The 55332-nt window shown below is 68.0% G+C and carries 55 protein-coding genes (2 of these 55 only partly in view); 38 read left to right on the top strand and 17 right to left on the bottom strand.

Going from position 1 to position 55332, the window contains the following annotated elements; all coding sequences use genetic code 11:
* The 3 genes in view from CQ040_RS04485 to CQ040_RS04495 are tightly spaced (at most 60 nt apart) and all read right to left on the bottom strand, a layout consistent with a single transcriptional unit that may run on beyond the window.
* Positions 1 to 72, bottom strand: the start of a protein-coding gene (locus CQ040_RS04485; RefSeq protein WP_105527011.1) for an alpha/beta fold hydrolase. It extends 687 nt beyond the left edge of the window; the window shows 72 of its 759 coding nt (coding positions 1-72); the start codon lies at positions 70 to 72; its stop codon lies beyond the left edge, outside the window.
* Between the two features lie 60 nt (positions 73 to 132).
* Positions 133 to 1053 (bottom strand): sugar kinase, encoded by a 921-nt coding sequence (locus CQ040_RS04490; RefSeq protein ID WP_105527010.1) that lies wholly within the window; start codon positions 1051 to 1053, stop codon positions 133 to 135.
* The gene (locus CQ040_RS04495) at positions 1050 to 2213 is read right to left on the bottom strand and encodes an MFS transporter (protein WP_051251191.1); all 1164 of its coding nucleotides are present in this window, start codon (positions 2211 to 2213) and stop codon (positions 1050 to 1052) included. The genes CQ040_RS04490 and CQ040_RS04495 overlap by 4 nt, the downstream gene beginning before the upstream one ends.
* Before the next feature lie 435 nt (positions 2214 to 2648).
* Between CQ040_RS04495 and nrdH the strand changes: the two genes are divergently transcribed.
* The 7 genes from nrdH to CQ040_RS04530 all read left to right on the top strand — a co-directional run bounded on the left by nrdH (position 2649) and on the right by CQ040_RS04530 (position 8438).
* Positions 2649 to 2882, top strand: a complete 234-nt coding sequence (gene nrdH / locus CQ040_RS04500) for a glutaredoxin-like protein NrdH (RefSeq protein ID WP_028503264.1) — start codon at positions 2649 to 2651, stop codon at positions 2880 to 2882.
* A 6-nt stretch (positions 2883 to 2888) separates the two neighbouring features.
* The gene (gene nrdI / locus CQ040_RS04505; protein ID WP_105527009.1) at positions 2889 to 3350 is read left to right on the top strand and encodes a class Ib ribonucleoside-diphosphate reductase assembly flavoprotein NrdI; all 462 of its coding nucleotides are present in this window, start codon (positions 2889 to 2891) and stop codon (positions 3348 to 3350) included.
* Complete coding sequence (nrdE, locus tag CQ040_RS04510) at positions 3347 to 5491, top strand: class 1b ribonucleoside-diphosphate reductase subunit alpha (protein ID WP_105527008.1); 2145 nt, start codon at positions 3347 to 3349, stop codon at positions 5489 to 5491. The genes nrdI and nrdE overlap by 4 nt, the downstream gene beginning before the upstream one ends.
* Before the next feature lie 33 nt (positions 5492 to 5524).
* Positions 5525 to 6505, top strand: a complete 981-nt coding sequence (gene nrdF, locus CQ040_RS04515) for a class 1b ribonucleoside-diphosphate reductase subunit beta (protein ID WP_028503261.1) — start codon at positions 5525 to 5527, stop codon at positions 6503 to 6505.
* A 123-nt stretch (positions 6506 to 6628) separates the two neighbouring features.
* Positions 6629 to 6811, top strand: coding sequence for a hypothetical protein (locus CQ040_RS04520; RefSeq protein ID WP_105527007.1), 183 nt, complete (start codon positions 6629 to 6631; stop codon positions 6809 to 6811).
* A 16-nt stretch (positions 6812 to 6827) separates the two neighbouring features.
* Positions 6828 to 7868, top strand: coding sequence for a hypothetical protein (locus CQ040_RS04525; RefSeq protein WP_105527006.1), 1041 nt, complete (start codon positions 6828 to 6830; stop codon positions 7866 to 7868).
* Positions 7869 to 7901: 33 nt separating this feature from the next.
* Positions 7902 to 8438 carry a GNAT family N-acetyltransferase gene (locus tag CQ040_RS04530; RefSeq protein WP_105527005.1) on the top strand — a complete coding sequence of 179 codons (537 nt, stop codon included), beginning with the start codon at positions 7902 to 7904 and terminating at the stop codon, positions 8436 to 8438.
* Here the strand turns inward: CQ040_RS04530 and CQ040_RS04535 are convergent.
* Entirely contained in the window at positions 8410 to 9021 is a 612-nt protein-coding gene (locus tag CQ040_RS04535; protein ID WP_105527004.1) for a flavodoxin family protein, read from the bottom strand. The genes CQ040_RS04530 and CQ040_RS04535 overlap by 29 nt on opposite strands.
* 90 nt (positions 9022 to 9111) lie before the next feature.
* Between CQ040_RS04535 and CQ040_RS04540 the strand changes: the two genes are divergently transcribed.
* A complete protein-coding gene (locus CQ040_RS04540; protein WP_028503256.1) occupies positions 9112 to 9315 on the top strand; it encodes a hypothetical protein in 204 nt (67 codons plus the stop codon).
* Positions 9316 to 9373: 58 nt separating this feature from the next.
* Here CQ040_RS04540 and CQ040_RS04545 read toward each other — a convergent pair whose 3' ends face one another.
* Genes CQ040_RS04545 through CQ040_RS04555 form a run of 3 tightly spaced genes read right to left on the bottom strand, consistent with a single transcriptional unit; the run spans position 9374 to position 10799 of the window.
* Positions 9374 to 9976, bottom strand: a complete 603-nt coding sequence (locus tag CQ040_RS04545; protein ID WP_105527055.1) for a GNAT family N-acetyltransferase — start codon at positions 9974 to 9976, stop codon at positions 9374 to 9376.
* Between the two features lie 8 nt (positions 9977 to 9984).
* Positions 9985 to 10374, bottom strand: coding sequence for an ImmA/IrrE family metallo-endopeptidase (locus tag CQ040_RS04550; protein ID WP_105527003.1), 390 nt, complete (start codon positions 10372 to 10374; stop codon positions 9985 to 9987).
* 50 nt (positions 10375 to 10424) lie between these two features.
* Positions 10425 to 10799 carry a helix-turn-helix domain-containing protein gene (locus tag CQ040_RS04555; RefSeq protein ID WP_258131385.1) on the bottom strand — a complete coding sequence of 125 codons (375 nt, stop codon included), beginning with the start codon at positions 10797 to 10799 and terminating at the stop codon, positions 10425 to 10427.
* Positions 10800 to 10893: 94 nt separating this feature from the next.
* Between CQ040_RS04555 and CQ040_RS04560 the strand changes: the two genes are divergently transcribed.
* From CQ040_RS04560 to CQ040_RS04570, 3 genes are read left to right on the top strand one after another with little or no spacing between them, the layout of a single operon-like run.
* A complete protein-coding gene (locus tag CQ040_RS04560) occupies positions 10894 to 11124 on the top strand; it encodes a helix-turn-helix domain-containing protein (RefSeq protein ID WP_258131386.1) in 231 nt (76 codons plus the stop codon).
* A 32-nt stretch (positions 11125 to 11156) separates the two neighbouring features.
* Positions 11157 to 12086, top strand: a complete 930-nt coding sequence (locus tag CQ040_RS04565) for an aldo/keto reductase family oxidoreductase (protein ID WP_105527001.1) — start codon at positions 11157 to 11159, stop codon at positions 12084 to 12086.
* Positions 12087 to 12124: 38 nt separating this feature from the next.
* Positions 12125 to 12514 (top strand): PLDc N-terminal domain-containing protein, encoded by a 390-nt coding sequence (locus CQ040_RS04570; RefSeq protein ID WP_105527000.1) that lies wholly within the window; start codon positions 12125 to 12127, stop codon positions 12512 to 12514.
* Here the strand turns inward: CQ040_RS04570 and CQ040_RS04575 are convergent.
* The 3 genes from CQ040_RS04575 to CQ040_RS04585 are packed head-to-tail and all read right to left on the bottom strand — an operon-like array spanning position 12511 to position 14818.
* On the bottom strand, positions 12511 to 13479 hold the full coding sequence (locus CQ040_RS04575) for an epimerase (RefSeq protein WP_105526999.1): 969 nt from the start codon (positions 13477 to 13479) through the stop codon (positions 12511 to 12513). The genes CQ040_RS04570 and CQ040_RS04575 overlap by 4 nt on opposite strands.
* Positions 13476 to 14147, bottom strand: coding sequence for a DUF4166 domain-containing protein (locus CQ040_RS04580; protein ID WP_105526998.1), 672 nt, complete (start codon positions 14145 to 14147; stop codon positions 13476 to 13478). Before CQ040_RS04580 ends, CQ040_RS04575 begins: the two co-directional genes overlap by 4 nt.
* 53 nt (positions 14148 to 14200) lie before the next feature.
* Positions 14201 to 14818 (bottom strand): TetR/AcrR family transcriptional regulator, encoded by a 618-nt coding sequence (locus CQ040_RS04585; RefSeq protein ID WP_105526997.1) that lies wholly within the window; start codon positions 14816 to 14818, stop codon positions 14201 to 14203.
* A 108-nt stretch (positions 14819 to 14926) separates the two neighbouring features.
* Between CQ040_RS04585 and CQ040_RS04590 the strand changes: the two genes are divergently transcribed.
* Entirely contained in the window at positions 14927 to 15733 is an 807-nt protein-coding gene (locus CQ040_RS04590; protein ID WP_105526996.1) for a sugar phosphate isomerase/epimerase, read from the top strand.
* Positions 15733 to 16887 carry a Gfo/Idh/MocA family protein gene (locus tag CQ040_RS04595; protein ID WP_105526995.1) on the top strand — a complete coding sequence of 385 codons (1155 nt, stop codon included), beginning with the start codon at positions 15733 to 15735 and terminating at the stop codon, positions 16885 to 16887. Before CQ040_RS04590 ends, CQ040_RS04595 begins: the two co-directional genes overlap by 1 nt.
* 31 nt (positions 16888 to 16918) lie before the next feature.
* Here the strand turns inward: CQ040_RS04595 and CQ040_RS04600 are convergent, their stop codons facing one another.
* A complete protein-coding gene (locus CQ040_RS04600; protein ID WP_105526994.1) occupies positions 16919 to 18112 on the bottom strand; it encodes an ROK family protein in 1194 nt (397 codons plus the stop codon).
* A 114-nt stretch (positions 18113 to 18226) separates the two neighbouring features.
* On the opposite strand from CQ040_RS04600, the gene CQ040_RS04605 reads away from it, so the two are divergent.
* The 8 genes from CQ040_RS04605 to CQ040_RS04640 all read left to right on the top strand — a co-directional run bounded on the left by CQ040_RS04605 (position 18227) and on the right by CQ040_RS04640 (position 26552).
* Positions 18227 to 19336: a Gfo/Idh/MocA family protein gene (locus tag CQ040_RS04605; protein ID WP_105526993.1), complete on the top strand. Its 1110-nt coding sequence runs from the start codon at positions 18227 to 18229 to the stop codon at positions 19334 to 19336.
* A complete protein-coding gene (locus CQ040_RS04610) occupies positions 19333 to 20856 on the top strand; it encodes a sugar ABC transporter ATP-binding protein (RefSeq protein WP_105527054.1) in 1524 nt (507 codons plus the stop codon). The genes CQ040_RS04605 and CQ040_RS04610 overlap by 4 nt, the downstream gene beginning before the upstream one ends.
* Positions 20853 to 21959: an ABC transporter permease gene (locus CQ040_RS04615; protein WP_105526992.1), complete on the top strand. Its 1107-nt coding sequence runs from the start codon at positions 20853 to 20855 to the stop codon at positions 21957 to 21959. Before CQ040_RS04610 ends, CQ040_RS04615 begins: the two co-directional genes overlap by 4 nt.
* Positions 21956 to 23035 (top strand): ABC transporter permease, encoded by a 1080-nt coding sequence (locus CQ040_RS04620; RefSeq protein ID WP_258131387.1) that lies wholly within the window; start codon positions 21956 to 21958, stop codon positions 23033 to 23035. The genes CQ040_RS04615 and CQ040_RS04620 overlap by 4 nt, the downstream gene beginning before the upstream one ends.
* A 2-nt stretch (positions 23036 to 23037) precedes the next feature.
* Positions 23038 to 24246: a substrate-binding domain-containing protein gene (locus tag CQ040_RS04625; RefSeq protein WP_105526991.1), complete on the top strand. Its 1209-nt coding sequence runs from the start codon at positions 23038 to 23040 to the stop codon at positions 24244 to 24246.
* 79 nt (positions 24247 to 24325) lie between these two features.
* A complete protein-coding gene (locus CQ040_RS04630) occupies positions 24326 to 25177 on the top strand; it encodes a sugar phosphate isomerase/epimerase (RefSeq protein WP_105527053.1) in 852 nt (283 codons plus the stop codon).
* A gap of 40 nt (positions 25178 to 25217) precedes the next feature.
* Entirely contained in the window at positions 25218 to 26225 is a 1008-nt protein-coding gene (locus CQ040_RS04635) for a sugar phosphate isomerase/epimerase (protein WP_105526990.1), read from the top strand.
* A gap of 33 nt (positions 26226 to 26258) precedes the next feature.
* A complete protein-coding gene (locus tag CQ040_RS04640; protein ID WP_028503239.1) occupies positions 26259 to 26552 on the top strand; it encodes a Dabb family protein in 294 nt (97 codons plus the stop codon).
* Between the two features lie 64 nt (positions 26553 to 26616).
* Here the strand turns inward: CQ040_RS04640 and CQ040_RS04645 are convergent, their stop codons facing one another.
* Together CQ040_RS04645 and CQ040_RS04650 are read right to left on the bottom strand one after the other, a co-directional pair.
* The gene (locus CQ040_RS04645; RefSeq protein ID WP_105526989.1) at positions 26617 to 27615 is read right to left on the bottom strand and encodes an NYN domain-containing protein; all 999 of its coding nucleotides are present in this window, start codon (positions 27613 to 27615) and stop codon (positions 26617 to 26619) included.
* Positions 27616 to 27617: 2 nt separating this feature from the next.
* Complete coding sequence (locus CQ040_RS04650; RefSeq protein ID WP_105526988.1) at positions 27618 to 28604, bottom strand: Gfo/Idh/MocA family protein; 987 nt, start codon at positions 28602 to 28604, stop codon at positions 27618 to 27620.
* 105 nt (positions 28605 to 28709) lie between these two features.
* Between CQ040_RS04650 and CQ040_RS04655 the strand changes: the two genes are divergently transcribed.
* The 8 genes from CQ040_RS04655 (at position 28710) to CQ040_RS04690 (ending at position 37734) form a co-directional block, all read left to right on the top strand.
* On the top strand, positions 28710 to 30122 hold the full coding sequence (locus tag CQ040_RS04655; RefSeq protein WP_105526987.1) for an NtaA/DmoA family FMN-dependent monooxygenase: 1413 nt from the start codon (positions 28710 to 28712) through the stop codon (positions 30120 to 30122).
* A 149-nt stretch (positions 30123 to 30271) separates the two neighbouring features.
* Positions 30272 to 31906: a TIGR04028 family ABC transporter substrate-binding protein gene (locus CQ040_RS04660; RefSeq protein WP_105526986.1), complete on the top strand. Its 1635-nt coding sequence runs from the start codon at positions 30272 to 30274 to the stop codon at positions 31904 to 31906.
* Positions 31907 to 31922: 16 nt separating this feature from the next.
* Positions 31923 to 32903: an ABC transporter permease gene (locus CQ040_RS04665; RefSeq protein ID WP_105526985.1), complete on the top strand. Its 981-nt coding sequence runs from the start codon at positions 31923 to 31925 to the stop codon at positions 32901 to 32903.
* A complete protein-coding gene (locus CQ040_RS04670) occupies positions 32900 to 33832 on the top strand; it encodes an ABC transporter permease (RefSeq protein WP_105526984.1) in 933 nt (310 codons plus the stop codon). Before CQ040_RS04665 ends, CQ040_RS04670 begins: the two co-directional genes overlap by 4 nt.
* Entirely contained in the window at positions 33829 to 35454 is a 1626-nt protein-coding gene (locus CQ040_RS04675; protein ID WP_258131390.1) for an ABC transporter ATP-binding protein, read from the top strand. Before CQ040_RS04670 ends, CQ040_RS04675 begins: the two co-directional genes overlap by 4 nt.
* Complete coding sequence (locus CQ040_RS04680; protein WP_105526983.1) at positions 35451 to 36491, top strand: putative FMN-dependent luciferase-like monooxygenase; 1041 nt, start codon at positions 35451 to 35453, stop codon at positions 36489 to 36491. The genes CQ040_RS04675 and CQ040_RS04680 overlap by 4 nt, the downstream gene beginning before the upstream one ends.
* Positions 36488 to 37129, top strand: coding sequence for a CMD domain protein (locus CQ040_RS04685; protein WP_105526982.1), 642 nt, complete (start codon positions 36488 to 36490; stop codon positions 37127 to 37129). Before CQ040_RS04680 ends, CQ040_RS04685 begins: the two co-directional genes overlap by 4 nt.
* Positions 37126 to 37734, top strand: a complete 609-nt coding sequence (locus tag CQ040_RS04690) for an alkylhydroperoxidase domain protein (protein ID WP_105526981.1) — start codon at positions 37126 to 37128, stop codon at positions 37732 to 37734. Before CQ040_RS04685 ends, CQ040_RS04690 begins: the two co-directional genes overlap by 4 nt.
* Positions 37735 to 37745: 11 nt before the next feature.
* On the opposite strand, the gene CQ040_RS04695 is transcribed toward CQ040_RS04690, so the two are convergent.
* Positions 37746 to 38744 carry a LacI family DNA-binding transcriptional regulator gene (locus CQ040_RS04695; RefSeq protein ID WP_105526980.1) on the bottom strand — a complete coding sequence of 333 codons (999 nt, stop codon included), beginning with the start codon at positions 38742 to 38744 and terminating at the stop codon, positions 37746 to 37748.
* A 153-nt stretch (positions 38745 to 38897) separates the two neighbouring features.
* Between CQ040_RS04695 and CQ040_RS04700 the strand changes: the two genes are divergently transcribed.
* The 4 genes from CQ040_RS04700 to CQ040_RS04715 are packed head-to-tail and all read left to right on the top strand — an operon-like array spanning position 38898 to position 42947.
* Positions 38898 to 40190 (top strand): ABC transporter substrate-binding protein, encoded by a 1293-nt coding sequence (locus CQ040_RS04700; protein ID WP_105526979.1) that lies wholly within the window; start codon positions 38898 to 38900, stop codon positions 40188 to 40190.
* Positions 40187 to 41122 carry a carbohydrate ABC transporter permease gene (locus tag CQ040_RS04705; RefSeq protein ID WP_105526978.1) on the top strand — a complete coding sequence of 312 codons (936 nt, stop codon included), beginning with the start codon at positions 40187 to 40189 and terminating at the stop codon, positions 41120 to 41122. Before CQ040_RS04700 ends, CQ040_RS04705 begins: the two co-directional genes overlap by 4 nt.
* Positions 41119 to 42021 (top strand): carbohydrate ABC transporter permease, encoded by a 903-nt coding sequence (locus tag CQ040_RS04710; RefSeq protein WP_105526977.1) that lies wholly within the window; start codon positions 41119 to 41121, stop codon positions 42019 to 42021. Before CQ040_RS04705 ends, CQ040_RS04710 begins: the two co-directional genes overlap by 4 nt.
* A 29-nt stretch (positions 42022 to 42050) precedes the next feature.
* Positions 42051 to 42947 carry a nucleoside hydrolase gene (locus tag CQ040_RS04715; RefSeq protein WP_105596240.1) on the top strand — a complete coding sequence of 299 codons (897 nt, stop codon included), beginning with the start codon at positions 42051 to 42053 and terminating at the stop codon, positions 42945 to 42947.
* Positions 42948 to 42954: 7 nt separating this feature from the next.
* On the opposite strand, the gene CQ040_RS04720 is transcribed toward CQ040_RS04715, so the two are convergent.
* Together CQ040_RS04720 and hrpA are read right to left on the bottom strand one after the other, a co-directional pair.
* Entirely contained in the window at positions 42955 to 43899 is a 945-nt protein-coding gene (locus CQ040_RS04720) for an NADP-dependent oxidoreductase (protein ID WP_105526975.1), read from the bottom strand.
* A gap of 39 nt (positions 43900 to 43938) precedes the next feature.
* Entirely contained in the window at positions 43939 to 47916 is a 3978-nt protein-coding gene (gene hrpA, locus CQ040_RS04725) for an ATP-dependent RNA helicase HrpA (protein ID WP_105526974.1), read from the bottom strand.
* A 43-nt stretch (positions 47917 to 47959) separates the two neighbouring features.
* Here hrpA and CQ040_RS04730 point away from each other — a divergent pair, with 43 nt between their 5' ends.
* Both CQ040_RS04730 and CQ040_RS04735 read left to right on the top strand, forming a co-directional pair.
* Positions 47960 to 49147, top strand: coding sequence for a heparan-alpha-glucosaminide N-acetyltransferase domain-containing protein (locus CQ040_RS04730; RefSeq protein WP_105527051.1), 1188 nt, complete (start codon positions 47960 to 47962; stop codon positions 49145 to 49147).
* A 277-nt stretch (positions 49148 to 49424) separates the two neighbouring features.
* Positions 49425 to 52631 carry a LamG-like jellyroll fold domain-containing protein gene (locus tag CQ040_RS04735; RefSeq protein ID WP_258131391.1) on the top strand — a complete coding sequence of 1069 codons (3207 nt, stop codon included), beginning with the start codon at positions 49425 to 49427 and terminating at the stop codon, positions 52629 to 52631.
* 55 nt (positions 52632 to 52686) lie between these two features.
* Here CQ040_RS04735 and CQ040_RS04740 read toward each other — a convergent pair whose 3' ends face one another.
* The gene (locus CQ040_RS04740; protein ID WP_105526973.1) at positions 52687 to 53472 is read right to left on the bottom strand and encodes an SDR family NAD(P)-dependent oxidoreductase; all 786 of its coding nucleotides are present in this window, start codon (positions 53470 to 53472) and stop codon (positions 52687 to 52689) included.
* Between the two features lie 126 nt (positions 53473 to 53598).
* Here CQ040_RS04740 and CQ040_RS04745 point away from each other — a divergent pair, with 126 nt between their 5' ends.
* The 3 genes from CQ040_RS04745 to msuE all read left to right on the top strand — a co-directional run.
* On the top strand, positions 53599 to 54186 hold the full coding sequence (locus CQ040_RS04745; RefSeq protein WP_258131392.1) for a TetR/AcrR family transcriptional regulator: 588 nt from the start codon (positions 53599 to 53601) through the stop codon (positions 54184 to 54186).
* A 54-nt stretch (positions 54187 to 54240) separates the two neighbouring features.
* On the top strand, positions 54241 to 55077 hold the full coding sequence (locus CQ040_RS04750; protein ID WP_105526971.1) for an aldo/keto reductase: 837 nt from the start codon (positions 54241 to 54243) through the stop codon (positions 55075 to 55077).
* A gap of 90 nt (positions 55078 to 55167) precedes the next feature.
* Positions 55168 to 55332 carry the 5' portion of an FMN reductase gene (msuE, locus tag CQ040_RS04755; protein ID WP_105526970.1) on the top strand. It continues 405 nt past the right edge of the window, so 165 of the gene's 570 nt are visible here — the first part of the coding sequence; it begins with the start codon at positions 55168 to 55170; the stop codon falls past the right edge of the window.

The following is a 55332-nucleotide window of genomic DNA, read 5'->3' on the forward strand; positions in this document are numbered from 1 at the left end:
AACCAGGAGAGCTCGACGAGATGCCGACGGGGAACCCCACGAGATGCGCGGGAGTGTGAGCGGTGCAGGCATGGCACCAGCCTACGACCGGTCGAACACACGAGCCCTTGCAGGGTGGGGCGGCGCGGCCTGTCAGCCGAGCGGCGCCAGCGGCGGGAGGTCGGCGGCGATCTTCAGCACGCGCTCTGCGGCCGCGTGTCCGGCGGAGAGACGTGCGGCGAGGTCGGCGCCGTCGAGCGTCGCCGCCAGGAACCCGGAGGCGAACGCGTCACCGGCGCCGACCGGTTCGACGACGTCGACCACGGGGGCTGGAACGAACACCGGCTCGGCGTCGCCGTCGAAGGCGGTCGCACCGACCTCACCGTCTTTGACGACGAGCAAGGCGCAGTTCGGCAGGAAGGCACGGATCTCGGCAGGAGTCTCGGTTCCCCAGATGCGCTCGGCCTCGTCGCGTCCGACGAAGGTGATGTCGGCGGCGTCTGCGAGGCGGGCGAGAGTCTCTGCGGCGTCTTCCCGGCTCCACAGCGGGCGACGGTCGTTCACATCGAACGACACGAGGGCGCCCGCCTCGCGCGCGTCGGCGAAGAGCCGATCGACCATCTCGCGGCAGGATGCGGAGAGTGCGGGGGTGATGCCGGTGGTGTGCACGATCCGCACGCCCTCGAGCCGCTCCGCAGTCAGGAAACCAGGCTCCATCCGTGAGGCGGCCGACCCTCGGCGGTAGTAGTAGACCGAGGACGACTCGGCTCCCGGATCCTTGAACATGACTCCGGTCGGGGCGGCATCATCCCGCTCGATCCACAGCTCGACGCCGCGACGATCGAGCTCCGAGGCGACGCGCTCGCCGAGCGGGTCGGCGCCCACACGCGATGCCCAGGCGACGCGGTGCTCGCTGGATGCCACGCCGGCAGCCACATTGGACTCCGCGCCGGCGAGACCGATCGTCGCCTCTGCGGCCTCGGCGAGGCGGGCGTCTGTGGGGGTGATCAGCGCCATGGTCTCGCCGATGCAGACGATCGCGGGGGCAGAGGTCGGAGAAGAAGGAGAGCTCATGAAGGTGTGACCGCCAGGGGTTCGGTGTCGGGATGCGGGCTCGCGTCGCGGTGCCGCAGGTCGGGGAAGGAACGTACGAAGACGATGGAGACGAGCAGTCCGACCGCCGCGAAGATCGTGGCGGCGAGATAGGCGCCGCGCCAGTCGCCGACGTCGACGAGGAAGCCGGCCACGGCGGATCCGGCGGCGGCACCGATGAGCTGGCCGGTGCCTGCCCAGCCGAAGGCTTCCGCCGTCTCACTGAATTTCACACTCGCCGAGGTGATGGCGAAGAGCACGGCGAGAGCCGGAGCGATGCCGATGCCGGCGAGGATCAGAGTGCCGCCCAGCCAGAAGACGTTGAGCATGACCATCGTCAGGCCGAGTCCGATCGTGACGATCAGCAGCCGGCGCGCCATGGCCCACGGGCCGATGGGGATGTGCCCGAACGCCAGACCTCCGGCGAGGCTTCCCGCTGAGAACACGGCGAGCACGAGACCGGCCGTGAGGCTTCCGTGCTCGAAGGTCGCGACGACACCGACCTCCACGGCGGAGCACGCACCGATCAGGAGGAAGCCGATCACGGTCGCCAGCAGCACGGGCGGTTTGAGCACGACCTTGCCGAGCGCATTGCGGCTGCGCGGGATCCGCACCCGGCCGACCTCGGGGGAGAGGATGAACCAGGCGCCGCCGCCGACGAGGACGATCGCCACCAGCAGCAGGCCCTCCGTCGTGCCGATCTGGGTGGAGACGAGAGTGATGACGACCGGGGCCAGGACCCAGATGATCTCCTGCAGCGAGGCGTCGAGGGAGAACAGCGGAGTGAGGTTCGAGGAGTTCACGAGCTTCGGGTAGATCGTGCGGACGGCGGCCTGGATCGGCGGGGTCGACAGGCCGGCGACCATCCCGAACGCCATGTAGCCCGGCACGTCGAGAGGAAGAGTGGCGAGGCACAGTACCGCGACGACGCACACCGAGAGCGTGAGGGTGATCACGCGCCGCATGCCCCACACGCCCATCCACCGGCTCGTGATGGGGCCGGCTACGGCCTGCCCCACGCTGGTCGCGGCGAGGACGAGACCGGCGAATCCGTACGACCCGGTCTGCTGCTCGACGTGCAGCAGGATCGCCAAGGACATCATCCCGTTGGGGAAGCGCGCGGTCAGCTGAGCCGCGATCATGCGCGCCACTCCAGGCGTGCGAAGAAGATCCCGATATCCCGCCACCAGACAACGGTACCGGGCCTCGGGGTCGGCCGTCGAAGAGGTCCTGAGGCGACACGCCCACGACACGCCGAAAGGCGATTTCCACAGGAATCGGAATGTCGGATGCCCGGCGTAGCGTGCCCCCTGTGGATGGATCGCTCACAGGGGCTTCCCAGCCGCGATTTCATGCGGTTCGAGTGTCTCTCCGAGGGCGCTCGGCCTGTGGAAGAAACGGTGGAGAACCTGTGTTGTAACGGTGGAGAACGGTGGATAACTACATGGATGTAACTACTACCCCTTGTGGTCGCCCCCAATGTCGGTCCCCATATGTAGTATTGAAGTCCCGGCAGGGGGTCTACCGGGAAACAGCCTGATGAGATGCAGGCCAGAGATTTGAGGGGTTACGAAAAGATGTCGATCACGGTCTACACAAAGCCTTCCTGCGTTCAGTGCAACGCCACCTACCGCGCCCTCGATGCCAAGGGCATCGAGTACGAGATCCTCGACCTGTCGGAAGACCCGACGGCGCTCGAGCAGGTCAAGGCGCTCGGCTACCTGCAGGCGCCCGTCGTCGTCACCGACGAGGGACACTGGTCGGGCTTCCGTCCCGACAAGATCGACGAGCTCGCCTCCCGTCTGGCGTGACGCCCCATGAGCGCCGTCGCGACCGCAGCGCCGCTCCTGATCTACTTCTCGAGCGTGTCGGGTAACACCGCGCGGTTCATCGAGAAGCTCGGGCTCCCGGCCCGACGCATACCCCTCCACCGAAACGAAGAAGAACTCGTCGTCGACGAGCCCTTCGTGCTGGTCACCCCCACCTACGGCGGGGGAGAGGGTCGCGGCGTCGAGAAGGGGTCCGTTCCCAAACAGGTGATCCGGTTTCTCAATGACGAGCGCAACCGGCGTCACATCCGCGGCGTGATCTCCGCGGGTAACACCAACTTCGGCGATGCCTTCTGCCTCGCCGGCGACATCATCAGCCGCAAGTGCAACGTGCCTCACTTGTATCGGCTCGAGATCTTCGGCACACAAGACGATGTGGATCGCGTGAGCGACGGATTGGAACGACGGTGGGTATTGCAGTCGAAGAGCACGCAGAGCGTGACGCAGTGACCGAGACAGTGGCATTCAAGGCGAACCCCTCTTACGAGGGTCTCGACTATCACGCCCTCAACGCGATGCTGAACCTGTACGACGCGAACGGGAAGATCCAGTTCGACGCCGACAAGCGCGCAGCGCGGGAGTACTTCCTCCAGCACGTGAACCAGAACACGGTGTTCTTCCACTCGCTCAAGGAGCGCCTGGACTACCTCGTGGAGAAGGAGTACTACGAGGGCGCCGTCATCGAGAACTACTCGATGGAGTTCATCCAGAAGCTCAACGACCTCGCCTACGGCAAGAAGTTCCGCTTCGAGACGTTCCTCGGCGCGTTCAAGTACTACACGAGCTACACGCTCAAGACGTTCGACGGCAAGCGCTACCTCGAGCGCTTCGAGGACCGCGTCGTGATGACCGCCCTCGGCCTCGCCGACGGTGACGAGAAGCTCGCGGTCGCCCTCGTCGAGGAGATCATCTCCGGTCGCTTCCAGCCGGCGACCCCGACCTTCCTCAACGCCGGCAAGGCGCAGCGCGGCGAGCTCGTCAGCTGTTTCCTGCTGCGCATCGAAGACAACATGGAGTCGATCGCCCGCGGCATCAACTCCGCGCTGCAGCTCTCCAAGCGCGGCGGCGGCGTCGCCCTGCTGCTCTCGAACATCCGCGAGTCGGGTGCTCCGATCAAGCAGATCGAGAACCAGTCCTCGGGCATCATCCCCGTGATGAAGCTCCTCGAAGACAGCTTCAGCTACGCCAACCAGCTGGGCGCCCGTCAGGGTGCAGGTGCGGTGTACCTCAACGCGCACCACCCCGACATCATGCGCTTCCTCGACACCAAGCGTGAGAACGCCGACGAGAAGATCCGCATCAAGACGCTGTCGCTCGGCGTCGTCGTGCCCGACATCACGTTCGAGCTCGCCAAGAACGACGAGGACATGTACCTGTTCTCGCCGTACGACGTCGAGAAGGTCTACGGCGTTCCCTTCGGCGACATCTCGGTCACCGAGAAGTACCGCGAGATGGTCGACAACCCGCGCATCAAGAAGACCAAGATCAATGCGCGCGAGTTCTTCCAGACCGTCGCCGAGATCCAGTTCGAGTCCGGCTACCCGTACGTCATGTTCGAAGACACGGTGAACAAGGCCAACCCGATCAAGGGTCGGATCAACATGTCCAACCTCTGCAGCGAGATCCTGCAGGTGAACACGCCGACGACCTACAACGACGACCTGTCGTACGACAACATCGGCAAGGACATCTCCTGCAACCTCGGCTCGATGAACATCGCGCTGTCGATGGATGCCGACGACCTCGGCCAGACGGTCGAGACGGCGATCCGTGCACTCACCGCGGTGAGCGACCAGAGCCACATCGGCTCGGTGCGTTCGATCGAAGACGGCAACGACCGCTCTCACGCGATCGGCCTCGGCCAGATGAACCTGCACGGCTACCTGGCTCGCGAGCACGTGTACTACGGATCCGAAGAGGGCATCGACTTCACGAACATCTACTTCTACACGGTGCTGTTCCACGCGCTGCGTGCGTCGAACAACCTCGCCATCGAGCGCGGCACGACGTTCGACGGGTTCGAGGACTCCACCTACGCGAGTGGTGCGTTCTTCGACAAGTACATCGACCGCGCCTGGGTGCCGGAGACCGAGAAGGTCAAGGAGCTGTTCGCCGGCAAGCACATCCCGACGCAGGACGACTGGGCTGAGCTGAAGGCGTCGATCCAGAAGCACGGCATCTACAACCAGAACCTGCAGGCCGTCCCGCCGACCGGCTCGATCTCGTACATCAACAACTCGACGTCGTCGATCCACCCGATCGCGTCGAAGATCGAGATCCGCAAGGAAGGCAAGCTCGGTCGCGTCTACTACCCGGCTGCGTTCATGACGAACGACAACCTGGACTACTACCAGGACGCGTACGAGATCGGCTACGAGAAGGTCATCGACACGTATGCGGCCGCCACGCAGCACGTCGACCAGGGGCTGTCGCTGACGCTGTTCTTCAAGGACACCGCCACCACGCGTGACATCAACAAGGCGCAGATCTACGCATGGCGCAAGGGCATCAAGACGATCTACTACATCCGTCTGCGCCAGATGGCGCTCGAGGGCACCGACATGGCCGAGTGCGTCTCGTGCATGCTCTGATCCGCCCCTGAACTCGAGAAACGACGAAGAATCATGACTCCGCACGAACCTCTCAAGTTGGTCGACCACGTGCAGGCGATCAACTGGAACCGCATCCAGGACGATAAGGACGTCGAGGTGTGGAACCGCCTCGTCAACAACTTCTGGCTGCCCGAGAAGATCCCGCTGTCCAACGACATCCAGTCGTGGAACACGCTGACCCCGGAAGAGCAGCTGCTCACGATGCGCGTGTTCACCGGACTCACGCTGCTCGACACGGTGCAGGCGACGGTCGGTGCGGTCTCGCTGATCCCCGATGCGATCACCCCGCACGAGGAGGCCGTCTACACGAATATCGCGTTCATGGAGTCGGTGCACGCCAAGAGCTATTCCTCGATCTTCTCGACGCTCGCGTCGACCAAGGAGATCGACGAGGCGTTCCGCTGGTCGGTGGAGAACCCGAACCTTCAGAAGAAGGCGCAGATCGTCACCGACTACTACCGCGGCGACGACCCGCTCAAGCGCAAGGTCGCCTCGACCCTGCTGGAGAGCTTCCTCTTCTACTCGGGCTTCTACCTGCCGATGCACTGGTCGAGCCGCGCCAAGCTCACCAACACGGCAGACCTGATCCGCCTCATCATCCGCGACGAGGCCGTGCACGGGTACTACATCGGCTACAAGTTCCAGCGCGGACTCGAGACGGTCGACCAGGCGCGACGCGACGAGCTCAAGGACTACACGTTCTCGCTGCTCTACGAGCTCTACGACAACGAGGTGCAGTACACGCAGGACCTCTACGACGGAGTCGGTCTGACCGAAGACGTCAAGAAGTTCCTGCACTACAACGCCAACAAGGCGCTCATGAACCTGGGCTACGAGGCGATGTTCCCCTCCAGCGTCACGAACGTGAACCCGGCGATCCTTTCGGCTCTCTCGCCCAACGCCGACGAGAACCATGACTTCTTCTCGGGGTCGGGTTCGTCGTACGTCATCGGCAAGGCCGAGGCCACGGAAGACGACGACTGGGACTTCTGACAGACGCTCGTCGGCCGCTGAACAGCTGACGCGACAAAGGCCCCGGTCGGGTGCTCATCTCGAGCGTCCGACCGGGGCTTTCTGCTCCGGTGCCCGGATGACGTGCGCTGTACGATCGGACGCATGAAGACTTGGGGTTACTTCGCGCTCGCTGCGGTGCTGTTCGCCGGAGTCGGCGTCTACACCCTGCGCACCGACTCGATCGAGTGGTGGACGGTCGTCACCGCAACGGTCATGTTCGTCGCCGCGGCGACATTCGCGAGCCGCGGCGTCGTCGAATACCGCAATGCCGACAAGCAGCCGTAACAGCCCCCTTCACCCGATGACCGAGGAGACCGCCGCCGAAGTGCGCGTGCGCACGAAAGTGGCACGCGCGCTCGTGCGCAACCCGCTCGTGTGGGGTGCCGTACTGCTGCTCGTGGCCATCTGGTTCACGCTCGCGGGTGATGACCTCAGCTTCTTCCCGTTCCTGCTCATGCTGGTCGGAGGGTGGTGCTTCGGATTCGCGTTCGTGAACGCGACCCTGGGCATGGTCCCCGCCCGCAACGGCGCGATCCTGCATGTCGGAGTGGCCGTCGTGCTCGGCGCACTGGTCGCGTTCGTGATCGAGTTCGGGGGAGACCTGCTCGATCCGTTCCCCGAGTGGGTGAGCGGAGTCGCAGTGGTGTTGCAGCTGGCGGCGATACCCGCTGCCGGGTGGATCTGGCTCGGGGTCATCGGCCGGATCACCGACCTCTTCGCGCGCCGGGATGCGAAGAAGCGGCCGCCGCTCGTGTCGCCGGACTGGGAACGAGAGGCGAGCGGCGACGGATCGATCGTGCGCTTCACCGCCATCGAGCTCCGATTGCGCACCCTCACCCAGGCGATCGTCGCGATCGTCGTGGTCGTCGGCCTCTTCGGCGTCGCGATCCTGATCGCGCTCGACGACATCGTGATGCGGATGGGTCCGCGGATCGCGATCGTGCTCATGGGGATCGTGGTCGGACTCCCGGTCTACCTCGTGTTCACGGCGATCCTGCGCCGTCGCACGCAAGCATGCACGGTCGCCTTCGGGAACGACGAGTTGCGTGTGCGGGTGGGTGATGAGTTCCACACGATCCCCTTCCGTGAGCTCGAGTTCCTGCGCTGGCGGTGCCGCAGCGACTACGCGCGCATCGAGGTGCGTGGTGCCGGTGTCGATCTGTCGCTGTTCGCCGGACTCGCCAAACCGCCGCGTGGCGTCTCCGCCGAACTCCCCGCGCTGCCGAGACGGGTGTATCGACGACTCGAGCTGGTGGGGCTCGCCCTGGAGAACACGCGCCGGGGCGAGGTCATCACGTTCCGAGGACCGTCGGAGCCGGCGTCGCGCCCACCCGCGCACTGAGTGGGTGTCGGCGGCGCGTGCCATGATCCGAACATGGAAACCCTCCGACTCCGGCTCTGGTCAGAGCACGACCTCGAGCTGCTGCACGCCGCGAACACCCCGGAGATGACCGCCCACCTCAACGGGCCAGAGACCGAAGACGAGATCGTGGAGCGGCATGCCCGTTATCTGCGCCTCGTCGCCTCCGGTGAGGCGAGGATGTTCGTCATCGAGGACGAGCAAGGTCTGTCGCTCGGTTCGATCGGCCATTGGCACGTCGTGTGGCGGGACGAGCCCGCGCTGGAGACCGGATGGTTCGTCCGGCCCGAGGCGCAGAGGCGCGGGGTGGCATCGGCCGCACTCGCGCTGCTCATCGAAGACGCGCGCGCGCATCGAGCGGGCAGGCGGTTCCTGACCGCGTTCCCCGGGGTCGAGAACCCCGGCTCCAACGGTGTCTGCCGGCGAAAAGGCTTCGTCCTGTCGGGAACGATGACGATGCAGTTCCGCGGCGCGGAGCTGGCCGTGAACGAGTGGGCACTCGACCTCGCGGTCCTGGCCTCCGTCAGCCCGCCGGGTACTCCTGCCCCTTGAGCAGCCGGGCCAGGTGCGCGGCGTTCCTCGTTGCTGTCCCGATGGCCGATTCGACCTTCTCCGGGGTCTCGTCGAGGTCCTTGTAGTCGGTGGTGTGCATCGCCTCGCCGTTCCAGTAGACCGAGCCCTGAGCGGGGATCGTGAAGCCGACGTCGTTGAGCGACTGGAAGAGGATCGCGGCGATGTGATGGGCTCCATCCTCGTTGCCGACGATGCCCGCGATGGCCACCTTGTCGAACAGAGTGGGGCGTCCGCGGGCGTCGGTCTCGCCGAGCTCGGCATCGAGTCGTTCGAGCACACGCTGCGCGACGCTCGAATGCTGACCCATCCACGTGGGCGTGACGAACACGAGGATGTCGGCGTCCAGTACGCGGCGACGGATCTGCGGCCACTCGTCGTCGCCGCCCATGTCCTTCTCGACTCCCGGACGCAGGGAGAGGTCGACGGCGCGCACCAGGTCTCCGGTGACGCCGTGGTCCGCGAGTGCATCGAGCAGCTGGGTTGCGAGCAGATCGGAACTGGAGGAGGTGGGTGACGGCTTCAGGGTGCAGGAGACGGCGACCGCGGTGAGAGGTGTCTTCATGCTCCGAGCAGACCAGACGGTGCGATGCGTGCACAGGGGGTTTCCGAGTCCGGGCTATCCTGGTAGACGGTACCGACGACAGGAGATCCCGTGATCCTCAGCTTCCTCTTCTTCATGATCCTCTTCATCGGAGGGATCCTGCTGATGGGCATCTCGTTCGGGCTGCCGGCTTTCCAGGCGCTCGCGTTCTGCGGCGGTCTCCTGCTGGTCACGCTGGCTCTCGCCTTCATCTTCCGTCAGGGCGGCTCGGCCACCCGCCGGTCGAACAACTGGTCGGGCAACGCCACCGAGTGACTTCTCGCGGTCCGCGCGTCGCTCGGCGTCGCTGACCGCTCATCGTCGCTGAGCGCTTTCAGCGGTGTCTGGCGAGTCTCGCCTCGAGGTTCGCCCTGACCGCCGGCCATTCCGGCTCGATGATCGAATACTCCACGCTGTCGCGAAGCGCTCCGTTGCGGTACCGGCTCATCGCCCGCATCACGCCGTCCTGTTTCGCGCCGAGCCGCTCGATCGCGGTGCGCGATTGGAAGTTGACCCACTGCGTGGTGAGACCCACGCGGAAGACCCCGAGCGTCTCGAACGCGTGCCGCAGCAGCAGCAGTTTGGACTCGGCGTTCGTGCCGGTGCCGTGCGCGGACGGCCGATTCCAGGTGAAGCCGATGTGCAGGCGTGGGACATCGGCGACGATGTCGTAGTACGACGTGAGGCCGAGGATGCGGCCCGTGGCGTCGAACGCCGTGAACGGCACCATCTCGCCCTTCGCGATGAGCCCGATGCGTCGCTCGACCTCTGCGGCGACACCGTCGGGCGCCGGCACCGAGGTGTACCACGCGGTCTTCCACAGGTCGCCTTCCTGCACTGCCTCGATCAGCCCGTCGACGTGCGAGGGCTCGAGGGGGCGGAGCTCGACGAGTTCACCGGTGAGCGTGATGGGGGAGGGGGCGACGAGGAAAGCCATGACCATATTCAACCAGCGAGGAGCAGCGTCTGACGCAGCAGCCGTTGGTAGGCGGTCACGAGCTCGACCGTGACCTCCAGCTCGAAGGCCAGGCTCGCGAGGTGCGGCCCGCGCATCTCCTCTGCCTCGGCGTAGGCGTGCGGGGTGATCAGCCGGGATGCTGCCCATTCGTCGGCCTGACGCTCCTGCTGGGCGCGGACGGCGGGGGTGGGAGCCGGGTGGTGCCCGAGGCAGGCGTGGCCGAGTTCGTGCGCCAGCACGCTGCGAGTCGTGCGCCTGCTCATCCCCGGATCGAGACGGATCGTGCGTGTCACGGGGTCGTAGCCACCGGGGGTGCGGCCCACCCGCTCGATCACGCGCAGCCGCTGGTCTTCGGCGAGGCGGAGGAGGTGCTGCATGGGACTCCTCCTCGTGCGGATCTCTTCGCGCCGGGACTGCGGTTCCGGCTCTACTGGTAGAGGTCGTCCGTGTCGGTGTCGTGCCGCACGCGGGACTCGAAAGCGACCTCTCGGGTATCTTCGCGCGGACCGGCGACATCGGGTGCACGTCGGATCGGAGTGATGCGCGCGGTGGTCTCGCCGTCTGCCCTGAGGCGCTCTTCGGCGCGAGCGAGCAGCACGTGGGGCTCGACTCCGAGGTCGGCGCAGACCGCGTACACGACCGGGACGGGGATCGCACGCTTGCCCGTCACATAGTTGTCGAGCGCGCTGCGGGCGATCCCGATGCTCCGCGCCATCGCCGCGATGCTGCTGCGAGATGCAGCGATCTCGGCGCGCATCTGTCGACCGACAGCGTCGTTGAACTCCTCGGCAGGTGTCTTCACCTGGCTCACCATAGCAGCGACTCGAGGCCAGAATGCTGCCATTCTGGTCCATTCGACCCCCATGCGTGTCCGTTTGTGGCGCTAGTGTAGGCGTATGGGGACACAATTGCGTCATTTGCTCGCTTCCGAGGTCGATGGGGCGCGATTCCACGCCGGAGTGTCGTTCTCGGATTTGTCCGAGCGCTCGGGCATCAGCCCTGAGGCGCTGGGCGATCTGTTGGACGGCATGGAGGACTTCACGGTCGTCGACCTCGTGCGCATCGCGGAGGTTCTCGGCGTCCCGGTCACCTCTCTGCTCCCCGGCGCGGCGCCCGACGACTCCTGACGACGTCGGTGCCGGGCTGTAGCGTGGTGCGTATGAAGACAGTGTCGTTCGGATCAGCCACCGCCCCCGCCGTGATCGCCGGCATGATGCGCATCGACGACAAGGACGACGCTCACATCCGCACACTGTATGAGACCAACCGTGCAGCGGGCATCGACTTCTTCGATCACGCCGACATCTACGGCGGGAGCATGCATCACTGCGAGGCGCGGTTCGCCGATGCGCTGCAGCTCAGCTCCTCCGAGCGTGACGAGATCGTGCTCCAGACGAAGTGCGGCATCGTGCCGTCGCAGGGGATGTTCGACTTCTCGTACGAGCACATCATGGCTCAGGTCGAAGGATCGCTCGCCGCTCTGCGCACCGACCGCCTCGACGTGCTCCTGCTCCACCGCCCCGACGCGCTCGTCGAGCCCGAGGAAGTCGCCCGGGCGTTCGACGACCTGGAGAGCGCAGGAAAGGTCAAGGCATTCGGCGTCTCCAATCACACGCCGCGTCAGATCGACCTCCTCCGCACAGCGGTGCGTCAGCCGTTGGTCGCGAATCAGCTGCAGCTGTCGATCACGCACGCGCCGATCATCGCGCAGCCCGTCGCAGCCAACATGGCCGCTCACGAGCAGAGCATCGTCCGTGACGGCGGTGGGATCGTGGAGTACTGCCGTATCAACGGCATCACGATCCAGGCGTGGTCGCCGTTCCAAGACGGCTTCTCCCACGGGGTGTTCCTCGGCAACTCCGAGTATCCGGAGCTGAACGCGGTGATCGACCGTCTCGCGGCAGTGCACGGTGTCACGCCCATCGCGATCGCGACGGCCTGGATCACACGGCACCCCGCCGGCATGCAGGTGGTTCTCGGCACCACCACGCCGCAGCGAGTGCGCGACGCCGCGGCCGGAGCCGACATCGAGCTCACCCGCCCCGAGTGGTACGAGCTGTTCCGCGCCGGCGGGCACCTGCTCCCGTAGGCCGAGCAGCATCATGCGTCGTCGTCTACCCTGAACTCATGTCGTTCCTGTTCTCGCTCCTCGTCATCGCACTGATGATCGGCGCGCTGATCGACATCATCACGCGCGACAACTCGCTGGTGAAGTTCCTCCCGAAGCTGGCCTGGATCATCATCGTGATCCTGCTTCCGCTGATCGGTGGACTGCTGTGGTTCACGATCGGCCGGGAGTATGGCGAATCCGGACTCTCGATCCCGCGGATGCGGAGAGCTGAGCGGCCGACGGCGCAGACCGACGTGCGCCCGGCTCCGCCGACCGATACGCGGACGACCGAGCAGCAGATCGCCGACCTCGACCGTGAGATCGCGGAGTGGCGGCGGCGTGAGGAGATCGAGAAGCGCCGGCACGACGGCGATGCGTCGACCGGCGCAGTCGGGTCCGACTCCTAGACGGCCACGGGGCGGTCGAAGGACTCGCGGATCGCGTCTTCGAGCGTCGGGTATCGGAATTCGAACCCCGCGGTGGTGAGCTTCTCCGGCAGCACCCATCGGCTCTTCAGAATCAGCTCGGTCTCGGTGCGCATGCCGATCGCTCCGAGCTCGAGCATCCATCGGGGCATCGGCACGCCGACGCGCACGCCCAGAACTCGTCGAACAGTCGCCATGAATTCGGCGTTGTCGACCGGATGCGGAGATGCCGCGTTGACCGGTCCCTCGAGTGAGGGTGTCTGCTCGAGGAAGTCGATGATGCGGGCCACATCCTCGATGTGCACCCAGCTGAATCGCTGACGCCCGCGGCGTGCGCCGGGGAAGTGCCCCGTTCCGGCCGCCCGTCGTGCGGCGCTGACCGGCCAGTGTCCGTCGTACTGAGATCCGCCCAGACCGAGGCGAGCCAGGTCTTTCACGGGCCCGAGGACCCCGCCGTGTCCGAGGACGATCGTGCTGCGCAGCGCGACGCGGCGCGTGCGGGGGAGCTCGTCGGCGAACAGCGCCTTTTCCCATGCCTTCGCGACCTCGACCGAGAAGCCGGTGCCGATCTCGCCGGTGGATTCGGTCATCGGGCGGTCTTCGGCGTGCCGGTAGATGGTGGCCGTCGAGGAGTTGACCCAGAGGGCGGGGGGATTCGGCGCCCTCATGATCGCCCGGCTCAGGGAGGCGGTGGTGTCGAGGCGAGAGCGGAAGATTTCGGCGCGGTTCGCCGGTGTGTAGCGGCAGTTGACGCTCTTGCCGGCGAGCCCGATGACGAGGGACGCCCCGTCGATCGCGCGGTCGATCTCCACCTGATCTCCCCAGCGGATGTCGGCGCCCGAGCGCGAGATCGTGACGACCTCGCGGCCCTCTGCCCGCAACCGCGGCAGGAGGAAACGGCCCATGAAGCCCGTGGATCCGCCGATGACGACCCGACCTGTGCTCATTCGGACTGCTCCTTCTCTGCGGGGTCGTGGTGCTCGCCGACGTGCTGGATGCGATGGGTGTGCTGGATGCGATAGGTGAAGTCGCCCCGGTACTCGTACACGCGGCCGATGAGGGGCGCGTCGACGGTCAGGGTCACCCGCTGCCGGTCGAGTGCGTCGTCGAAGCGCTCGGTGAGGTGGACGACCGGGGCGATGGGGGACGGGATGCGCACCCTGAGGTGTCCGAGGCGGATGCCGACGGCACGGCTGGTGAGGCGGAGCGCGCCTTCGTGGACCGCGACGTCGAAGCAGGCGGCGATGACCCCCGGCTCACCGAGCTCATCGACCACACGTCCGTGGCGCGTGAGCGCGACCGCGTCGCGCATGACCCACTGCCGTCGCGCGAAATGGAAGGTGCGCTCGCCGATGGCCCTGGATGCGATCGTGCGGTTCTCCACGCGGAACGGCACGTCGCTCTCCCAGCCCGCAGCGACGACGCCACGGCGTTCGAGAAGACGCAGGAACGGCCAGAGCCAGCGCCGCGGAGTGCCGACCCGCTGGAACACCCCTTCGCCGATGCCGACAGCGCCGTCGGGGATCGCCGCGAAGTATGCCTGCAGACGCGGGTGCAGATCATCGGTGCGCTCGCCGAGTGCCCTGGCGTAGGGGGACTGCGGCACAGGCGTCACTCTTCGAGCCTAGCCCGATGGTGGATGCTCTCGATGCGCTCCGGCGGCTGCGTTCAGGACTCCGGTCGCAGCAGTCGATCGAGGAGTGCGAGCGCTTCGTGCTGGGGTGCGGTCCCATCGAGCAGCCACTGCGTCTGCAGGCCGTCGGACGCGGCGACGACGAGCGCCGCGACGGCATCCGGATCGATGTCCTTCCGGATCCGCCCATCCGCCTGCTGCTCTCGGACGATGTCGGCGAGTCGGCCACGGAGGCGGGTGAAGCGGTCGGTGGCGAACGTGCGCGCCGCCGGATGCCCCTCTTCGAGCGCGGTGGCGACGAGGGTGGAATACAACTGCACGAGACCCGGGATCGCACGGTTGATGCGAGCGGACTCGATCATCATCTCCACCGGCGTCGCGTCATCCGCCGGCGAGCTCGGCTGTCGCTCTGGCGCCGTGCTCTCCTGGTAGACGGCGACGAGGAGCTCTTCGAGTGAGCCGAAGTAGTGGGTGAGCGCTGCATGGGTGACCCCCACCTCGCGTGCGATCGCCCGCAGGCTCGTGCGATCGGCGCCACGCTCGGCGAAGACCTCGATCGCGCGGTCGAGGATCTCCTGTCGTCGAGCGATCCCCTTGGCGTAGGCGCCACGCTGGCGTGGCGGCTCGGCGTGATCTGACGTGTCGGCGGGCATGATCGGAGTCTAGCGAATCAAAACTTCCGCATGGAGGTATTTGGTGATAGCGTGCCTGCACGGGGCACAGATCCCGCCATGTCACCGATGACCGAAGGAGCACGACCGATGACGATTCGGACTTCCCTGCAGCTGTTCACGATCAAGGACGAGCTGGAGGCCGACCTCGAATCCTCCCTCGCGGCGGTAGCCGCCCGCGGTTTCACCGCCGTTGAGCCCTACGACTTCGTCCGCCGGGCGGAACCTCTGGCCGCAGCCCTCACCGCTGCCGGGCTGGTCGCTCCTTCCGGTCACGCGTTCCTCGCCTCTGAGTCGTTCGTGAACCCCGACGGCAGCGGCACCACGGTGCCCGTCCCGTCGCCCGCCGAGGTCTTCGCCGCCGCGAAGGTGCTCGGCATGGACACCGTCATAGACCCGTACACGGCGCCTGCGCGCTGGGAGTCGGTCGAGCAGATCGAGGAGACCGCGCGGCTGCTGAACGAGGCCGCCGAGATCGGTGCGACCGTCGGAGTGCGCGTCGGATACCACAACCATGCCCACGAGCTGGAAGCCGTGTTCGACGGCGTCACCGGGCTCGAGGTCCTCGCCGACCTCCTCGACGACCGCGTCGTGCTCGAGGTCGACCTGTACTGGGTCGCTCGCGGTGGCGTCGACCCCGTGGCACTGCTGGAGCGCCTGGGCAGCCGCGTGATCGCTGTGCACGCGAAGGACGGCACACTCGACCCGGCACTCGCCGCGGCATACCCGCCGGCCGACCAGGTGGCGGCGGGTGAAGGAGCTGTGCCGCTCGTCGAAGCCATCGCGGCGGCTCCCGCGCTCGAACTCGCGATCGTGGAGTTCGACCACTACGAGGGAGACCTGTTCGACGCGATCGAGCGTAGCCGCGTCTACCTCGACGAGAAGGTCGCCGGCTGATGGTGATCGGCACAGGCTCAATCGGCACAGGCCCCGTCGGCGTCGGCATCATCGGCGCCGGAAACATCAGCGACCAGTACCTGTCGAACCTCACGACCTTCCCCGACGTCCGCGTCCTCGCGATCGGCGACATCCTCGAGGAGCGAGCGAAGGCGCAGGCCGAGAAGTACGGCGTGCCGCGCGCCGGCGGCGTCGACACGGTTCTCGACGACCCCGAGATCGACATCGTCGTGAACCTCACGATCCCCGCCGTGCACGTCGAGGTCTCCGAGGCGATCATCGCGGCGGGCAAGCACGTCTGGACCGAGAAGCCGATCGGCGTGAGCCGTGAGGAGTCGCGTCGGCTGCTGGAGAAGGCGGATGCCGCTGGCCTTCGGGTCGGCGTCGCCCCGGACACCGTGCTCGGACCGGGGGTGCAGACGGCCAAACGGGCGATCGCGCGTGGCGACATCGGCCGCCCGCTGTTCGCGCAGACCACTTTCCAGTGGTCGGGTCCGGAGATCTTCCACCCGAACCCCGCGTTCCTGTACGCCAAGGGCGGCGGACCGTTGCTCGACATGGGGCCGTACTACGTGTCGGCTCTCGTGCACGTGTTCGGACCCGTCGCCTCGGTCGCAGCCCTGGGGCTGCAGGGCACGCCCACCCGGCGCGTGCAGGTCGGCGAGCTGGCCGGTCAGGAGTTCCCGGTCGAGATCCCCTCGACGCTCAGCGTGCTGATGGCGTTCGAGGAGGGCGGCCAGGCGCAGAGCATCTACAGCACCGACTCGCCCGTGATCCGGCAGGGGATCGTCGAGATCACCGGCACCGAGGGCACCATCGTGATCCCGGACCCGAACACCTTCGGCGGCGCGATCTCGATCACCCGGCCTCTCACGCGACTGTTCATCCCGCCGGAGCCTATCCAGCAGGACATCGTCGACGTCGAGCAGGAGGGCGTGCTCTCCGGTCGCGGCGTAGGACTGCTCGACATGGCGCGCTCGATCGCCGCCGGTCGCCCGCACGTCGCCACGGGGGAGTTCGGCTACCACGTGCTCGACACGCTCCTCTCGATCGAGGAGGCCGCCGAGGCGCGCGGCTTCGTCGCCGTCGAGAGCACGCTCGATCAGGTCGGTTCGATCGCCTCGGACTTCGATCCGTTCGAAGCGACGCTCTGACAGCGGCCGATCGTGGCGGCGGAGATGCGGATCAACGCGCCTTCGCCGCCACGTAGCGGTCGACGCTCGCCGGCGAGAGCACCTCGCGGGCGACCATGATCGCCGCGCCCAGGACCGCAGCGCGATCTCCCGCCTGGGACTGCACGATGGCGAGGTGCTGCGTCGCGAGCGGGATCGAGCGTCGGTAGACCACCTCGCGCACCCCGGCGAGAAGATGCTCTCCCGCGCGAGCGATGCTGCCGCCCAGCACGATGATCGAGGGGTTCAGCAGGTTGACGACCGTGGCGAGCACCTCGCCGACGTCGCGTCCGGCCTGACGGGTGGCTTCGATCGCGGCGGTGTTCCCCGTGCGCACCAGGTCGACGACGTCTGAGGCGCTGTTCACCTCGAGACCGTCTTCGCGGAGGGCGATCGCGAGGGCGGAGCCGCTCGCGAGAGCCTCGAGGTCGCGCTCGTCGCCCGGCGCGCGGGTGGACCCCGCTCCGGTGGGCACCTGCACATGGCCCATGTCGCCGGCGGAGCCCTGGGCGCCGCGCTGCAGCTGACCGCCCGCGATGATGCCGGCCCCGATCCCGGTCGACACCTTCACGAAGATCAGATCGTCGACCCGGGGCCAGCTCGTCGCCTGCTCGCCGAGGGCCAGGATGTTGACGTCGTTGTCGACCAGCACCGGTACGTCGAACGTCTTCTGTACGTAGGCGGGAACGTCGAACCTGTCCCATCCCGGCATGATCGGCGGGTTGGTGGGGCGACCGGTCGAGTGTTCGACGGGGCCGGGCACACCGATACCCACCCCGACCAGAGGGAGCCCTGCGGCCGTGGCGGCGAGCAGGCCGGTGGCGTCGGCGATGATCGTGTCGAGCAGGCTCTCCGGCCCGTCTCCGATGTCGATCGTGCGGGTCCGGGAGTCGAGGATGATCCCGGCGAGATCTGCGATGGCGACCGTCGCGTGCGTCGCGCCGAGGTCGACGGCGACCACGAGTCCGGCACGGGGGTTGAATGCGACCCGTGCCGGGGGCCTTCCGCCGGTGGAGACCGCTTCGCCGGCCGGGCGGAGGAGATCGGCGGCGAGGAGCGCGTCGACGCGGAGCGCCACCGTGGAGCGGGCGAGGCCCGTGAGCGCGGAGATCTCGGCCTTGGTTCTGGCGAGCCCGTCGCGAAGGATCTGGAAGATCTCTCCGGTGCCGGAGGAGACCGCCGGCGCCGGCTTGGGAACGTCAACCATTGCGTCAGTAAACCACAGCACTTCGGCGTCTCGCCGATTGACTTCGGATTTGTCTCAGAGAACTTTTGACGAAGCTCTAGCAAAAGTCGGTAGGACTGTGTCAGAATCGGCGGCATGACAACGGATGTCACTGACACCGGTCTCGGAACGATCCGAACCGGCATCCTCGGCGGAGGATTCATGGCCCGCGTGCATCGCACCGCGGCGCGAGACGCCGGCGGCGAACTGCGCGCGATAGCGACCCGTTCCGTCGAGGGCGGCCGCGATGCCGCACAGGCTCTCGGCGCCGACCGGGCGGAGCACGACGCGAAGGCACTGCTGGACGCGGCTGACATCGACGTCGTCCACATCTGCACGCCGAACGCGACCCATGCCGATCTCGCCCTCCAGGCTCTGAACGCGGGTAAGCACGTCATCTGCGAGAAGCCTCTTGCGACGACGGCGCGCGATGCCCGGTTGCTCGCCGAGACTGCCGAGGCCACCGGGCGCGTGGCAGCCGTGCCGTTCATCTACCGCTACCACCCGATGGTGCGTGAGGCCAGGGCGCGCATCGCGCGCGGCGAGGCGGGGGAGCTCCTCACCCTCGACTGCTCCTACTTGCAGGACTGGATGCTGCTCTCGAGCGATGACGACTGGCGCGTGCGCTCCGAGTCCGGCGGCGCCAGTCGTGCGTTCGCCGATATCGGCTCGCACCTGTGCGACCTGATCGAGTTCGTGATCGGCGAGCGGATCCGCACACTGAGCGCCCGTACCAGGCGAGTCTTCTCCGAGCGTTCGGGGCATGCGGTCGACACGGAGGACATCGTCGCCGTGCTGGTGGAGACGGAGTCAGGCGCCCTCGGCACGCTGCTCATCTCGCAGATGGCTGCCGGGCGCAAGAACGCCCTCACGCTCGAGCTGCACGGCTCGCGTCAGAGTCTGCGCTTCGAGCAGGAGAGACCGGAGGAGCTCTGGATCGGCTCGCGCGATGAGTCCCTGCTGCTGCTGCGCGATCCCGCCACGTCCGCTCCGGATTCGGCGCGGCTCCAGCGTGTGCCCGCCGGGCACCCGATGGGATATCAGGATGCGTTCAACGGGTTCGTGACCGATGTGTACGCGGCGATCGCCGGAGCGCATCCCGACGGCCTGCCGACCTTCGCCGACGGGTACCGCTCGGTCGTGCTGACGGAGGCCGTGCTCGAATCGGCGGCAGCGGGCGGACGATGGGTGGAGGCGACGGCATGATCACGATCACGACCGAACCGGTGCTCAGCGTGACAGGCATCCGCAAGTCCTTCTTCGGCGTCGAGGTGCTCAAGGGCATCGACTTCGACGTGCGACCGGGGGAGGTGCACGGTCTCGTCGGAGAGAACGGCGCCGGCAAATCGACCCTCATGAAGATCATCGCCGGCGTGCAGCCGGCGGACGACGGAGTGGTCTCCTACCGCGGGGAAGAGGTGCATCACGCGCACCCGCGACAGGCGATGGATGCCGGGATCGTCACGGTCTTCCAGGAGTTCACGCTCCTCCCCGAGCGCACGGTGGCGCAGAACGTCTACCTCGGCCGCGAGCCGCGCCGCGGGGGCTTCGTCGACCAGCGTGCCATGAACACGAGGACGGCCGAGCTGCTGACCGACCTCGGGGTCTCGTTCATCGAGCCGCAGGCGCGCGTCGGCTCGCTCACGGTCGCGGAGCAGCAGATCGTCGAGATCGTCAAGGCTCTCTCGTTCGATGCGCGGGTCATCTCGATGGACGAGCCGACCGCCGCGCTCAGCGACCGCGAAGTCGAGCTGCTCTATGCGATCATCCGTCGTCTCACCTCGCGCGGTGTCGCGGTGATCTACGTCTCGCACCGGCTGAAGGAGATCTTCGACCTGTGCGACCGCATCACGATCCTCAAAGACGGTGCGCTCGTCTCGACCGACGACACGGCAGCCCTCACCACCGACGAGCTGGTCCGACGTATGGTCGGCCGGTCCATCCAGTCGTACTTCCCCGATGCGCTCGAGGGCACGACGGTCGGTGAGCCGCGGCTCGAGCTCGACGGCTGCGGCAACGCCTACGTCGACGGGGTGTCGCTCACGCTGCGTGCAGGGGAGATCGTCGGCATCGCGGGGCTGCAGGGATCCGGGCGCACCGAGCTCGTGGAAGGGGTGTTCGGCATCCAGGCGTTCACCAGGGGCTCGATGCGGATCGACGGGGTGCCCGCGCGCATCGCCAGCGCTCGGGCGGCGGTGCGGGCCGGGCTCGCCCTGGTGTCGGAAGACCGCAAGGCACAGGGACTCGCGCTCGGACAGTCGATCCTCGACAATGCGCTGCTGGTCGTGCGGAGTGTCTTCGCGAGCCGCACAGCTGCCTCCCGCCGTGAGGTGCCAGGGGTGCTGAGCTCGCTCGAAGTCAGCTCACAGGGCGTCGATCAGGAGGTGCGCTTCCTCTCCGGCGGCAACCAGCAGAAGGTCGTGCTGGCCAAGTGGCTGCTCACCCAGCCGCAGATCGTGCTCTTCGACGAGCCGACGCGTGGCATCGATGTCGGCGCGAAGTACGCCGTCTACCAGCTCATGCGTGAGCTCGCAGCCCAGGGGAAGGCCGTGCTGATGGTGTCGAGCGAACTGCCGGAGGTGATCGGCATGAGCGATCGGATCCTGGTGATGCACGACGGCGAGCTCGTCGCGGAGCTGCCGGCAGGAGCTGCGGAGCACGAGATACTCGGAGCCGCGACCGGTGCGAGCGATCCCGGCACCGTGGCGGAAGGGGGTGCGCGATGAAGCGCCTCCGCATCGACTCCACCGTCATCGTGCTCGGCATCCTCCTGCTCGTGATCGTCGTCGGCGCGATCCTGGTCGCCACGGTCGGGCGCAACTTCCTGAGCCCCGGCAACATTCGTGATGTCCTCACGGGCATGAGCGTGCTCGGCCTCGTCGCGGTCGGGCAGACGCTCGTCGTACTGGGTGCCTCTCTCGATCTTTCGGTCACGTACGTCGTCAGCCTGTCGAGCCTGCTCGCGGCAACGATCATGAACGGCAATGCGGGCAACATCCCGGTCGCCGTCATCGTCACCCTGCTCGTGTGCGGTGGTGTCGGCCTCGTGAACGGGCTCATCGTGACCGTCCTCAAAGTGAACGGCTTCATCGCCACTCTCGGCGTCGGGCTCATCCTGCAGGGCATCCTCAACACGAACTTCGAGGGTTCGGCCGGCAGTGTTCCGTGGGCGTTCCAGCTCATCGGCGCCACCGGCGTCGGCCCCATCCCGGTGTCCACGCTCATCATGATCGTGCTGGCAGTGGTCGTCTGGGTGCTCCTCAACCGCACCCGCACCGGAGCGCACCTCTACGCGGTGGGCGGCGACCCCGAGATCGCCCGGCTCTCGGGCGTCCGCATCCGGATGCCGCTGATCTGGGCGCACGTGCTGTGCTCGGTGTTCGCGGGGCTCGCCGGCCTTCTCCTCGCAAGTCGTCTCGGCGTCGGCAGCCCGACGGTCGGCCAGCAGGGTGGCTACGCGCTGCTGTCGATCGCGGCGGTCGTGCTCGGCGGCACCCTGCTGCTCGGCGGACGCGGATCCATCTGGGGCACGATCGGCGGCGTCGCCATCCTCGCGGTCGTCGACAACGTGATGAGCGTCATGCAGATCAACCCGTTCCTCAAGGACGTGGTCCGCGGAGTGGTGATCGTCGCCGCCGTGGCCGTATACAGCCGTCGCTCGATCGTCCGTCGGCGTCCGCGCTTCGGCTCCGGGGGCACACGCACCGGCGGTGATGACGCGGCGAAGGCCGCGGCGCCCGCGATGGCCGCTGCCGTGTCGCAGCTCGTCGATGCCACCCCCGGTGCCACCCCCGATACGAGCCCTGCTGCGGAAGGAGGGCGCTCATGAACGCGCTGCGCACACTCGTGAGTCCCCGCGGGGCGGTGTTCCTGCTGCTGGTGATCCTGCTCGTGGCCGTCACGATCCTCAACCCGAGCTTCGCGGAACCCGGCCAGTTCATGCGGTTCATCCAGCGGGTGGCCCCGATCGCGATCGTCGCGATCGGCCAGTACTTCGTGATCATCGCCGGAGAGTTCGACCTGTCGCAGGGATCGCTCATCACGGCGCAGGTCATCATCGCCGGCAACCTGGTCGGACAGGATGACTCCCGCACCATCCCGGTGCTGCTGCTGATGATCGTGTTCGCCGTGGCCGTCGGACTCGTGAACGGTCTGATCACGACACTGCTCAAGGTGCCGTCCTTCATCGTCACGCTCGGCATGATGCTCGCCCTCCTCGGCGGGGTGATGTGGTGGACCGGCGGCGCGGCGACAGGGAATCCCGCCGACAGCTTCCGCGAGATCGGCCGCGGCGGCATCCGCGACGTGCCGTTCCTCGAGTTCATCCCCTGGGCCGTCCTGCTGCTCATCGTCTGGCTCGCGCTCGGCATCTGGATCACCAAGCGCCCGTTGGGCAAGACGCTCATCGCGGTAGGCGACAACGCCCGCGCCGTCGACTACGCCGGGGCGCGCCGGGCCTGGGTGACCACGCGAGCGTTCATCATCTCGTCGCTGTCCGCATCGCTCTCGGCAGTGCTCCTGGTCGGATACGCCGGCGTGCACCCCTCGGTCGGTCGCGGCTACGAGTTCACCGCGATCACCGCCGTCGTCCTCGGCGGAGTCGTGCTCGGCGGTGGGCGAGGCTGGATCGTCGGTGCGGTCGCGGGCGCCTTCGCCCTCGAGGCCCTGTTCATGCTGCTGAACATCGCCGGCGTCCCCTCGACGCTTCGCGATGCCGTCCAGGGCGTCATCATCATCGCCGCCGTCGCCTACTCCGCCGTCGCCTTCCGGGCACGACGCAAGCGCGGCCCACAGCCTTCTCCCGATCCCACCACCTCAGAACCCGCAACAACGACCAGCACGATTCACGCCAACAGCACCATCCACGCCAACAGCACCATCCACACAGAAACCAGAGGAGATTAGCAATGCGACGATCAATGAAGATCGCCACCGCAGGGGTGGCTCTCTTCGGCCTCATCGCGCTCGCCGGGTGTACGACCGACCCGTCAGTGGCGCCGGCCGAGTCGGAGAATCCCGATGCGACGGCTGAGACGACAGAGTGGTTCGACCAGGAGCTCTTCGACAAACAGGACGAGGAGCGCGGTGTCGACCCGCAGGGACCGGCCGATGAGCCGTACCTGCAGCACATCAACGCCGAGATGGTCGACACGTCGGAGTTCGCGAGCGAAGGGGCCAAGAAGGCCTGCTTCGCGAACGCATCGATCTCCAACCCGTGGCGTCAGACGGGCTGGATCACGATGAACCAGCAGCTGAAGGCACTGCAGGAAACCGGCGCGATCAGCGACATGGAGACCCGTGACGCGAAGGACTCCGACGACACGCAGATCGCCGACATCGACTACTTCATCGCGGAGGGCGGATGTGATGTCTTCCTCATCTCGCCGAACAGCACGGCGGCGATGACTCCGGCCGTCGAGCGGGCGTGCGACACCGGCAAGCCGGTGGTCGTGTTCGATCGCGGTGTGAACACCGATTGTGCTGTGACGTTCATCCACCCGATCGGCGGCTTCGCCTGGGGCATCGACACCGCGGAGTTCCTGATCGACAACCTCAAGGAGGGTGACAAGGTCGTTGCACTCCGGGTCCTGCCCGGTGTCGACGTGCTCGAGCACCGCTGGGCCGGAGCGAAGAAGCTCTTCGACGAGGCCGGGATCGAGGCCGTCGACCACTTCACAGGTGCCGATCCCGCTGAGATCAAGAGCATCATCAGCGACGAGCTCGCCAAGGGCGACGTCGACGGCATCTGGATGGACGCCGGTGACGGCGCGGTCGCTGCCATCGAGGCGTTCGAGGACGCCGGAGCGGACTACCCGGTCATGACCGGCGAGGACGAGATGAGCTTCCTTCGCAAGTGGAAGGACACCGGTCTCACGGGTCTCGCGCCGGTGTACTCCAACTTCCAGTGGCGCACTCCGCTGCTCGCGGCGCAGATGATCTTCGCCGGCGAAGAGGTGCCGAAGGAGTGGGTGCTACCGCAGAAGCCGATCACGGAGCCGGAGCTCGACGACTACCTCAAGGCCAACGAGGGAATGCCCGACGGCCACTACGCCAAGTTCGGTGGGGAGAACCTTCCCGGCTACCCGACGGTGTGGCAGGAACGACAGATCCCGTAACCGATGTGCGATCCCACCCTTCCGCTCCGCACCCGTGGAGTGGGAGGGTGGGATCGACTTCACGATCAAGAGGACAACGATGCCCCGCACGATCGCCGTCAACACCTGGGTGTGGACGTCTCCGCTGACCGATGCCATGCTCGAACCGCTCGCCCGCAAGGCCCAAGGCCTCGGGTACGACGCCCTGGAGCTGCCGCTCGAGAGCGTCGGCGACTGGGATCCGCAGCGCGCACGTGCTGTGCTCGACAGCTTGGGTCTCGGCACGATCGTGATCGGAGCGATGGGTCCACGACGCTCACTCGTGGCCCGCGCGGGGGATGTCGGTGCGACGCAGGCGTATCTCCGATCCTGCATCGCGGCCGCAGAGGCTCTGGGCGCGCGGGTCGTGGCCGGTCCGTTCTACGCCCCGACCGGCATGACCTGGCGGATGGACGCCGAAGAACGCGCCGCCGTCGTCGGGGAGCTGCGCGAGAACCTCGCAGGACTCGTCGATGAAGCCGCTGCCCGGGGAGTGACGCTCGCGATCGAGCCCCTGAACCGCTACGAGACCAGTGTGCTCAACACGGTCGAGCAGAGTCTGGACGCACTCGGTCCGCTGATCGGCCCGGGGCTCGGACTCGCTCTCGATACCTACCACCTCAACATCGAGGAGAAGAAGCCCGACGACGCGATCCGTGCGGCGGGGGCGGCGATCGCCCACGTGCAGGTGTGCGGCAGCGATCGCGGCGCCGTGGGCGATGACCACACCGACTGGCCGGGCCTTCTCCGCGCTCTCGATGACGCCGACTATCGAGGTCCGCTTGGCCTGGAGAGCTTCACCGGGGAGAACGCCACCATCGCGGTCGCGGCCTCCGTCTGGCGTCCGCTCGCCCCGAGCCAGGACGAGCTCGCCGCGCGCAGCATCGCCGCGCTGCGCGCCTTCGGCACCTGAACCCGCACGACCTCGAACGAGTCGAGACGAAGGAGTCCTCATGACGAGCCACCCGGTCACCCTGTTCACCGGTCAGTGGGCCGATCTGCCCTTCGAGGAGGTCGCTCGTCTCGCAGCGGAGTGGGGGTACGACGGGCTCGAGGTCGCGGCCTCCGGGGATCACCTCGACCTGAAGCGCGCCGACGAGGACGACGCCTATGTGGCCTCGCGCAAGGAGATCCTCGACCGGCACGGCTTGAAGATCTTCGCCATCTCGAACCATCTCGCAGGTCAAGCCGTGTGCGACGCCCCGATCGACTTCCGCCATATGGCCATCCTCCGCGACTACGTGTGGGGCGACGGCGAGGCCGAGGGGGTCAGGCAGCGGGCAGCCGACGACATGAAGCGGGCGGCACGGGTCGCACGCAAGCTCGGCATCGACACGGTCGTGGGGTTCACCGGATCATCGATCTGGCCGTATCTCGCGATGTTCCCTCCGGTTCCGGCATCCGTCATCGAGGGCGGATTCGAGGACTTCGCCCGACGCTGGAACCCGATCCTCGATGTCTTCGACGGCGAGGGTGTGCGCTTCGCGCACGAGGTGCATCCGGGCGAGATCGCCTACGACTACTGGTCTTCGGTGCGTGCGCTGGAGGCGATCGAGCACCGTGAGGCGTTCGGATTCAACTGGGACCCCTCGCACATGATGTGGCAGAACATCGACCCGGTCGGGTTCATCGTCGACTTCGCGGACCGGATCTATCACGTGGACTGCAAGGACACCAGGATGCGGCCCCGGAACGGGCGTGCGGGAGTGCTCGGCTCGCACCTGCCGTGGGGCGACCCCCGGCGCGGCTGGGACTTCGTCTCCACGGGACACGGCGATGTGCCGTGGGAGGACGCCTTCCGTGCGCTCGACTCGATCGGCTACGCAGGACCCATCTCGATCGAGTGGGAGGATGCCGGTATGGACCGCCTGCACGGTGCCCCCGAGGCGTTGGGATTCGTGAGATCTCTGCTGTGGCCGAAGCCCGCAGCCTCGTTCGACGCCGCGTTCAGCAACCAGTGATCGTCAGCCAGTGATCGTCAGAACAGGAGCCTCATGTCCATCCAGCACACCGTCGTCTTCCGCCTGATCCACCCGGCCGGGTCCGCCGAGGAGCGGGAGTTCCTGGCGACGGGGCACGCGGTCCTGACCTCCATCCCCGGCGTCGAGGACTTCACCATCCGCCGTCAGGTGAGCGCGAAGAGCGACCTCAGCCATCAGTTCTCGATGGTGTTCACCGATCAGCACGCCTACGACGCGTACGACGGGCACCCCGCACACCGGGCGTTCGTCTCGGAGCGCTGGCTTCCCGAGGTCGCCACGTTCCAGGAGTACGACTTCGTCGAGTGACGCTGTCGAGTGACGCTGTCGAGTGACGCTGTCGAGTTGACGCTGTCGAGTGACGCCGTCGCTGTCAGGCGGCGGGCTCGCGGAGACGGACCAACCGCTCGTGGCCGGTCTCCTCGAGCTCGGCGATGTCGTCGCGCGATTTGAGGAAGTCGGAGAACGAGCGGTAGCCGAGGGCCTTCTCGCTGAACGACGGATCCATGCGGCGCATGTGCGTCTTGACCGCAGAGCTGTGCAGCCACTCGTCGGCGTCGGCCTTGTCGTGACCGAGGCGCAGCGCGCGCTCCAGCAACTGGGTCGCCACCTCCTGATCGTCGACCTTGTCCTCGACCCTGGGCTCCTCCGCCTTGGGTGCGGACTTGGCGCGCGTGCGCTTCGGGGTGGTCTTCGGCTTCGAGGTCGTCTCGGCGACGTTCTCCGTGACGGCGTCGGCGACGGGGGCGGGCGCCTCCACCACGGGCTGGGCCTTGGCGGCGACCACGGGGGCGGCTTTCACCGGGCGCACCACGCCGGGCAGCGAGTCGTACGACTCGAACTCGTCGCACGCTGCGGCCAGCGACTTGGCGGTCGAGCCGGACACCCCGACGCCGATCACGTACCGGCCGAGACGCTTGCAGCGCTGAGCCAGCGGCACGTAGTCGCTGTCGCCGGCCACGATCACGACGTGGGTGAGGTCGGGCAGTCGGAACATGTCCTCGACCGCGTCGACCGCGAGCCGGATGTCGGCGCCGTTCTTCGCGTAGGCGGCGGCGGGGAACAGCTGCACGAGGTCGACCGCACGCGCCACGAGCTGCGAACGGTACACGGCGTTGACGGGAGAGGACCAGTCGGCGTAGGCCCGTGTCAGGACCAGCGTGCCGAACGAGGCGGCGTAGTCGATGATGGCACCGACCTCGATCATCGCGCGGCTCAGGCGGTCGGTGACGTCAGGGTCGTTCGGGTTCTCGCTGATCCGCTGACGGTCTTTGCCGTAGGCGTTGCGGCCGTGCACGCGGTCGTACCAGGAGATGACGATGTTGTCGAAGTCGAGGTAGACGGCGACGCGGGCATCGGTGGTCTCAGCCATGATCAGACCTCCTCGCGGGGATAGCGGACGCCGATCTGCGCTCTGATCTCATCGAGGGTTCCCATGATCGCGACGCTCTCGGCGATCGGCAGGATGTCGCCTTCGAGGATGCCGTCGCGTACGAGTCGCTCGGCGGCGAGCGCCTGGTACTGCATGCCGCGCCCCTCGACCTCGGAGGTGTAGGTCTCCTGCACCGTGCCGTCGGGAAGCACCACCCGGAACGTGGTGGGGCTGTACCAGACGGTGTCGATGTCGATGCGAGCAGCCGTGCCGATGATGCTCGCGACGTTGGGTCCCGCCGCGCGCGACGACGAGAGGGTGGTCGAGATCGCGCCGCCCTCGTGGGTCATGACGGTGGCGACCTCGGCGTCAGCCCCCGTCTCGATGAGACGTCCGAGGGCACGGATCGTGGTCGGGGCGCCGAGGATGTCCCAGACGAACGAGATCGGGTAGATGCCGAGGTCGAGCAGTGCGCCGCCGCCGAGTGCCAGGTCGTTGAGCCGGTGTGCGGGGTCGGAGGGCAGCAGCTGGGTGTGATCCGCGCTGACTGCACGGATCTCGCCGAGCGCGCCTTCGGCGATGAGCTCGCGGATGCGGATCATGTGCGGCAGGTACCTGGTCCACATCGCCTCCATCACGAGCAGGCCGCGCTCCGCCGCGAGCGCCTGCAGATCTGCCGCCTCTGCACGGTTCAGTGTGAAGGCCTTCTCGGCGATCACGTGCTTGCCGTTCTCGAGCGCCAGCCGGGCGTTCTCGTGGTGCATCGGGTGCGGCGTCGACACGTAGATGATGTCGACATCGGGGTCGGCCACCAGGGCTTCGTAAGAGGGGTGTGCATGGGCGATGTCGAAGCGGGCCGCGAAAGCGTCTGCTGACTCCTGCGAGCGCGAGCCGACCGCCACGAGGTCGAGCCCCGCGGTGCGTAGATCGGACGCGAACGCGCCGGCGATACCGCCGGTCGCAAGGATTCCCCACCGAAGACCTGTCATGGTCTCAGCGTAGGGGGTGCGGTGGGTGTGACGGACTGTTACATCCCGTGACGCCCGGCATCGGGGCCGTGGCAGCGGGCCGTCGACGACTCCTACCGTGACGGCATGACCGAACCCCTCATCATCGGCGCCATGGTGCGTACCCTCGGCGCCTATCCCTCGGGTTGGCGCCAGCCGGGTGCGCACCGTGATCCTGCCGCCGACGCCGACATCCTGCGGCACATCGCGCAGGAGGGGGAGGCCGCCGGTCTCGACTATCTCTTCTTCGGGGACTGGCTCGCCACGGGCCCCGATCTGGAATTCCGTGACCCGTATCTGCTCGCCCGGATCGACCCGGTGAGCGCGGTGCTCTTCCTCGCCGGGATCACCTCGCGGATCGGTCTGATCGCCACCGTGAACACCACCTACGCCGACCCGTACACGACGGCACGTTCGCTGGCATCGCTCGACGTGCTCACCCGTGGTCGCGCGGGCGTCAACCTCGTCACGGGCGCCGAGCCGCGTGCCGCAGGCAACCACGGCCGCGATGCGCACGCCGACAACGAGACCCGCTATGACAGGGCGGAGGAGTTCGTCGAGGTGTTGCGGCGGCTGTGGGACTCGTGGGGAGAGGACGCCTGGATCGCCGACGCCGAGCGCGGCGTGCTGATCGATCCGGAGGGGCTGCACCCCGCCGACTTCCGGGGTGCACAGGTGCGGGTCACCGGTCCGCTCAACGTGGCCCGCCCACCACAGGGGCGGATCCCGATCGTGCATGCCGGCACCTCGCCGCGGTCGAGGGCGCTCGCGGCCACCGAGGCCGATCTCGCGCTGACCGCCGCGCCGACGCTTGCCGATGCGATCGCCACGCGTCGGCTGTTGAGGGAGATCGCGGCAGACGCCGGCAGGTCGCCCGACGCGCTGAAGGTGATCGCTCCGGTGCTTCCCGTCGTCGCGGACACGGATGCCGACGCCCGACGCATCGTGGAGCGTCTGCTCGCCCTGGTGCCGCTCGCCGAGGGGCACCAGGCCGCGCGCACGGCGTTCCCGCCGAACCGCACCGTCGCAGCCCTCGCCGATGCGTTCGACGTCCCGCACGACGACCCCCTGCGTTCTGCGACCTTCGACGCGCCGGTGACCGCCGCCCAGGCCCTGCGGCTGGGCGAACGCGGCGCCGCGCTGATCGAGAGACTCGGCCTGATCGCCGGGTTGCGCGTCTCCGGATCGGGCATCTCCGGATCCGGGGCTGCGGGCGCCGACCCGCTCACCTGGCGGCACCTCGTCGCGGCCAACGCGGTGCCCGCGGCCTTCGTCGTGGGCGACGCCGGCACGATCGCGGATCACTTCGAGACCTGGCGCGACGAGGGGGCGGCAGACGGATTCAACGTGCTGTCGGCCTTCCAACCCGCGCAGTTCGAGGCGTTCACTCGGATCGCGGCGCCGGAACTTCGCCGTCGCGGACTGCTGCGAGGCGCGGAGGAGGGCGCTGGAGCGACGCTTCGCGACCGCCTGCGCATTTCCTCGTATGTCGACGCGTGACCACACGTTTCGCCACGCGACATCCGGAGTCCGCCGCTTCGCGCCACGGCATCACCGATTCCTACCGTGAAGACACCTCACCACAGCACACACCCGAAGCACAGCACGCGCCCGAAGCACTGCACCCCCGAAGCCAGGAGGCCCCTCCCATGAACCGTCGTCTCATCCGCGCCGCCGCCATCGCGCTGCCGCTCGTCCTCGCAGGGAGCCTCGCCGCCTGCGCGTCGACGCCCGCCCCGGCGAACTCGCCAGCAGAAGGCGGCGACCCCGTCACCGGGGGAACGCTCACCTACCTCGAGCACCAGGCGTACACGAACCTGTACCCGCCGCAGGCCGGCTTCTACCCGAACGGCGGCATCGTGAACAACATCGCCGCCCGTCTCACCTGGCAGAATCCGGACACGCTCGAGATCGAGCCGTGGATCGCCTCGGACTGGACGGTGAACGACGATGCGACCGAGTACACGTTCAATCTGAACCCCGACGTCACGTTCTCGGACGGCACGGTGCTCGACGCCGCGGCCGTGAAGAAGAACTTCGACACCTACGGCCTGGGCGATGCGGAGCGCGGCCTCACCGTCTCCGAGGCGATCAACAACTACGCCAGCAGCGAGGTGGTCGACGACGACACCGTCACGTTCCACTTCACCGCCCCGTCACCCGGTTTCCTGCAGGCGACCTCGACCATCAACTCCGGCCTCCTGTCGCCGGAGACGCTCGACGGCACGATCGAGGACTTCGGTGCGGGCAATGCCGCCGAGATCGTCGGATCAGGTCCGTTCACGGTCACGGGCGAGAAGCTCGGCACCGAGTACACGCTCACCGCCCGCGACGACTACGACTGGGGCCCCGACAGCGTCGACAACGACGGCCGCCCCTACCTCGATGCCGTGCACGTGCTGATCACTCCGGAGGACTCGGTGCGCATCGGCTCGCTGCTCGCCGGCCAGGCCGACTACGTCCGCTACGTGCAGGCGTTCGATGAGGACCGCGTCGAGAGCGCCGGCTTCACGCTCTACGCCCCGCAGACCCGCGGCGTGAACAACTCGATCGCGCTGCGCCCCGAGAACCCGCTGCTCTCCGACATCCGCGTGCGACAGGCGATCATCGCCGCCGTGAACGCGCAGGAGGTCGTGGACACCCTCTTCACCGAGAACTACCCGGTGGCGACCTCGGTGCTGTCCTCCCAGGCGCTCGGCTACAAGGACGAGTCGGAGCACTACGAGTACGACCCGAAAAAGGCCGCGAAGCTCCTCGACGAGGCCGGATGGAAGCCCGGCGCCGACGGCATCCGCGAGAAGGACGGCGAGCGCCTGTCGATCACGGTCTACGAGGCGAAGCCGCAACCGCTGTCGAAGCAGACTCTCGAACTCGTCGCGCAGCAGCTGACGAAGGTGGGTGTCGAGCTCTCGGTCAAGCCCGGTGATGCCGGCAGCTACGCGGAGGACACCCGCGACCCGCTGAAGACCGGCTTCTACCACTCGATGGTCGGTCGCGCGGATCTCGACGTGATCAAGAGCCAGTACTTCACGAAGAACCGTGACGTGCTGATCTCGAAGGATGCGAAGCTCGACGAACTGCTCCTCGCCGTGGCATCCGAGCCCGATGCCGACAAGCGCGTCGCCGCCTCCCAGGCCGTGCAGGACTACATCGCCGAGCAGGCCTACGTGATCCCGCTGTTCGAGGAGCCGCAGGTGTACGGCACCGCGACCTACGTGCACGGCGTCGCCTTCGAGTCGGTGGGACGCCCGACGTTCTCCGGCGTCTGGCTCGCCGAGCACTGATCGGCATGGTGCATCGATGACGTTCGTCCTCCGACGAGCCGGGCAGGCCGCGATCGTTCTGATCGCGGCCTTCACGGCCACCTTCTTCCTGCTGCAGCTGCTGCCGGGTGATGCGATCCTGATCAAGTTCTCCGACCCCAGTCTCGGGCTGTCGCCGGACCAGCTCGACAGCATCCGCACCACCTACGGCGCAGACCTGCCCTGGTGGGAGCAGTACGTGCACGCGGGTCTCGGCTTCCTCGCCGGGGACTTCGGCTTCTCGACGCAGTTCGGCACACCGGTGCTGACGATGCTCGCCGAGGCGCTCCCCGCGACACTGCTGCTGGCGTCGCTCGGACTCGTCGTGGCACTTCTGCTGGCCGTCCTGATCGCAGGACTCTCCTCGCTCGCGCCGTTCGCGTGGCTGCGCGACGGCCTCCGCCAGGTGCCGGGCCTGTTCGTGGCGGTGCCGGTGTTCTGGCTCGGCATCCTGCTCATCCAGGTGTTCTCGTTCGGGCTCGGGTGGGTGCCGATCGTCGGCGCCGACCCGGTGAGCGGACTCATCCTTCCGGTGCTCACGCTCGCGGTCCCGATCTCGGCGCCGCTGGCACAGGTGCTGGTGCGGGCGGTCGACCAGGTGCAGGCGCAGCCGTTCGTGACGGTGGTCCGGGCGAAGGGCGCACCGCCGCTGTGGGTGCTCACACGCTCGGTCGCCCGCAATGCCGCCGTGCCGACCCTGACGATCGCCGGCGTGCTGTTCGGCGAACTCGTCGGGGGAGCGGTCGTCACCGAGACCGTGTTCGGTCGCACCGGCATCGGCCGGCTGACCGAGCAGGCCGTGGCGAACCAGGACATCCCGGTGCTGCAGGGCGTGGTGCTGCTCTCGGCCCTCGGGTTCGTGATCATCAGCTTCGCCGTCGACCTCGTCACCCCGCTCATCGATCCGCGTCAGCGCACGGTCGCACGATCGACCGGGCCCCGTGCCACGCGACGAGCACCCCAGGAGGTGGCAGCATGACCGCTCCCGTGACCGCAGCAGCGACTGGATCAGTGGCTGGATCAGGGATCGCCGAGACGATCGCCGAGCCCGACACGTCGCCGACAGCGCCCGCACCGGTAAGTGCCGAGGCGCCTCGTCGCCGTGGACACCTGCGCGGCCGTGCGTGGGGCCTGTATCTTGCGTTCGCCGTGATCGCCCTCGCCGTGCTCTGGGCGGTCATCCCCGGGGTGTTCGCACCGGGCGACCCGCTCACCGGTGTGCCGGCAGACAAGCTCCTGCCGCCGAGCGCGGCGCACTGGTTCGGCACCGACACCCTCGGCCGCGACCTGTTCGGCCGCGTCGTCCACGGTGCGGTCAACTCGCTCTCCGGTGCGCTGATCGCCGTCACGGTCGGGCTCGCCCTCGGCACCGTGCTCGGGGCGATCGCCGGGGCCGTCGGCGGGGTCGTCGACGACGTGCTGATGCGCGTGGTCGACGTGCTGTTGGCGATCCCCGGGCTCCTGCTCTCGCTGTCGGTGATCATCCTGCTCGGGTTCGGCACCGTCAACGCCGCGCTCGCGGTGGGCCTCGGCAGCGTCGCAGCCTTCGCCCGCCTGATGCGCGCCGAGGTCGCCCGGGTGCGCCGCACCGAGTACGTCGAGGCAGGCTTCGGCAGCGGGGGCACCTTCTTCGCGGTGCTCCGCCGTCACGTGCTGCCGAACTCGCTCACCCCGATCGTCGCCCTCGCCGCACTGCAGTTCGGTACCGCGATCCTGGCGATCTCCACTCTCGGGTTCCTCGGCTACGGCGCGCCGCCTCCCACCCCCGAGTGGGGGTTGCTGATCGCCGAGGGCCGCAACTACGTCGGTACCGCCTGGTGGCTCACGGCCCTTCCGGGCCTCATCGTCGTCGCCGTGGTGCTCAGCGCCAACCGGATCAGCCACCGTATCGGAAGGAACGCCCGATGAGTGCTTTGGCCGTACTCGCAGCGACGGATCTGCGGATCTCTTACGCCGGCCGCGAGGTCGTGCACGGCGTCTCGTTCGAGATCGCCGAGGGGGAGACCCTGGCTCTCGTCGGCGAGTCGGGATCGGGCAAGTCGACGACCGCGCACGCGCTGCTCGGCCTTCTCCCGGCCGGCGGCCGTGTCGATGGCGGCAAGGTCGTGCTCGGCGACCTCGACATCTCCGGATGGACGGATCGCGCGCTCCGAGGCATCCGCGGCGCGGAGATCGGTCTGGTGCCGCAGGACCCGACGACCTCGCTCGATCCGGTGCGTCCGATCGGTGCGCAGGTCGAGGAGATCCTGCGCCTGCACGGTCATCGGGATCGGCGTTCGCGTCGTGCGCGGGCCATCGAACTCCTCGACCGCGTCGGCATCGACGACCCCGACCTGCGCGCCCGCCAGTACCCGCACGAGCTCTCCGGCGGCATGCGGCAGCGTGTGCTGATCGCGACCGCCATCGCGTTGCGCCCGCGTCTGCTGATCGCCGACGAACCGACCAGCGCCCTCGACGCGACAGTGCAGCGCAAGGTGCTCGACCTGCTCGACGAGCTGCAGCGTGAGGAAGGCACCAGCATCCTGCTCGTGACCCACGACCTCGGCGTCGCTGCCGATCGGGCCGAGCGACTCGTCGTGCTCAAAGACGGACGGATCGTCGAGCATGGACCGAGCGATACGGTGCTCGCCGCCCCGTCCGATGCGTACACGAGGCAGCTGCTCGCCGACGCTCCCGCATTCGCGACGGGTTTCCGTCGGCCCGATGCGCCGCCGTTCCTGCGGGACGCTTCGGCGGTGGCGGCGGAGAACCCTTACGCGATCATCGGCGAGGGCCTCGTGAAGGAGTTCCGGGTCGCAGGGCGCGAGCGCTTCCGCGCCGTCGACGATGTCTCATTCCGGGTGCGCAGGGGTACGACGCATGCACTCGTGGGGGAGTCGGGGTCGGGCAAGACGACGACGGCGCGGCTGATCACCCGGTTCCACCAGCCGGATGCCGGGACGATCGAGATCGCCGGGGAAGATGTGACCCACGCCAAACGTGAGCAGCTGCGGGCGCTGCGCCGGCGCATCCAACTCGTCTACCAGAACCCGTTCGCCTCGTTGGATCCGCGGCAGCAGATCGTCGACATCGTGGCCGAGCCGCTGCAGAGCTTCCAGGTCGGCAGCCGTGCCGAGCGCAGGGATCGCGCCCTCGCGCTCATCGACAGGGTCTCGCTGCCGTCCGACGTCGCACGCCGCACCCCGCGTGAGCTTTCGGGTGGGCAGCGGCAGCGGGTGGCGATCGCCAGGGCGCTCGCGATCGACCCGGAGATCGTCGTGCTCGATGAGGCGGTCTCAGCCCTCGACGTCACCGTGCAGGCACGCATCCTCGAGCTGCTCACGTCGCTGCAGGCTGAACTCGGACTCACCTACCTCTTCATCTCGCACGACCTCGCGGTGGTGCGCAGGATCAGTCACACGGTCTCGGTGATGCGCCGCGGCCGGATCGTCGAGGAGGGGCTGACCGAAGGCCTCTTCCACGACCCGCAGCACGACTACACCAGGGAACTGCTCGCCGCGGTACCCGGACGAACGGAGACCGTCGTATGACCGCCGCACCCACTGTCGCCTTCTTCACGCGCCTGCTCGATGACGCGTCGCCCGCCGAACGCTATGCGCTGGCGACGGCGCAGATCCAGCAGGCCGAGCGTCACGGGATCGGACGGGCCTGGGTCGCTCAGCACCACTTCCACGCGGCCGAGGGCGGGCTGCCGTCGCCGCTGGTTTTCCTCGCGCACGTCGCCGCAGTGACCCGAGGCATCCGCCTCGGTACCGGGGTGATCACGCTGCCGCTGGAGGATCCGGTGCGGGTGGCCGAGGATGCCGTGGTCGCCGATCTGCTCTCCGGGGGGCGAGTGGATCTGGGCCTCGGCAGCGGCGGAACCCCGTCGTCGTTCGTGCCGTTCGGGGAGGACGTGCGTGACAAGGGCCCGACCTACGACCGCAAGCTGCGGAGCCTGCTCGACGGCCTCGCGGGCCGTGATGTCGGTGCGGGCAACACCCTCTACCCGGATGCCGGAGACCTCGCCGACCGCGTCTGGCAGGCCACCTTCTCGGTGCCCGGTGGGCATCGGGCCGGCATCAACGGGCACGGGCTGCTACTCTCCCGCACACAGCCGCGCCGCGCCGATCGTCTGCACGCGCCGCTGTCGGAGCTGCAGGATCCCATCATCGATGCATATCTCGATGCTCTGCCCGACGACGTCGAACCGCGGATCACAGCCTCGCGCACCGTGTTCGTCGCCGATGACCGGGCTGAAGCCCTGCGGTTCGCCGAGGTCGGTCTGCGCCGGGCGGCCGAGGGGTTCCGCCGTCAAGGACAGACGATCCCCGGCGACACCATCGACGAGTTGATCGCCGCGCTCGACACGCACCTGGGCACGCCGGAGGAGGTGGCGCAGTCGCTCGCCGCCGACACCACTCTCGCCCGTGCGACCGAGGTGGCCTTCCAAGTGCACTCGGTCGATGCTCCGCACGAGCACGTGCTGCGCTCGATCGCGCTCTTCGCCGACGAGGTCGCCCCGGCCCTCGGCTACACGCTCACCCCTTCCGCCGAAGACAACCTCACCCTCAAGGAGAACGCATGACCGACGACATCGTGGACCGGATCGTGGAGGTGACGCCGGAGCTCGATGCGCTGCGCCGCCGCCGCCCCGTCACCAGGGAGCAGCTGCAGGCGAGCTTCGACGCCCTGTTCCGTCCGGTGACGATCGAGCACGTCTCGCTGTCGGAGCGCGACCTCGTTGCGGCGTTCGCCACGGGGCTGGCCGGCGCCGAGGACGCGACCGCGGGCTTCTATGCCGCCCGCGCGCAGGCGGCAGATCCGCAGCGGGCCACCGTCGTGCTCGCGGAGGCGGCCGACGCAGCAGTCAGCGGCCCGTTCGGTGCCTACACCGAGTTGGGGCTCCAGAGCGAGAACACCGAGGGGGAGCGCTATGCGCCGTCCGATGCGGTCATCGCACTCGTCGGAGAACGACTCTCCGCGGCCCTCGCGCACACGCACCTGCTGGTGTTCCGGCCCCGTGAATCGTCGAGTGCAGACCTCGGCCGGCTGCTCGATGCGGGCTGGTCGACGGACGGGATCGTGACGCTGTCGCAGCTGGTGTCGTTCCTCGCCTTCCAGCAACGGGTCGTCACCGGACTCCGAGTGCTCGCCGCCGCAGGACTCGCCACCGCGACCGAGACCGAGACGACCGAGATCTCCGAGGAGGAGGAAGCCGCATGACCGCCGAACAGACCGTGCTCCGCCACGATGACGCCCCGCACCCGCATGAGTTCACCCGCGGGGAGGTCGGCTGGGTCCCGCATCTGGAACCCCTCGCGGAAGAGGAGCTGACCGAGCGGCACTACGACGGCCTCGTCGAGGCGGCCAGGGCGAAGAACGACTACTTCCGTCTGCTCGCGCGCGACCCCGAAGTGCTCAGGGCGCGGACTCTCGTCGACAAGGACATCTTCTACAACGCTGCGGAGGGCCTTCCTCGGGCCGACCGCGAGCTCGCGGCGACCGCGGCATCCCGTCGCAACGGCTGCGTGTTCTGCGCATCGGTGCACTCGCGTTTCGCCGCACACCACAGCAAGCGCGTGGAGGATGTCGATCTGCTGCTCGACGAAGGCATCGACGCCGATCTCGGCGAGCGGTGGAACGCGATCGTCGCCGCTTCGGTCGCGCTCACTGATACCCCGAGTGCGTTCGGGGAGGACGAGATCGCACGTCTGCGCGCTGCCGGGCTCGACGACCTCGAGGTGGCCGACGTGATCCACGGCGCCGCGTTCTTCAACTGGGCCAACCGGCTGATGCTGTCGATCGGACGGCCGGTGGCTCCGGTCTGACCCCGAGTCCTTCAGGACTGCGGGCGCTCGTGCGGGCCGCACGACTCGCGGAGGATGAGCTCGAACGGTGCGGTCTCGTGGACGGGGAGGTCAGCTGGTCCGGTGAGGAGGGCGATCACCCGCTCCGCCATCTCCGGCACCGGCTGACGCACCGTCGTGAGCGGGGGATACGTATAGGCGGAATGCTCCGTGCCGTCGAACCCGGTCACGGCGACGTCGTCGGGGATCGCAAGGCCGAGGCGGTGGCACGCGAACATCACGCCGTGGGCCTGCTCGTCCGTGGAGCAGTAGAAAGCGCGGGGTCGCGAGGGTCGCGCGAGCACGTCGAGGGCGACCTGGGCCGCGTGCGCGCGGGAGATCTCGGTCTGCAGCTCCGTCGTCTCGACCACGACGCCGCTCGCCTCGATCGCGCGGAAGAACCCGTCGCGATGCTGGCGGGATCCGGCCGAGTCGCTCGGTCCGTTGAGCAGGGCGATCGAGCGGTAGCCGTGACCGATCAGATGGGCGGTCGCGGCCTCGGCTGCGGCGCGGTAGTCGATCGAGATCGATGATGCCTGCTGCCCTGGGGCGACGGGGTGCAGCACCGCGATCGGGATGCCCGCATCCGTGAAGGCGCGCAGATCAGGGGTGTCCGACATCGACACCATGACGACCGAGTCCACGCGTCGCTCCACGAAGGCCGCGACGTGCGAGTGCTCTCTTTCGACGTCGAGCCCCGAGTCTCCGATCAGCAGGAGGTTGCCCTGCGCTGCCGCCGCCTCTTCGAGCGCGCGGGCGAGCTCGCCGAAGAACCTGTTGGCGATATCAGGCACGATCAGGCCGATCGACTGCGTCTTGCCGAAGCTCAGCGCGCGGGCCAGGGCGTTGGGGCGGTAGCTGAGTTCGGTCGCGGCCTGCAACACCTTCTCCCGCGTCGCGGGGGAGACGTTGCGCGGACCGTTGTTGAACACGTAGCTCACGACGGCCGTGGAAGTGCCGGCTCTATCAGCTACGTCCTTGGCGGTTGACATGCCGTTCCCCCCACTAAGCGGTTAGATTCACCGGTGTCAGGCTAGCACCGGGCCTGCCGATACTCACTTGATTCGATGTCCATCTCGGACTATAGTCCATCTAACCGCATCGTCTAACCGCATAGATTCAATGCTCGTTCAAGGGAGAAGAACATGAAGCGACACGTCGCCGCGATCGCAGGGTTGGCTATCGCCGCTCTCGCGCTCTCGAGCTGCTCCGGTGCCGATGCCGGTGCATCGGGTTCGGAGGATGCCGGGGGCACGGTGCGGTTCCTCGGGCCGGAGGATCCCCAGGTCTTCGCCCCGGTGATCGCCGCGTTCGAGAAGGGACACCCCGACATCACGGTGGAGTACACCCAGGTGCCGTTCGACCAGTACGCCACCACGCTCCAGCAGCGGCTCTCGGCGAAGGACGACACGATCGACGTCTTCGCGGTCGACCAGCCGAACCTCGCGCAGATCGCCGCGCAGGGATTCCTCGAAGATCTGAGCGATCTCAAGGACCAGGCGAAGAAGGCGACCTCCGCCGCGCAGTACGACATCAACATCTACGACGACAAGATGTACGCCCTGTCCATCTGGAACTCCACCCAGATGCTGTTCTACAACAAGAGCCTCCTCGCGGCCGCGGGAGTCGATGCGCCCGCCATCGATCCGGCGTCGCGCTGGACGTGGGAGCAGGTCGCCGAGGCCGGACGTGCGGCGCAGACCGCAGGCGCCGAGTCTGGGCTGCTCCTGGAGCAGGTTGAGGCCTACTACCAGCTGCAGCCCCTGATCGAGTCGGCGGGTGGTGGCTCCGGCATCTCCGGCACGGACATGCTCGAGGTGGATGTGACCGACGACGGCTGGAACAAGGCGCTCTCCTGGTACGCCGACACCTTCCAGTCCGGACTGTCGCCACGCGGTGTGGGCGGCTTCCAGACCAGCGCGGTCTTCACCGACCAGAAGGTCGCGTTCTTCGTCGGCGGGCCGTGGGACGTCGGCGGGTTCGCGGCCAACGCCGACTTCGACTGGGGCATCGCCCCGCACCCGTACTTCGAGGGCGGATCGGAGGTCACGCCGACCGGCTCGTGGTCGTGGGGTATCAACACCGCGTCGAAGAACAAGGCCGCAGCCCAGGAGTTCCTGGAGTTCGCGGCGCTGGACCCGGAAGGCAGCCTCGCAACGACCGAGGCGACCACGATCATCCCCGCCAACACGGAGGCGGCCGCGACCTACCTCCCCACCCTCGAGGCACTCGCGGGCGACCACGGCACGGGCGTCGCCGATCTCATCACCTCCGAGATCGAGAACACCGCGGTGGCCCGGCCCGTCTCGGTGGGCTACGTGCAGTTCGAGTCGCTGATCAACAAGGCCTTCGGCGATATCCGCAACGGCGCAGACGCGGGCGAACGTCTCGTGCAGGCGCAGTCCCAGATCGAGGATGCCTGGAGTCAGCTGCGATGAGTACCCCCACCAAGGGTGCGGGAGTGGTGAATCGCCATTCCCGCACCCGCGGATCGGGCGAGCGGCATCGCCGTCGGAGCCCCGCAGGAATCGCGCTGCTCTTCCTGCTTCCGGCACTGATCGCCCTGCTCCTGCTGCGTCTCGCCCCGGCTGGTGTCGCTCTCGTCGACAGCCTGTCGCGCACGACTCTGCTCGGCGGTACCTCTTTCGTGGGCCTCGGCAACTACGTCGAGCTGTTCGCGAACGCCGACTTCCAGAACTCGCTGGCTGTCACGCTGCTCTTCGCCGTGATCATCAACCCGGTGCAGATCGCCGCCGCGTTCCTGCTCGCGGTGCTGTTCACGCGAAGGGCCGTCGGGTCGAAGTTCTGGCGCTCGATGGTGATCCTCCCCATCGCGGTGCCGCCAGCCGTCTCCGCGGTCGTGTGGAGTGTCATCTACCGCCCGGACGGACTCGCGAACGGCTTCCTCGCGGTCTTCGGCATTCCGCCGCAGCCGTTCCTCACCTCGCCGTATCAGGCGCTGCTTTCGATCATGATCCTGCTGTCCTGGATCGGCGTCGGCTATTGGATGATGTTCCTGATCGCCGGCCTCAACGACATCCCCACCTCCTACTACGAGGCGGCATCGCTCGACGGGGCGTCCTGGTGGCGGCAGACATGGTCCATCACGCTGCCGCTGCTGCGCCGACCGCTGGCCTTCGTGCTCGTCGCGGACACGGTGTCGAACTTCCTCGTGTTCGCGCCGGTGCAGATCCTCACCAAGGGCGGCCCCAACGGCTCGACCAACCTGCTCATGCACGATCTGTACACCCGAGCCTTCACGTTCGGCGACATCAACAAGGCGCAGGCCGAGGTCGTGATCCTGGTGCTCATCACCGTGGTGATCGTGGCGCTGCAGTTCCGCCTGCTCAAGACGGAGGACCAGCCATGACGGGCATAGCCGAAGACACGCCGGGCATCGCCGCAGGCTCTACCCGCACCGGCGCACGACGGCGCCTCTCCCGCAAGACGATCCTGATCCTGTGGTCGACGCTGCTCTCCATCACGGTCGGCATCGCCTTCCTCGCCCCGCTGTGGTGGACCTTCATCAATTCGCTCCGCCCCGGGTCTGAGACCTTCAGCTACCTGAACCCGCTGCAGTGGCAGACGTTCTTCACCCTCACGCCCACACTCGACAACTACGCCGCGCTGCTGGACAGCGACCTCGGACGCGCCATCCTCAACTCGCTCTTCGTGAGCGTGGTGACGGTGATCGTCGGGCTGGTGGTCTGCGCGACCGCTGCGTTCGGGCTCTCCGCATTCCGATTCCGGGGGCAGACGGTGCTGTTCTCGGTGGTGATCCTTTCGTTCCTCATCCCGTTCGACGCGATCGCTATCCCGCTGGCCGCGATGTTCCGCGACTGGCAGCTGCAGAACACCTTCCTCGGGCTCATCCTTCCCGGGGTCGGCAACGGGATGGCGATCTTCCTGCTGCGCACCTTCTTCCTCGCGATCCCCGAAGAGCTCGTCGAGGCAGGGCGCCTCGACGGCCTGGGCTGGTGGGGAATCTTCACCCGCATCTATCTGCCGCTCTCGCGCCCCGCGCTGATCGGCGCCGGCCTGATGCTCTTCCTGTTCCAGTGGCAGGCCTACGTCTGGCCGCTGCTCATGGGCACCGACAGCGACCACATCCTCGGTCCGGTCGCGTTGTCGAACATGCAGGGGCAGTTCCAGGTGGACTACGGCGTCCTGTTCGCCGCATCCATGATCCTCGTCCTCATCCCACTGGCCATCATCCTCGGCTTCCAGCGCTACTTCATCCAGTCCGTCAGCACGACGGGTCTGAAGTAGTGACGCAGAACACGAAAGGCGCACGACACATGTCTGCACTCCACCACGTCATCCTCGACACCGACATCGGCACGGATGTCGACGACCTGATGGCGCTCGCGCTCATCTTCGGCTCTCCGGAGATCGAGCTCCTCGGTGTGACCACGGTGTACGGCGACACCGCGCTGCGCGGGCGGATGACGAAGCGCATCGCCGAGATCGCCGGCGTGACCATCCCCGTCCACGCCGGGGAGTCGGAGACGCTGTCCGGACGCGAGATCTGGTGGGCCGGGCACGAAGCCCGACTCTACGAGGACCTCGATCGACACCTGCTCGACGGTGACGACGCCGTGGACCATCTCATCGAGACCGTCTGTGCCGAGCCGGGCACCGTCGACGTGATCGCGATCGGACCCCTCACCAACATCGCGGCAGCCATCGAGCGCGAGCCGCGATTCGCAGGTGCGGTTCGGCATCTCTGGGTCATGGGCGGCTCGTTCGCCGTGGAAGAAGACTCGGAGCACAACTTCCGCAGCGACGCCACCGCGGCCGAGATCGTCTTCGCCGCCGGTATCCCCACGACCGTGGCGGGCCTCGAGATCACACGACTCATCACGATGGGAAGCGATGCCCTCGTGCGGATGAGCGCATCCGGGGAGCTCGGGCGCGTGATCGATGCCGAGATCAGGCAGTGGTGGGAGTTCTGGGGCACGGAGTGGAACGTGCCGCACGACCCCGTGACTGTGCTCACGCTGACGCAGCCCGAGCTCTTCGCGTTCTCGCCACGTGGTCGTATCGAGATCCTCCGGGGTGGAGAGATCGAGGGCGTGAGCCGATTCCACCCGGGCGAGGGCGAGACCAGGATCGTCACGGGGCTCGATGCGGAGGCGGTCGCCGAGGCGATCGTCGTCGGCATCGTCGGCGCAGCGATCGATACCGCCGTCTGACCTCCGGCTAGGGCAGCAGGACGATCTTGCCCGAGGCGGCGCCGGATTCCATGAGCTCATGGGCCTGCGCCGCTTCGGCGAGCGGCAGCTGCGGGCCCAGGTCGACGACGAAGTCGCCGGTGGACAGGAGTGCGATCGTCTCGGGCAGCGCCTCGGCACGCCAGGCGAGCTCCTGGTCGGTCAACGGTACGGGCGAGCCGCCGGAGAACGCGCGGATGCCGAAGGATGCGGCGTCCGGCCCCCGGACGATCGTGGCGATGCGCTCACGGTCCGCCACGAGCGCGAGCGAGGTCTCGATGGCCTCGTCGGTGCCGGCGCAGTCCAGCCCCACGGTGACAGCGGAGGGCGCGGCCTCGCGCACCCGGTCGAGCAGACCGTCGCCGTAGGCCACGGGAATCGCGCCCAGTTCGCGCAGCTGCTCGTGTCGGGCGGGGCTCGCGGTCGCGATCACGGTCGCGCCCCAGGCCACGGCGAACTGCACCGCGGCCTGTCCGACGGCGCCGGAGCCGCCGTGCACGAGCAGCACATCGCCGCCGCTCACGCCGAGCGAGCGCAGCGACTGGTAGGCGGTGCCGGCGGGGATGCCGATCGCGGCGCCCTCCGCGGTCGTGACGGAGTCCGGAAGCTTCGCGAGGTTCTCGGTCGAGATCGCGAGCGCCGAGGCATAGGTGCCACGCCCGTCACGGATCGCCACCCGGTCGCCGACCGCGAAGTCGTCGACGCCCTCGCCGAGCGCCTCGACGATGCCGGCTCCGTCGAAGCCGACCGGACGCGGCTCGGTGATCGGAGGCGATGGCCGCTTGCCGCTGCGCATCTTCGCGTCGATCGGATTCGCGCCGGCCGCCTCGATGCGGACGACGACCTCGCCGCGCGCGGCGACGGGATCGGGGACCTCGATCAGGTGCAGGACATCGGGGGAACCGAACTCGGTGTAGACGATCGCGCTGGCCATGCCTTCAGGCTACCCGCGCCGGGCACCCGCGGTTGCGGATCAGCGGCCGGACAGCACCTTCATGATGCGCTGCGGCGACACCGGCTGGGCGGTACCCAGGCGCTGGGCGAACACGCTGACGCGGTACTCCTCCAGCAGCCAGCGCACCTCGACCAGCGCAGTCGGCGCATCGGCCGGGAGCGGGATGGTGCCGCCGGCGTCTTCGAAGGCCTTCGCCATCCGCTCGTACTCGGTCATGCGCGCGCGGTCCTTGCCCGGTTCGCTGGCCAGGGTCTTCAGGCGGTCGACCATCCCCTCCAGGTATCGAGGGAAGTGCGTGAGCCGCTCGGCGCCGGCGGCGGAGATGAACCCCGGGTGCAGCAGCCCGCTGAGCTGGGTGCGGATGTCGTTCAGCGGTCCGAGCAGGGCGAGCGAGTTCTGCGACTTGATGCCGCGTTCGACTTCGCGGGACTTGGTCAGGATGCGTGCCACCAGTGAGACGCAGGCGAACAGCTCGTCGACGAGGACAGCAGAGACCGCATCGCGCACCCGTGCGAACTCGGCTTCGCTGCGGACGATGCCGCCCGGCACCGTCTTGTGGATGACACTGCGGGCGACCGCGGCGCGGCAATCCTCGATGAGGGCGGCAGCGGACTGGTAGGGCGAGGCAGCGAGGGCGAGCTTCTCCTGACTGGTCAGGTGCTCCTGCACGTACGAGGAGGGGGAGGGCACGCCCAGCAGCACCAGCCGCAGCACGCCGTCGCGGGTGGCCGCGGCAGCCGCATCCGGTGTCGACTCGACGCGCACCGACACGCTCTTGTCCTGATCGACGATGGCGGGGTACCCGCGCACGACGCCGCCGGCGACGCGGGTGTCGAGCACCTCGGGCAGATCGCCGAAGGTCCAGGCCGTGAGACCGGTCTGCTCGATCGACGCGGCGGCGATACGTTCGACACCCCCGCCGACACCGCTGCGCTCGGCACCCCGGTTCCCGCCCGGTCCTCCGGAGCGCGCAGGCGCGGCGATCGAGCGGGCGACGCTGCTGCGGGCCCGATCGGAGAGCTGCGCCTGCAGTGCCCGCAAGTCGCGGCCGGAGCCTGCGACCCTGCCGCGTTCGTCCACGGCACGGAAGTTCATGCGCAGATGAGGGGGCACCCGCTCATCGTCGAAGTCGGCCGCCGAGACCAGCTGGTTCGCGAGCGGCTGGATGCGCCGGGCCAGGGCCTCCTTGAGAGTGCGCGGGGGCAGGCCGCCGTGCGACTCCGGGCCTTCTTCGGCGAGCTCCGCACCGAACTTCTCGGCCCAGTCGGCGGCAGGGACCACATGGCGACGGATCGCCTTGGGGAGCGCGCGCAGCAGGCCTGTCACGAGTTCGGCGCGCAGACCCGGAACCTGCCAGTCGAAGCCACGGTCCTCGATCTGGGCGAGCAGCGGCAGCGGCACGACCACGCTGACGCCGTCGTCGTCGGCGCCGGGTTCGAACCGGTATGCGAGGCCGAGCACCTGGTCGCCCTGCGTCCACCGCGTCGGGAACTCGCGCTGATCAGCGCGCTCCTCGTCGTCGATCAGGTCGCTCTCGCGCATCACGAGCAGCTTCGGCGTCGTCGCCATGGCCTCTCGCCACCAGCTCTCGAAGGAGCGCACATCGAACACGTCGGCGGGGATGCGCTCGTCGTAGAACCGGAAGACGGCTTCGTCGCCGGCGAGGATGTCACGGCGGCGCTCGCGCTCCTCCAGCTTCTCGAGGCGCTTGCGAAGTTCGGCGTTGCTGCGCCAGAACGCGCTCACACGCTTGTCGATCCGCGTCGGGTCCCATTCGCCCTCGACGAGCGCGTGCCGCACGAACAACTCGCGAGACGCTGCCCGGTCGATCCGCGCGAACTGCACGCGTCGACGCGGAATGATCTCGAGCCCGAACAGCGTCACCTTCTCGAACGCGACAGCGGCGCCGGCATCCTTCGACCAGTGCGGCTCGGTCACCTGCCGCTTGGCGAGATCGCCGGCGAGGGGCTCCGCCCAGGCCGGGTCGATCGCGGCGACCGTTCGCGCGAAGGTGCGGGAGGTCTCGACGATCTCGGCCGCGATTACCGCGCGCGGGCTCTTCTTGCGCAGCCCCGAACCGGGGAAGATCGAGAACCGGATACCGCGGGCCCCGCGGTACTCCGCACTCCGCCGGCCCTTGGGCTCCTTGGCGGGGGAGTGCGCTTTGCCCGCAGGGGCGGTGCGCTCGTCGAGGATGCCGATCTGCGACAGGAGACCGGCGAGCATGGCGCGGTGGATCGAGTCGGGGTCGCTCGCGCCGCCGTCTCTGCCGGTCCGGGTGTCGTCGCCGCCACGGTCGGGGGTCTTCACGAGTGTGCGCAGCTGGCGATGCACGTCGAACCACTCGCGAACCCGCACGTAATTGAGGTGCTCGGAGCGGCACAGGCGACGGAACGCGCTCGACCCGAGCTCCCGCTGCTGTTCACGCAGGTGGTTCCACAGATTCAACAGGGTCAGGAAGTCGCTGGTCGGGTCGACGAATCGCGCGTGCAGTCGGTCAGCCTCCTCGCGACGCTCCTCCGGTCGTTCGCGCACATCCTGGATCGTCATGCCCGAGACGATCGCGAGGACGTCACGGGTCACTCCTGCGCCGGAACCCGAGCGTCCTGCCTCGATCAGCATGCGCGCGAACCGTGGGTCGATCGGCATCCGCGAGATGTCGCGCCCCGTGCGGGTGAGATGCGGGGAACCATCGCTGCGGGACGGCTCGACGGCGCCGAGCTCGGTCAGCAGGTCGAACGCGGCCTTCACTCCTCGGGAGTCGGGCGGGGTGAGGAAGGGGAAGGCGGTGATGTCGCCGAAGCCGAGCGACAGCATCTGCAGGATGACGGATGCCAGCGAGGTGCGCAGGATCTCGGGCTCGGTGTACTCCGGCCGCTTGTCGTAGTCGTCCTCCGAATAGAGGCGGATCGCGATGCCGTCGCTGGTACGGCCCGCACGGCCGGAGCGCTGATTGGCCGACGCCTGCGAGATCGCCTCGATCGGCAGCCGCTGCACCTTGGAGCGGTTGCTGTAGCGCGAGATACGGGCGGTCCCGGTATCGATCACGTACTTGATGCCGGGCACCGTGAGGCTCGTCTCGGCGACGTTCGTGGCGAGGATGACCCGGCGGCGCACGCCGGCGACCCGGCTGCGCTCGAACACCCGGTGCTGGTCGGCGGCGGAGAGGCGGCCGAAGAGGGGCAGCACCTCGGTGGGCGCGCGGTCGTTCGCGTACGCACCGCGCACGGCATCGGCGGCGTCGCGGATCTCGGCCTCGCCCGGGAGGAAGACGAGTACATCGCCCGGAGCTTCGCGGTCGAGTTCGCGCAGGGCGGCGACGATCGCCGAGACCTCGTCCTCCGGTTCGGCGGGCGTGTCCTCGTCGTCCGCCCCCTCGACCTGCCCGCGATAGCGGATCTCCACCGGATATGTGCGGCCCGAGACCTCGATGATCGGTGCCGGGATGCGGTCGCCCTCTGCGTCGGACGGTGCGGCGAAGTGTTTCGCGAAGCTCTCCGGATCGATCGTCGCCGAGGTGATGATCACCTTCAGGTCGGGGCGCTCGGGGAGGATGCGCACGAGGTAGCCGAGCAGGAAGTCGACGTTGAGGGAGCGCTCGTGCGCCTCGTCGATGATGATCGTGTCGTAGCGGGTGAGCAGCCGGTCGCGATGGATCTCGTTGAGCAGGATGCCATCGGTCATCAGGGCGATGCGGGTGGATTCCGACACTTTGTCGGTGAAGCGCACCTTGTATCCGACGAGGGTGCCGAGCTCGACCTGGAGCTCTTCTGCGACACGCTCCGCGATCGTGCGGGCTGCGAGGCGTCGAGGCTGCGTGTGCGCGATGCGCTCCCGACCGAGTTCCAGCGCGATCTTCGGCAGCTGGGTGGTCTTGCCCGATCCGGTGGCACCGGCGACGATGACGACCTGGTGGTCGCGGATGGCGTCGGCGATCTCGGCCCTGGCAGCGCTGACGGGCAGCTCCGGGGGATAGGAGATCACAGGGGAGGACATAGCCCTCCATCGTATGCCGGGATCGAGCACATACGATCGTCGGATGACGAGAGTGCTGCAGTGGTTCCGCGAGTTCGGACGGCCCCCGCGCATCCTCGGACTCGACATCGCCAGGGGGCTGGCGATCCTCGGCATGGCCGGAGCGCACATCGGCGAGACCGAGCCGTTCGAGTGGCTCGACCCGGCGACATGGACCGACCTGGTGCACGGGCGCTCCTCGATCCTGTTCGCGGTGCTCGCAGGAATCTCGATCGCCCTGATGACCGGACGCAGCGCCGTGCCCGAGCGCGAGCGCATCCCGGGCATCCGGCTGAACCTGATCGGACGCGGTGCGGTGATCTTCCTCATCGGCCTGGCTCTGGAGATGCTGAACACCCCGATCGCCGTGATCCTCACCCTGTACGGCCTGCTGTATGTCGCGGTCATCCCTTTCCTGCGGTGGCGACCCTGGCAGCTGCTGACGGGTGCTGCGGTGCTCGCGCTCCTCGGGCCCGCACTGCTCGCGTTCTTGAACGCGGTGATGCTTCACCCCTATGGCTCCGGCATCGGGTTCGTGCTCTACGGCACGTATCCGATCACGGTCTGGATGTCGCTGGTGCTGGCGGGCATGGCGCTCGGGCGTCTGCACATCGGGCAGCTTCGCACTGCGGTGGTCGCTCTCGGCATCGGCCTCGCGCTCGTGGTCGTCGGCTACGGCCTGGGAGGGATCGGACAGGCTGCGGGCATCACCGGCTCCCTCGGCAGCAGCTCGTTCTCGTCGGGCGAGGGCAGTTCGATCATCGACGGCGGGTCCGGCAGCATCGGCACGGCACCGTCCGGCTGGGAGAGCTACCCGCAGGCGCTCGCCGAGAGCGATCCTCTCGGCGCCGTGCTCACCGCGGTCTTCGCGGTCGACCCGCACAGCGGCGGCACGGCCGAGATCCTCGGCTCCGGCGGCTTCGCGCTCGTGGTCATCGCGCTGTGTCTGCTGCTGAGCAGGCCGCTCCGCTGGGTACTGCTCCCGTTGGGAGCGCTCGGCTCCATGCCGCTGACGGCATACAGCGCGCACGTCGTCTCGATCGTGCTGGTCGGAGGGCCTGGCGCGTTCTTCTCCAGCAATTCGTTCTGGGCCGCGACCGCGATCGGACTGCTCTTCGTCACGACACTCTGGTCGATGTTCTTCGGACGTGGACCGCTCGAACGTCTGGTCGGCCGAGGCGCCGCGGCGATGGCGGCGGTACCCCGGCGCTGAGCAGGTCGGACGCCGCTCGCGGATGGGGGTGGGCGAGGCGATGTGCTAGCGTCGGAGCGCAGCGCTTTCTGGCGTTCGCGACCGGCCCGGTTTCAGGGTCGGGACTGGGGAGTTTCGAACTGGGGAGTTCACACCACCGCGTTTGCGGCGTTCTTCGCCGCCTCGATGTCATCGAGCGCGCGGTGTGAAGGTGACTTCGCGTCCGAAAGAACATGACTGGGGAGTCGTTGTGGGGAACACGAGTTTTGGGCGCGGAGTACGGGGTGCTGTCGCATCAGTGCTGACCGCGGGCCTGTTGATCGCGGGATTGTCCGGAGTCGGGGCGACGGCGGCGGCTGCGGCCGACGTGCCGCCGTCGACGCCACCGCAGTTGCAGCGTGATGAGAATGTGGTGACGTCGGATCCGATTCCGACGGTGCAGATCGACAACGGGTACGTGTGGGCGCAGACCACGATCGGTACGACGGTGTACGCGGTGGGGAAGTTCGACAACGCGCGGGAGCCGAAGGCGGCACCTGGTACGTCGTTGACGGCGCGGTCGAACGTGCTGGCGTACGACATCGTGTCTGGCGCTCTGTCGTCGTTCGCCCCGAAGGTCAACGGCGTGATCAAGGCGGTCGCAGCTTCTCCCGACGGATCGCGCATCTACATCGGCGGATCCTTCAACAACGTCAACGGCAAGGACCGGTGGAACTTCGCGGCGCTGGATGCGAAGACCGGCGAGTTGGTGCCGCAGTTCGCGCCGTCGATCGGCGGCAGTGGTGTGTACGCGATCACCACCGACGGGTCGAACATCTACCTCGGTGGTCTGTTCACCCAGGCCAACGGCGTCGCACGCAAGAACCTCGCCGCCTTCGACCAGAAGAACGGCGCGCTCATGAGCTGGGCACCCCAGGCCGACCGCCAGGTCGATGCCCTGGTGATGGATCCGGCTGGGACGAACGTCATCGTCGGAGGGCGCTTCTCGACGGTCAACGGAAGCAGCCTGCGCGGTTCGGCGGCAGTGGACAAGTCCACCGGCGCGGCTGACACCGCTTGGGGCATCTCCAAGGTCGTCAAGAACAGCGGGAGCAGCAGCAACTCCGGCATCTTCGCACTCGCCACCGACGCGAACACCGTCTACGGCACCGGCTGGAGCTGGGCCGGCGGGGGAAACCTCGAGGGGACGTTCGCGGCGGAGGCCGGCACGGGCGCGGTGCGCTGGATCGCGGACTGCCACGGCGTCCACTACGGCGTGTACTCGACCGGCAAGGTGGTCTACACGACCAGCCACATGCACTCCTGCAACACGATGGGCCTGCAGCCGCAGAAGAACCCCGCGGTGTACCAGTACGCGGAGGCATACACGGCCGATGCGCGCGGCACCCTCGCCGCGAACACCTACTCCGGGTACGCGAACTGGGCGGGAACCCCGGCTCCGTCGCCCTATCAGTGGGCACCGGACTGGTCGGTCGGCACCACGACCGGACTCGGTCAGGCCGGACTGTCCATCACGGGCGCTGGCGACATGATCTCGATCGGCGGTGAGTTCCGATCCGTCAACAACGGCCAGTTCGAGGGATTGGTGCGCTTCTCGACGAACCCGCCCGATGGTGCGAAGGACGGCCCCCGGGTCTCCGATGCGAGCTGGAAGCCGACCGCCGGGACGTCACCGGTGCCCGGCCGTGCCCGTGTGTCGATCGAGACGAACTGGGATCGGGATGATCTGACGCTCACCTACGAGCTGTACCGAGCCGGAACGGCTGAACCGGTGGCGAGCACGACCGCGGACGGCACCTGGTGGAAGCGCACGACGGTCACGCTCGACGACCCGACGGCGACGCCCGGTGCGACGCAGAGCTACACGGTGGTCGCGAAGGACGGCAACGGCAACACCGCCACGAGTGCGAGCGTGAACGCCAAGGCCACGGCGGGGACCGCATCGGCGTATACGACGAAGGTTCTCGCGGACGGTCCGTCGCTGTACTACCCGATGGGGAACGTCTCGAAGGACTGGGCGGGCGCGAACAACCCGGTGAACGGCACGGGCGCCACGGTCTCGTCGTCCGGCATCGAGAACAGCGGCACTGGATCGACCACGTTCAACGGCACGACGAACGGCCGGGTCTCGTCCGATGCCAAGGCCGCGGTGTCGAAGGAGTTCTCCTCGGAGATCTGGTTCCAGACCACCACGAAGACCGGCGGCATGCTCATCGGCTCCGGGGCTGCCAAGACGGGGAGCTCCGCGAGCGTCGACCGTCAGCTTTACATGACCAACAGCGGCACTCTGACCTTCGGGGTCTCCGCCGGTCAGACCCGCGCCACGGTCGCAGGGGACAAGGCGCTGAACGACGGAACGTGGCATCACGCGGTCGTCTCGCAGGGCGCGGAGGGGATGAAGCTGTACGTCGACGGCGAGCTCGTCGCCTCGGATCCCGCGGTGACGACGGCCAAGACCGATCCCGCCTACCTCCGCATCGGCGGCGACCTGCTCACGGGCTGGCCGTCGGCGCCCTCGTCGAACTACTTCAAGGGCTCGCTGGACGAGGCCGCGGTGTACCCGGTCGCGTTGAACGCGGATCAGGTGCGTGCGCACTTCCAGGTGGGGAAGGGGCTCAAGGCACCGACGGCGGCCTTCACGGCGCAGCCGACCGATCTGAGCGTGGCGCTCGACGCGTCCGGTTCGGTCGCGGACGGTGCGGCATCGATCAGCGCCTACGCCTGGGACTTCGGCGACGGCTCGACGGCCACGGGTGTGACCGCGTCGCACGAGTACGCGGCGGCGGGCACCTACACGGTGCGCGTCACGGTGACCGACAACAGTGGATTGTCGGCGTCGAGCGAGAAGCAGGTCGTGGTGACGGCTCCCGTCGTGGCCGATGTCGTGGTGGCGACGGACGGATTCGATCGTGCGGTCGACTCCGGCTGGGGCACCGCTGATGTGGGTGATGTGTGGACGCCGATGCAGGGCAAGTCGACCGCGCTCTCCGTGGTCGACGGTGCCGGGGTCATCGACCTCGCTGCGGGGCAGACGCGCGAGATGCTGCTGGACGACGCGTCGGTGCGGGATTCCGCCACGACGATGTCGTATACGCTCTCGGGCGGTCCGGAGTCCGGCACGGCATACGTCGGTGCGGGTTCTCGTCGTACCGGTGACGGCGGGTACCGCGCGCTGGCATGGCATCGCGCCGACGGGGCGGTCTGGGTCGTCATCCAGCGCAACGGGACGGCGATCGCCAGCGCGGCGGTTCCCGGTCTGACCTGGAGCGCCGGGACGGTCTTCCACCTGTCGACCGAGACGTCCGGTTCACCGTCGACGACGATCCGCGCCAAGCTGTGGGCCGAGGGCCAGCCGGAGCCTACGGCGTGGCAGGTGTCCACGACCGATGCGACTCCGGCTCTGCAGGCCGAGGGCTCCCCGTCGGTGTTCTCCTATCGGGCCGGCAGCGCGACGGGCACCAACATCGTGCGCGTGAACGAGGTCAAGTCCATCCGGCTGGGCTAGTGAGTGAGCAGGTGGGGGCGCCGGCATCGGGTCGGGTGCCCCCACCTGCGGTCTCTCAGAAGTGGGTGCCGCCGTCGATGCGCACCTCGGTGCCGGTGATGAAGGCGCCGTCTTCGCTTGCGAGCATCGCCACGACTCCGGCGACCGACTCCGGCCCGGCGAAGCCCTGACCGATCGCGGGCGCGAGCTTCATGAACAGGCTCATGTCGGCGTCGGCGGGGAGCCCTGGGCCGTTGCTCTGGTTGCTCTGGCCGGACCCGTCGGTCATGCCGGACGAGATCGAACCGGGCTGCACCGCGGTGAAGCGGATGCCGCTCTTCGCGTACTCGGCGGCGAGCGCGTGGGTCATCGACTGCACGCCGCCCTTGCTGGCCGCGTAGGCCGCCATGTAGGGGTGGGCGAAGCCGGCTGAGGTCGAGCTGAAGTTGACCACGGCGGCCGACTGGCCTTCGAGCAAGGCGGGGATCGCTGCACGGATCACGAGGAACGTGCCGACCAGGTTGATCCGGATGACCTGCTCGAACTGGTCGAGCGTCGTCTCATGAGTGTGCGAGGAGCGCAGGATGCCGGCGGCGTTGACGAGCACGTCGAGTCCGCCCAGAGCTGCGACGGCCTCGGCGACGCCTGCTGAGACGGAGGCCTCGTCGGCGATGTTCATCGTCACGGTCGTGAGGTGCTCGGCGAGTGGTCCGGCCTTGGCGACCGTGTCTTCGAGGCCGGCGGCGCTGACGTCGGCGGCGACGACACTGCCGCCTTCGCGGAGCATGCGCAGCACCGTGGCCTGGCCGATGCCCGACCCTCCGCCGGTGATGAGAGCCCGACGTCCTTCGTAGCGGTTCATGATCTTCCCTTCGTGGTGGTGTCGTCGTATCGACGTTCCGTTGTAGGCAGACTATGCCTGTATGGCAGATCGTGCCACATAGACCTAACCTGCCGATTGGGTGACCTATTCCCGTACGCTGTGACGGTGGAGACCACAACCCTCACCGAGCGCCGAAAGGCTGCGACCGAGCGTGACATCGCCGCATCCGCCGCCGCGTTGTTCGCCGAGCAGGGAGTGGCAGGCGTCACCGCCGAGCAGATCGCCGCGCGAGCAGGCATCTCGGTGCGCACCTTCTACCGGTACTTCGCGCGCAAGGAAGATGCGATCGCGCCGATCCTCAGCTTCGGCGCTCAGCGCTGGCAGGAGGCCTTCGCGCAGGTCGGGGAGCGTTCGCTGCGAGAGCAGATCCCCGGGGTGATCCGCGCGCAGCTCGCAGAGGGCGACGGGCTCGAGCTCGAGACGATGCTCGGCGTGCTCCGCGGTCTCGACGACGATGCGGCGATGCGCGACGTCTGGTTGCGTGTCAACGACGATTCCGAGCGTCGGCTCCGCGAGATCCTCCAGGAGCGGGGAGTCGCCGGGTGGGAGGCGAGGCTGATCGCCGCCGTCGCGACCGATGCGATCCGCGTCGGCCTCGAACAGTGGACCGCAGATCCAGACGGACCGCGCCCCGCCGTGCGCGCGGTCGATGCGTTCCTGGTGATGTCGCAGGGGCTCAGCGGTCTCGACTGACATCTTTCGTCACCGTCCGGAGCCGCCTGTCATCACAGGTCATAGGCTGGAGGCATGACGATTCCTGCACTCGAACTGAACGACGGCAACTCCATCCCGCAGCTCGGCTACGGCGTCTTCAAGGTGCCGCCGGCAGAGACCGAGCGCGCGGTGAGCGAGGCGCTCGAGATCGGCTACCGTCACATCGACACGGCCGCGATCTACGGCAACGAAGAGGGCGTGGGCGCGGCCATCGCGGCATCCGGAGTCGCCCGCGACGAGCTCTTCATCACCACGAAGCTCTGGAACGACCGCCACCACGACGACGAGCCGCGCGCGGCCATCGCGGAGAGCCTCGAGAAGCTCGGGCTGGAGAAGGTCGACCTGTACCTGGTGCACTGGCCGACGCCTGCCAAGGACGACTACGTGCACGCGTTCGCGAAGCTCGTCGAACTGCGCGAGGCGGGCCTCACCCGCAGCATCGGCGTCTCGAACTTCCTGGTGCCGCACCTGGAGCGCACCGTGAAGGAGACCGGTGTGGTTCCGGCCGTGAACCAGATCGAACTGCACCCCGCCTACCAGCAGCGCGACGTGGTCGCGTGGGCCGAGGCGAACGGCGTGCGCATCGAGGCGTGGGGTCCGCTCGGTCAGGGCAAGTACGACCTGTTCGGCACCCCGGCTGTCGCGGATGCCGCCGCTGCCCACGGGGTCACCCCCGCGCAGGCCGTGCTGCGCTGGCACCTGCAGAAGGGCATCATCGTGTTCCCGAAGTCGGTGCGCGCCGAGCGCCTGCGCGAGAACCTCGATGTCTTCGGCTTCGAGCTGACCGACGCCGAGATCGCGGCGATCGATGCTCTCGACCCGCTCGACGGCTCCGGCCGCGTCGGCTCGCACCCGGACGAGGTCAACTGACCCGCTCCTTGCGAACCCGGGTCCCTGGCCCACATGACGCCCCGTGTCGCCTCGCGCGACACGGGGCGTTCGCGTGAGTACCGTCGAGGCATGACAGCTCCGTTCCGCGTCGTGGCCGTGTCGGGATCCCTGCACGAGCCCAGCAAGACGACCGCCCTCGTCCGTGCGATCACAGCCGCGATCGCCGAGCGCGCCCCGGTCGAATCGCAACTCATCGAGCTGACGCAGATCGGCCCAGGGCTCGCCGGAGCGCTC

Origin of the sequence: Microbacterium sp. MYb54 (genome assembly GCF_002979515.1) — a bacterium.
Classification (GTDB): domain Bacteria; phylum Actinomycetota; class Actinomycetes; order Actinomycetales; family Microbacteriaceae; genus Microbacterium.

Excerpts from the sequence above, each read along its gene's own strand:
- CQ040_RS04650 (WP_105526988.1), bottom strand. The coding sequence starts at position 28,604 with ATGACAGGTCTTCGGTGGGGAATCCTTGCGACCGGCGGTATCGCCGGC.
- CQ040_RS04570 (WP_105527000.1), top strand. The coding sequence starts at position 12,125 with ATGTCGTTCCTGTTCTCGCTCCTCGTCATCGCACTGATGATCGGCGCG.
- CQ040_RS04535 (WP_105527004.1), bottom strand. The coding sequence starts at position 9,021 with ATGAAGACACCTCTCACCGCGGTCGCCGTCTCCTGCACCCTGAAGCCG.
- CQ040_RS04620 (WP_258131387.1), top strand. The coding sequence starts at position 21,956 with ATGAACGCGCTGCGCACACTCGTGAGTCCCCGCGGGGCGGTGTTCCTG.
- CQ040_RS04610 (WP_105527054.1), top strand. The coding sequence starts at position 19,333 with ATGATCACGATCACGACCGAACCGGTGCTCAGCGTGACAGGCATCCGC.
- CQ040_RS04710 (WP_105526977.1), top strand. The coding sequence starts at position 41,119 with ATGACGGGCATAGCCGAAGACACGCCGGGCATCGCCGCAGGCTCTACC.
- CQ040_RS04520 (WP_105527007.1), top strand. The coding sequence starts at position 6,629 with ATGAAGACTTGGGGTTACTTCGCGCTCGCTGCGGTGCTGTTCGCCGGA.
- CQ040_RS04595 (WP_105526995.1), top strand. The coding sequence starts at position 15,733 with ATGGTGATCGGCACAGGCTCAATCGGCACAGGCCCCGTCGGCGTCGGC.
- CQ040_RS04635 (WP_105526990.1), top strand. The coding sequence starts at position 25,218 with ATGACGAGCCACCCGGTCACCCTGTTCACCGGTCAGTGGGCCGATCTG.
- nrdF (WP_028503261.1), top strand. The coding sequence starts at position 5,525 with ATGACTCCGCACGAACCTCTCAAGTTGGTCGACCACGTGCAGGCGATC.
- CQ040_RS04655 (WP_105526987.1), top strand. The coding sequence starts at position 28,710 with ATGACCGAACCCCTCATCATCGGCGCCATGGTGCGTACCCTCGGCGCC.
- CQ040_RS04750 (WP_105526971.1), top strand. The coding sequence starts at position 54,241 with ATGACGATTCCTGCACTCGAACTGAACGACGGCAACTCCATCCCGCAG.
- CQ040_RS04705 (WP_105526978.1), top strand. The coding sequence starts at position 40,187 with ATGAGTACCCCCACCAAGGGTGCGGGAGTGGTGAATCGCCATTCCCGC.
- CQ040_RS04575 (WP_105526999.1), bottom strand. The coding sequence starts at position 13,479 with ATGAGCACAGGTCGGGTCGTCATCGGCGGATCCACGGGCTTCATGGGC.
- CQ040_RS04695 (WP_105526980.1), bottom strand. The coding sequence starts at position 38,744 with ATGTCAACCGCCAAGGACGTAGCTGATAGAGCCGGCACTTCCACGGCC.
- CQ040_RS04615 (WP_105526992.1), top strand. The coding sequence starts at position 20,853 with ATGAAGCGCCTCCGCATCGACTCCACCGTCATCGTGCTCGGCATCCTC.
- CQ040_RS04715 (WP_105596240.1), top strand. The coding sequence starts at position 42,051 with ATGTCTGCACTCCACCACGTCATCCTCGACACCGACATCGGCACGGAT.
- CQ040_RS04665 (WP_105526985.1), top strand. The coding sequence starts at position 31,923 with ATGACGTTCGTCCTCCGACGAGCCGGGCAGGCCGCGATCGTTCTGATC.
- CQ040_RS04605 (WP_105526993.1), top strand. The coding sequence starts at position 18,227 with ATGACAACGGATGTCACTGACACCGGTCTCGGAACGATCCGAACCGGC.
- CQ040_RS04550 (WP_105527003.1), bottom strand. The coding sequence starts at position 10,374 with ATGCAGCACCTCCTCCGCCTCGCCGAAGACCAGCGGCTGCGCGTGATC.
- CQ040_RS04495 (WP_051251191.1), bottom strand. The coding sequence starts at position 2,213 with ATGATCGCGGCTCAGCTGACCGCGCGCTTCCCCAACGGGATGATGTCC.
- CQ040_RS04490 (WP_105527010.1), bottom strand. The coding sequence starts at position 1,053 with ATGAGCTCTCCTTCTTCTCCGACCTCTGCCCCCGCGATCGTCTGCATC.
- CQ040_RS04670 (WP_105526984.1), top strand. The coding sequence starts at position 32,900 with ATGACCGCTCCCGTGACCGCAGCAGCGACTGGATCAGTGGCTGGATCA.
- CQ040_RS04640 (WP_028503239.1), top strand. The coding sequence starts at position 26,259 with ATGTCCATCCAGCACACCGTCGTCTTCCGCCTGATCCACCCGGCCGGG.
- nrdH (WP_028503264.1), top strand. The coding sequence starts at position 2,649 with ATGTCGATCACGGTCTACACAAAGCCTTCCTGCGTTCAGTGCAACGCC.
- CQ040_RS04700 (WP_105526979.1), top strand. The coding sequence starts at position 38,898 with ATGAAGCGACACGTCGCCGCGATCGCAGGGTTGGCTATCGCCGCTCTC.
- CQ040_RS04585 (WP_105526997.1), bottom strand. The coding sequence starts at position 14,818 with ATGCCCGCCGACACGTCAGATCACGCCGAGCCGCCACGCCAGCGTGGC.
- CQ040_RS04630 (WP_105527053.1), top strand. The coding sequence starts at position 24,326 with ATGCCCCGCACGATCGCCGTCAACACCTGGGTGTGGACGTCTCCGCTG.
- CQ040_RS04730 (WP_105527051.1), top strand. The coding sequence starts at position 47,960 with ATGACGAGAGTGCTGCAGTGGTTCCGCGAGTTCGGACGGCCCCCGCGC.
- CQ040_RS04680 (WP_105526983.1), top strand. The coding sequence starts at position 35,451 with ATGACCGCCGCACCCACTGTCGCCTTCTTCACGCGCCTGCTCGATGAC.
- nrdI (WP_105527009.1), top strand. The coding sequence starts at position 2,889 with ATGAGCGCCGTCGCGACCGCAGCGCCGCTCCTGATCTACTTCTCGAGC.
- CQ040_RS04660 (WP_105526986.1), top strand. The coding sequence starts at position 30,272 with ATGAACCGTCGTCTCATCCGCGCCGCCGCCATCGCGCTGCCGCTCGTC.
- CQ040_RS04740 (WP_105526973.1), bottom strand. The coding sequence starts at position 53,472 with ATGAACCGCTACGAAGGACGTCGGGCTCTCATCACCGGCGGAGGGTCG.
- CQ040_RS04600 (WP_105526994.1), bottom strand. The coding sequence starts at position 18,112 with ATGGTTGACGTTCCCAAGCCGGCGCCGGCGGTCTCCTCCGGCACCGGA.
- CQ040_RS04545 (WP_105527055.1), bottom strand. The coding sequence starts at position 9,976 with ATGGCTTTCCTCGTCGCCCCCTCCCCCATCACGCTCACCGGTGAACTC.
- CQ040_RS04645 (WP_105526989.1), bottom strand. The coding sequence starts at position 27,615 with ATGGCTGAGACCACCGATGCCCGCGTCGCCGTCTACCTCGACTTCGAC.
- CQ040_RS04690 (WP_105526981.1), top strand. The coding sequence starts at position 37,126 with ATGACCGCCGAACAGACCGTGCTCCGCCACGATGACGCCCCGCACCCG.
- CQ040_RS04525 (WP_105527006.1), top strand. The coding sequence starts at position 6,828 with ATGACCGAGGAGACCGCCGCCGAAGTGCGCGTGCGCACGAAAGTGGCA.
- CQ040_RS04675 (WP_258131390.1), top strand. The coding sequence starts at position 33,829 with ATGAGTGCTTTGGCCGTACTCGCAGCGACGGATCTGCGGATCTCTTAC.
- CQ040_RS04625 (WP_105526991.1), top strand. The coding sequence starts at position 23,038 with ATGCGACGATCAATGAAGATCGCCACCGCAGGGGTGGCTCTCTTCGGC.
- CQ040_RS04720 (WP_105526975.1), bottom strand. The coding sequence starts at position 43,899 with ATGGCCAGCGCGATCGTCTACACCGAGTTCGGTTCCCCCGATGTCCTG.
- CQ040_RS04530 (WP_105527005.1), top strand. The coding sequence starts at position 7,902 with ATGGAAACCCTCCGACTCCGGCTCTGGTCAGAGCACGACCTCGAGCTG.
- CQ040_RS04565 (WP_105527001.1), top strand. The coding sequence starts at position 11,157 with ATGAAGACAGTGTCGTTCGGATCAGCCACCGCCCCCGCCGTGATCGCC.
- CQ040_RS04590 (WP_105526996.1), top strand. The coding sequence starts at position 14,927 with ATGACGATTCGGACTTCCCTGCAGCTGTTCACGATCAAGGACGAGCTG.
- hrpA (WP_105526974.1), bottom strand. The coding sequence starts at position 47,916 with ATGTCCTCCCCTGTGATCTCCTATCCCCCGGAGCTGCCCGTCAGCGCT.
- CQ040_RS04685 (WP_105526982.1), top strand. The coding sequence starts at position 36,488 with ATGACCGACGACATCGTGGACCGGATCGTGGAGGTGACGCCGGAGCTC.
- CQ040_RS04560 (WP_258131386.1), top strand. The coding sequence starts at position 10,894 with ATGGGGACACAATTGCGTCATTTGCTCGCTTCCGAGGTCGATGGGGCG.